The 57671-nt window shown below is 46.1% G+C and carries 45 protein-coding genes, 2 pseudogenes and 1 riboswitch (1 of these 48 only partly in view); of the genes and pseudogenes, 37 read left to right on the forward strand and 10 right to left on the reverse strand.

What is annotated here, in order from left to right; all coding sequences use genetic code 11:
* From O9139_RS28135 to O9139_RS28175, 9 genes are all read left to right on the forward strand, one after another.
* Window positions 1-1500, forward strand: partial view of an adenylate/guanylate cyclase domain-containing protein gene (locus tag O9139_RS28135; protein WP_270885065.1) — the 3' portion only. It extends 1266 nt beyond the left edge of the window; 1500 of the gene's 2766 nt are visible here — the last part of the coding sequence; its start codon lies beyond the left edge, outside the window; it ends in the stop codon at window positions 1498-1500.
* A gap of 21 nt (window positions 1501-1521) precedes the next feature.
* Entirely contained in the window at window positions 1522-2004 is a 483-nt protein-coding gene (locus O9139_RS28140) for a GNAT family N-acetyltransferase (RefSeq protein ID WP_270885066.1), read from the forward strand.
* Between the two features lie 35 nt (window positions 2005-2039).
* The gene (locus tag O9139_RS28145) at window positions 2040-5090 is read left to right on the forward strand and encodes a HEAT repeat domain-containing protein (RefSeq protein WP_270885067.1); all 3051 of its coding nucleotides are present in this window, start codon (window positions 2040-2042) and stop codon (window positions 5088-5090) included.
* A gap of 41 nt (window positions 5091-5131) precedes the next feature.
* On the forward strand, window positions 5132-5569 hold the full coding sequence (locus tag O9139_RS28150; protein ID WP_270885068.1) for an ATP-binding protein: 438 nt from the start codon (window positions 5132-5134) through the stop codon (window positions 5567-5569).
* Entirely contained in the window at window positions 5566-5901 is a 336-nt protein-coding gene (locus O9139_RS28155; protein ID WP_270885069.1) for an STAS domain-containing protein, read from the forward strand. Before O9139_RS28150 ends, O9139_RS28155 begins: the two co-directional genes overlap by 4 nt.
* A 26-nt stretch (window positions 5902-5927) precedes the next feature.
* A complete protein-coding gene (locus O9139_RS28160; RefSeq protein ID WP_270885070.1) occupies window positions 5928-7307 on the forward strand; it encodes a PP2C family protein-serine/threonine phosphatase in 1380 nt (459 codons plus the stop codon).
* A 136-nt stretch (window positions 7308-7443) separates the two neighbouring features.
* The gene (locus O9139_RS28165) at window positions 7444-8448 is read left to right on the forward strand and encodes an eCIS core domain-containing protein (RefSeq protein ID WP_270885071.1); all 1005 of its coding nucleotides are present in this window, start codon (window positions 7444-7446) and stop codon (window positions 8446-8448) included.
* Between the two features lie 30 nt (window positions 8449-8478).
* Window positions 8479-10071, forward strand: a complete 1593-nt coding sequence (locus O9139_RS28170; protein WP_270885072.1) for a hypothetical protein — start codon at window positions 8479-8481, stop codon at window positions 10069-10071.
* Window positions 10072-10083: 12 nt separating this feature from the next.
* The gene (locus O9139_RS28175) at window positions 10084-10602 is read left to right on the forward strand and encodes a YbjN domain-containing protein (protein ID WP_270885073.1); all 519 of its coding nucleotides are present in this window, start codon (window positions 10084-10086) and stop codon (window positions 10600-10602) included.
* A 250-nt stretch (window positions 10603-10852) separates the two neighbouring features.
* Here O9139_RS28175 and hcp read toward each other — a convergent pair whose 3' ends face one another.
* Window positions 10853-12145, reverse strand: coding sequence for a hydroxylamine reductase (hcp, locus tag O9139_RS28180; RefSeq protein WP_270885074.1), 1293 nt, complete (start codon window positions 12143-12145; stop codon window positions 10853-10855).
* A 209-nt stretch (window positions 12146-12354) separates the two neighbouring features.
* On the opposite strand from hcp, the gene O9139_RS28185 reads away from it, so the two are divergent.
* The 10 genes from O9139_RS28185 (at window position 12355) to O9139_RS28230 (ending at window position 25061) form a co-directional block, all read left to right on the forward strand.
* Entirely contained in the window at window positions 12355-12579 is a 225-nt protein-coding gene (locus tag O9139_RS28185) for a DUF896 domain-containing protein (RefSeq protein WP_270885075.1), read from the forward strand.
* Window positions 12580-12965: 386 nt separating this feature from the next.
* Window positions 12966-14510: an extracellular solute-binding protein gene (locus O9139_RS28190; protein ID WP_270885076.1), complete on the forward strand. Its 1545-nt coding sequence runs from the start codon at window positions 12966-12968 to the stop codon at window positions 14508-14510.
* 17 nt (window positions 14511-14527) lie between these two features.
* Complete coding sequence (locus O9139_RS28195; protein WP_270885077.1) at window positions 14528-16834, forward strand: helix-turn-helix domain-containing protein; 2307 nt, start codon at window positions 14528-14530, stop codon at window positions 16832-16834.
* Window positions 16835-16857: 23 nt separating this feature from the next.
* Window positions 16858-17946: a mandelate racemase/muconate lactonizing enzyme family protein gene (locus O9139_RS28200; RefSeq protein WP_270885078.1), complete on the forward strand. Its 1089-nt coding sequence runs from the start codon at window positions 16858-16860 to the stop codon at window positions 17944-17946.
* A gap of 16 nt (window positions 17947-17962) precedes the next feature.
* Complete coding sequence (locus tag O9139_RS28205) at window positions 17963-18934, forward strand: ABC transporter permease (RefSeq protein WP_270885079.1); 972 nt, start codon at window positions 17963-17965, stop codon at window positions 18932-18934.
* A gap of 22 nt (window positions 18935-18956) precedes the next feature.
* Window positions 18957-19823, forward strand: coding sequence for a carbohydrate ABC transporter permease (locus O9139_RS28210; protein WP_377525338.1), 867 nt, complete (start codon window positions 18957-18959; stop codon window positions 19821-19823).
* Between the two features lie 91 nt (window positions 19824-19914).
* Window positions 19915-20015, forward strand: a riboswitch (purine riboswitch).
* Between the two features lie 78 nt (window positions 20016-20093).
* Window positions 20094-21041: a DMT family transporter gene (locus O9139_RS28215; protein WP_270885081.1), complete on the forward strand. Its 948-nt coding sequence runs from the start codon at window positions 20094-20096 to the stop codon at window positions 21039-21041.
* A 479-nt stretch (window positions 21042-21520) separates the two neighbouring features.
* Window positions 21521-23761 (forward strand): xanthine dehydrogenase family protein molybdopterin-binding subunit, encoded by a 2241-nt coding sequence (locus O9139_RS28220; RefSeq protein ID WP_377525222.1) that lies wholly within the window; start codon window positions 21521-21523, stop codon window positions 23759-23761.
* Window positions 23748-24581 carry an FAD binding domain-containing protein gene (locus tag O9139_RS28225; protein ID WP_270885082.1) on the forward strand — a complete coding sequence of 278 codons (834 nt, stop codon included), beginning with the start codon at window positions 23748-23750 and terminating at the stop codon, window positions 24579-24581. The genes O9139_RS28220 and O9139_RS28225 overlap by 14 nt, the downstream gene beginning before the upstream one ends.
* Window positions 24582-24602: 21 nt before the next feature.
* Window positions 24603-25061 carry a (2Fe-2S)-binding protein gene (locus O9139_RS28230; protein WP_377525336.1) on the forward strand — a complete coding sequence of 153 codons (459 nt, stop codon included), beginning with the start codon at window positions 24603-24605 and terminating at the stop codon, window positions 25059-25061.
* Here the strand turns inward: O9139_RS28230 and O9139_RS28235 are convergent.
* Window positions 25056-26063, reverse strand: coding sequence for an FUSC family protein (locus O9139_RS28235; protein ID WP_270885084.1), 1008 nt, complete (start codon window positions 26061-26063; stop codon window positions 25056-25058). The genes O9139_RS28230 and O9139_RS28235 overlap by 6 nt on opposite strands.
* A 316-nt stretch (window positions 26064-26379) precedes the next feature.
* Here O9139_RS28235 and O9139_RS28240 point away from each other — a divergent pair, with 316 nt between their 5' ends.
* The 3 genes from O9139_RS28240 to O9139_RS28250 are packed head-to-tail and all read left to right on the forward strand — an operon-like array spanning window position 26380 to window position 30052.
* Complete coding sequence (locus O9139_RS28240) at window positions 26380-27825, forward strand: spore germination protein (protein ID WP_270885085.1); 1446 nt, start codon at window positions 26380-26382, stop codon at window positions 27823-27825.
* Window positions 27822-28919 carry a GerAB/ArcD/ProY family transporter gene (locus tag O9139_RS28245; protein WP_270885086.1) on the forward strand — a complete coding sequence of 366 codons (1098 nt, stop codon included), beginning with the start codon at window positions 27822-27824 and terminating at the stop codon, window positions 28917-28919. The genes O9139_RS28240 and O9139_RS28245 overlap by 4 nt, the downstream gene beginning before the upstream one ends.
* On the forward strand, window positions 28916-30052 hold the full coding sequence (locus tag O9139_RS28250; RefSeq protein ID WP_270885087.1) for a Ger(x)C family spore germination C-terminal domain-containing protein: 1137 nt from the start codon (window positions 28916-28918) through the stop codon (window positions 30050-30052). The genes O9139_RS28245 and O9139_RS28250 overlap by 4 nt, the downstream gene beginning before the upstream one ends.
* 110 nt (window positions 30053-30162) lie before the next feature.
* On the opposite strand, the gene O9139_RS28255 is transcribed toward O9139_RS28250, so the two are convergent.
* A complete protein-coding gene (locus O9139_RS28255) occupies window positions 30163-30372 on the reverse strand; it encodes a hypothetical protein (protein ID WP_270885088.1) in 210 nt (69 codons plus the stop codon).
* Between the two features lie 222 nt (window positions 30373-30594).
* Between O9139_RS28255 and O9139_RS28260 the strand changes: the two genes are divergently transcribed.
* Window positions 30595-31929: a polysaccharide deacetylase family protein gene (locus O9139_RS28260; RefSeq protein WP_270885089.1), complete on the forward strand. Its 1335-nt coding sequence runs from the start codon at window positions 30595-30597 to the stop codon at window positions 31927-31929.
* 131 nt (window positions 31930-32060) lie between these two features.
* Here O9139_RS28260 and O9139_RS28265 read toward each other — a convergent pair whose 3' ends face one another.
* Both O9139_RS28265 and O9139_RS28270 read right to left on the reverse strand, forming a co-directional pair.
* Window positions 32061-32876 carry a glycosyltransferase family 2 protein gene (locus O9139_RS28265; protein WP_270885090.1) on the reverse strand — a complete coding sequence of 272 codons (816 nt, stop codon included), beginning with the start codon at window positions 32874-32876 and terminating at the stop codon, window positions 32061-32063.
* A 49-nt stretch (window positions 32877-32925) separates the two neighbouring features.
* Window positions 32926-33741, reverse strand: coding sequence for a glycosyltransferase family 2 protein (locus O9139_RS28270; RefSeq protein ID WP_270885091.1), 816 nt, complete (start codon window positions 33739-33741; stop codon window positions 32926-32928).
* 705 nt (window positions 33742-34446) lie between these two features.
* Between O9139_RS28270 and araD the strand changes: the two genes are divergently transcribed.
* The 5 genes from araD (at window position 34447) to O9139_RS28295 (ending at window position 42093) form a co-directional block, all read left to right on the forward strand.
* Window positions 34447-35175: an L-ribulose-5-phosphate 4-epimerase gene (gene araD, locus O9139_RS28275; protein WP_270885092.1), complete on the forward strand. Its 729-nt coding sequence runs from the start codon at window positions 34447-34449 to the stop codon at window positions 35173-35175.
* Between the two features lie 159 nt (window positions 35176-35334).
* A complete protein-coding gene (gene araA / locus O9139_RS28280; RefSeq protein ID WP_270885093.1) occupies window positions 35335-36825 on the forward strand; it encodes an L-arabinose isomerase in 1491 nt (496 codons plus the stop codon).
* Window positions 36826-36913: 88 nt separating this feature from the next.
* Window positions 36914-38512, forward strand: coding sequence for a xylulokinase (locus O9139_RS28285; RefSeq protein WP_270885094.1), 1599 nt, complete (start codon window positions 36914-36916; stop codon window positions 38510-38512).
* Window positions 38513-38915: 403 nt separating this feature from the next.
* Window positions 38916-39413 (forward strand): DUF421 domain-containing protein, encoded by a 498-nt coding sequence (locus tag O9139_RS28290; RefSeq protein WP_270885095.1) that lies wholly within the window; start codon window positions 38916-38918, stop codon window positions 39411-39413.
* Between the two features lie 313 nt (window positions 39414-39726).
* Window positions 39727-42093 (forward strand): EAL domain-containing protein, encoded by a 2367-nt coding sequence (locus O9139_RS28295; RefSeq protein ID WP_270885096.1) that lies wholly within the window; start codon window positions 39727-39729, stop codon window positions 42091-42093.
* Between the two features lie 178 nt (window positions 42094-42271).
* Here the strand turns inward: O9139_RS28295 and O9139_RS28300 are convergent, their stop codons facing one another.
* The 3 genes from O9139_RS28300 to O9139_RS28310 form a co-directional block, all read right to left on the reverse strand.
* A complete protein-coding gene (locus tag O9139_RS28300; protein WP_270885097.1) occupies window positions 42272-42766 on the reverse strand; it encodes a CBO0543 family protein in 495 nt (164 codons plus the stop codon).
* Window positions 42763-43245: a CBO0543 family protein gene (locus tag O9139_RS28305; protein WP_270885098.1), complete on the reverse strand. Its 483-nt coding sequence runs from the start codon at window positions 43243-43245 to the stop codon at window positions 42763-42765. Before O9139_RS28305 ends, O9139_RS28300 begins: the two co-directional genes overlap by 4 nt.
* 97 nt (window positions 43246-43342) lie before the next feature.
* Window positions 43343-44239, reverse strand: a complete 897-nt coding sequence (locus tag O9139_RS28310) for an AraC family transcriptional regulator (protein ID WP_270885099.1) — start codon at window positions 44237-44239, stop codon at window positions 43343-43345.
* 148 nt (window positions 44240-44387) lie between these two features.
* Here O9139_RS28310 and O9139_RS28315 point away from each other — a divergent pair, with 148 nt between their 5' ends.
* From O9139_RS28315 to O9139_RS28325, 3 genes and pseudogenes are all read left to right on the forward strand, one after another.
* Complete coding sequence (locus O9139_RS28315; protein ID WP_270885100.1) at window positions 44388-45305, forward strand: DMT family transporter; 918 nt, start codon at window positions 44388-44390, stop codon at window positions 45303-45305.
* Between the two features lie 4 nt (window positions 45306-45309).
* Window positions 45310-45420 (forward strand): annotated as a pseudogene (locus O9139_RS28320) (tRNA-binding protein); the annotation flags it as partial.
* 591 nt (window positions 45421-46011) lie between these two features.
* A complete protein-coding gene (locus tag O9139_RS28325; protein WP_270885101.1) occupies window positions 46012-46518 on the forward strand; it encodes a hypothetical protein in 507 nt (168 codons plus the stop codon).
* Here O9139_RS28325 and O9139_RS33490 read toward each other — a convergent pair.
* A pseudogene (locus O9139_RS33490) lies at window positions 46439-46822 on the reverse strand (methyl-accepting chemotaxis protein); the annotation flags it as partial. The gene O9139_RS28325 and the pseudogene O9139_RS33490 overlap by 80 nt on opposite strands.
* Before the next feature lie 174 nt (window positions 46823-46996).
* On the opposite strand from O9139_RS33490, the gene O9139_RS28330 reads away from it, so the two are divergent.
* The 5 genes from O9139_RS28330 to O9139_RS28350 all read left to right on the forward strand — a co-directional run bounded on the left by O9139_RS28330 (window position 46997) and on the right by O9139_RS28350 (window position 54894).
* Window positions 46997-48769: a Rieske (2Fe-2S) protein gene (locus O9139_RS28330; RefSeq protein ID WP_270885102.1), complete on the forward strand. Its 1773-nt coding sequence runs from the start codon at window positions 46997-46999 to the stop codon at window positions 48767-48769.
* A 299-nt stretch (window positions 48770-49068) separates the two neighbouring features.
* The gene (locus O9139_RS28335) at window positions 49069-50895 is read left to right on the forward strand and encodes a putative bifunctional diguanylate cyclase/phosphodiesterase (RefSeq protein ID WP_270885103.1); all 1827 of its coding nucleotides are present in this window, start codon (window positions 49069-49071) and stop codon (window positions 50893-50895) included.
* 296 nt (window positions 50896-51191) lie between these two features.
* Window positions 51192-52280 (forward strand): endospore germination permease, encoded by a 1089-nt coding sequence (locus O9139_RS28340; protein ID WP_270885104.1) that lies wholly within the window; start codon window positions 51192-51194, stop codon window positions 52278-52280.
* Window positions 52277-53749, forward strand: a complete 1473-nt coding sequence (locus O9139_RS28345) for a spore germination protein (RefSeq protein WP_270885105.1) — start codon at window positions 52277-52279, stop codon at window positions 53747-53749. The genes O9139_RS28340 and O9139_RS28345 overlap by 4 nt, the downstream gene beginning before the upstream one ends.
* A gap of 17 nt (window positions 53750-53766) precedes the next feature.
* A complete protein-coding gene (locus O9139_RS28350; RefSeq protein WP_270885113.1) occupies window positions 53767-54894 on the forward strand; it encodes a Ger(x)C family spore germination protein in 1128 nt (375 codons plus the stop codon).
* A gap of 164 nt (window positions 54895-55058) precedes the next feature.
* Here O9139_RS28350 and O9139_RS28355 read toward each other — a convergent pair whose 3' ends face one another.
* Window positions 55059-55970, reverse strand: coding sequence for a YVTN family beta-propeller repeat protein (locus tag O9139_RS28355; RefSeq protein ID WP_270885106.1), 912 nt, complete (start codon window positions 55968-55970; stop codon window positions 55059-55061).
* Window positions 55971-56582: 612 nt separating this feature from the next.
* On the opposite strand from O9139_RS28355, the gene O9139_RS28360 reads away from it, so the two are divergent.
* Window positions 56583-57551, forward strand: a complete 969-nt coding sequence (locus O9139_RS28360; protein WP_270885107.1) for an MBL fold metallo-hydrolase — start codon at window positions 56583-56585, stop codon at window positions 57549-57551.
* Window positions 57552-57671: the final 120 nt, after the last annotated feature.

Genomic DNA, 57671 nt, shown 5'->3' on the forward strand with positions numbered 1-57671 from the left:
TTGGTCGACGGTGACAAGCTGGAAAGCATCAGTTCTCCGCTTGACTATAGGGGCGAGGATTACGTTTCGTTCCGCAGAAAGATACAAAACGTGTTCGAAAATAACGTTAGTGATGACAATCAAGGCTTTTATAAAGCGGTGTATAAATATGAGAATGGTGTCATTTACCGGATTATGGAAGATGATGACGGCATGCATATGTTCAACCCGTTCATGCAAACGCCTGAGAATCAGCAGGTCGTGCTGGAAGGGAAGCCGGCAACCGGGCAGTGGAAAGACTTCTCCGGCGAGTGGCGCTATGCGATTGCACCGATTTATAACAAATCCGGTAAAATTGTCGGCGTTTTCGAAACGAGTAAAAACCTGGACGGACTTATTAAGCATCGTCACGCCGTATTAAGCTCGATTATCCGTAACATTACACTGATCTCCGTCGGCTTGTTGATTGTGCTGATGGTAATGACTTATGTGCTGCTGTACGCGATTCGCAAGCTGCGCAATAGCGTGGGCGAGATTGCCAAGGGCAAATGGGATACCGTGGTGACAATCAGCACCCGTGATGAAGTGTCGGACCTGGGCGACAGCGTCAATACGATGTCAGCGCGCATTCGGGACTATATTACCAAGGTTGAGAATTTTAGCGAATCGTATTACCGCTTTGTTCCGCAGCAGTTTTTACGGTTGTTGAATAAAGAAAGCATTCTGGACGTGGAGCTGGGTGATCAAGTCGAGCAGCATATGTCCATCCTTATTTTCAATATTCGCGATTTTTTCCAAATGTCGAAGCGGTTGACGCCGGAGGAAAATTTTAATTTCGTCAATTCGTATCTCAAAAGGTTCGGACCTTATGTCCGCAATCATAACGGATTCATGAACAAATATTTGGGCGCGGGCTTCATGGCGCTGTTCCCGAACCAGCCGGATGCAGCTTTGAATGCGTGTATCGACATGCGCAAGGAGCTGGAGATTTACAATATGCATCGAGCCAAAGTTAACTACCCGCCACTTGATATCGGCATCGGCCTGCATAAAGGCGCGCTTCGCTTAGGAATCGTTGGTGAAGAACAACGACTGGAAGGAAATGTAATTTCAGATGGCGTCAACTTGGCGACGATGCTGGAGAAAATGACAGAACCGCTCGGCGTGTCAGTACTTATTACTGACCATGTCGTCGAGGCGCTGGACAACCCTTCAAGCTTCCAGTATCGCAATCTGGGCCTGATTCAGGTGGAGGGCGTGAAGGAACCGCTGCATTTGTACGATATGTACCAAGGCGATCCGGAGACGCTCCGGACACTGAAGGATCGGACCAAAGCTTTATTCGAGCAGGCCGTTACGTATTACCAGGTAGGCCGTTTCTATGACGCCCGCGAAGCGTTCTTGATGGTCATTAAGCAAAACCGTCAAGACAAAGCGGCGCAGCTCTATTTTTATATGTGCGATGAATATTTCCAACACGGCACGACAGCAGAGTGGAACGGAACATTATCGGTTTCATAAATGAAAAGAGGTAAACATGTGATGCAGGTGCAAAGATTAACTTTGGAAAAAGACGCGATGCGTATTACGGAATTTTATCTGTCCTCTTTCTCTTTCGATGATCAGCGGCATACACCGGGAGAGCTCGATCACTTTCAACACGCCCCGCTGCATAGCTTGAAGCAGCGCAATCACTGCCATTGGTTCATTGAATCGGAGCAAGGCGAAATCATTGCTGTCACTTCCTGCAAGGAGAATGAGCATCAATCCGGCGGCTTTCTTTGGGACTACTTGGCCGTTCACCGGGATTACCGCCGCCATGGCTTCGCCAAAATTTTGTTTCAAACGCTGGAGACGTTCGCCCGTGAAGCGAAAGGCCGATATATCCTGACATACACGTGCGATTTGCCGGAATATCAGCCGATTCAGCGCATGTTCAAGGCGAACGGCTTCGAACTCATCGGCACTTATCCGAACTATTATTACGAAGGCGAAGCAAGGCTGGCGTTTTACAAACCGTTATAAGTAAACAAATGTAATTACAGATTGGACCTGATGACATGCAAGGAACTTTAACCAGATGGTTGCAGCTGCGCCCTGAAGATGTTCGCAAGCTATGGATCATGCTGCCGATATTTTATTTCAGCGGCATTGCCGAATCCCTGAACTATACAGGGTTCATGGCGCTTTTTAACCAACGCTTCGGCGTGCAGTACTTGCCGTATATTTATATCCTCGAAGCGGCGATTATGCCGCTGGAAGGCTGGCTGCTGGCCAAGCTGGCGAATCGGCTGCCCAAGGCCAGGCTGATGGCGACGCTGTACCTCTTGATGCTTGGTGTTCTGCTGGTGAATGGCCTCGTGCTGCTGGGCTTTAAACTCGGAAGCGTCGATTTTCACTACTATTATCCCTTATTGTTCTTGTCCTCGAACTTCGTCGTCCGGCAGCTGACGCTGCTGCTCTGGAGTACGGCCTTCGATCTGTGTCCGACGCAGCAGGCCAAGAAGCTGATGCCGATCTTCATCGCCTCGACCACGATCGGGGGGATTACGGCGGGGTTGATCGCCCACTTCATCGGCAGGCTGTTCGGTACGGAAGCGGTGTATGCGCTGGCTCCTGTGCTGATGGTGTTCGGCTTCCTCTTCTTCCGCAAAGCGTTGGCCAGGTACTTGGTGCCGCTGACGCTGAAAGAGGATAAACGGCCCAAGGCAGAGCTGCTTGTCAGCGATGAAACGCAGCACTCTGCTGCCTATTATGCCAAACAAATGCTGCGCAGTCCGTTCCTGCTTAGCGCTGTAACGTTAATGACGCTCATGCCTGCTGTGTACTTTATGAACGAGTACCAGTACTTCACGGCGGCGGAGAGCAGGTTTCCGAAAGAAGGCGATTTGACGTCGTTCTACGGACTGATCACAGCGATCCAGTTCATGATTTGTTTGCTGCTGCAAACCGTGGCGAACCGCTTGATGAATTGGCTAGGCGCCAGCAACCTGCTGCTGGTGATCGCTATACTGTTCCTCGGCGGCTTTAGTCTTACGGCGCTGTTCCTTCATCATCCGCTTGGACTCGTCATGGTGTCTGGCTCCTACGCTGTTTTTTATATTTTGCTGTATTACATCGCAGAACCGTGTTTCCAGTTGTTTTTCAAAATGATGCCGATTTCCAAAAGGGACGGTTACCGTTATTTCGCGCAAGGCGTGGCGGCTTCAGGCGGTATTCTCATCGGCTCGCTGGTTTCGCTGCTTCACTCATTCGGACTGATTCGGCTGGATACGTTAGCCTGGGCAGGCTTCACAGCAGCAGCTTTGCTCGTCGCCATCGCTTGGTTTGGCAAAAACTTGTACATCAAGGAATTGGTCAAAAGCGTCCAGTCGCTGCACACGGATATCTCTGACGTTGCCGCAGCCTTCATCGGCGGCATGCGCAGCTCCAAAGCGTTATCGTCGGTATTGGTTTATCTGAAGCACCCGAACGATTACGTGCGGGAGCTCGCGCTTGAAATGATCGGCAATGCCAAAGATTCAGCTTTTCTGCCGCATCTGCTCGGCATGGTGAACGAAGCCAGCTCGCGGATCCGGATCGCAGTGCTTCGGGCTATGAATTTGCAAGGTGCAAGCGTGCAAGAGCTGGTACAGGTGGCAGCCTTCCTCGAGGATGAGGATCCGGAGGTGCGTGCTGTGTGCGTCCAGCTGATCTCGAAGGCTACGCATCTGAAAAGCCAATCTTACTTCTTCATCCGCGTCAAATTGCTGGATACGCATCCGCGTGTCGTCCACGAAGGTGTCAAGGCACTATACTTGCTGGAAAGCGAAGAGAGCTATGCGGCTTGCGACGAAGCGATTATCAAAATGCTCGATAACGGCGGCGAATGGGCCGTCTACGGCTGCCAAACCGTAGCGGATTTGCAGCTTGTGACGTATGCCGATTGGGTTGTGTCGCTGCTGGAGGATCACCGCCCTGCCGTGAAAGTTGCAGCTGCTCACTGTATCGGCAAGCTACAGCATGTACAAGCGATCCCGCTGCTATTGGGGATGGTGCCGCTGGCTGACCAGGAGCTGCGCAAAGCGATTCTCGGCGCACTCGCCGACATGGGGCAGGCTGGCTTGGCAGCGCTGCTGGACCAGATGAACCATGCGAATCCGTTCATCTGGAACGTGGTCGTCTCCGCGTTAGCCGAGCTGCTGCCTGAGCACCAGTTGCGGACGGAGCTCGTGGATCGCTGCGTTAGCCGCATGCTCGCTTCCACGCAGGAGCGTGAGCTGCCGGCGGCATTGCACAGCCTCGGCATGAGCGGGCTCGCGGAGCTCGCGGAGCAGCGCTGCGGCGAGCTTCACAACGCGTTGGTGAGCGGCGCTTGGGCGGTTATGACCAAGCTGGCAGACGAACGCGTGGTCGCGTCGCTACGCGAAGCGATGCTGGACGAGAGCGAAGAAGTGCGCGAGAATGCGCAGGAGGTGCTCGCCGAAGGGCTGGGTGACCGCAAGCTGGCTTTTGCGCTGCTCGAGCTGCTGAAGATGGACTCGGGCAATGAGCAGAAGGGGCATGAGGCGCCTGCCGATGTGCTGCAAGCGGCCCGCTCATGGTCGGACGGGTGGCTCAAGGATTTTGCCGATTATGCACTAAGTTCACTGGAGCGTGCTCATATGAAGAACGATCGTAAGTTTTTAACGATGCTCGATAAAGTTATTTTTTTAAAGCAGGTCTCGCTATTCTCCGATTTGTCCGTGGATGAACTCGGGCTCATCGCCGGTATCGCCAAGGAAGAAGTGCACGAGGATTTGACGTACTTGCTTCGCCGTGGGGAACGCAATTCTACGATGTATTTAATTGTGGAAGGACACGTGGAGCTGAGCAATGAGACCGGTGAAGGGGAAACGGGCACGATCGGTGTGCTCGGGCCGAAACAGGCGTTCGGCGAAACGACAGCTTTGGACGGCTCGGTGTCGTCGATTACGGCGCAGGTGATTTTCGATGAGGTGTGCGTGCTGGCGCTGCAGGGAGAAAGCTTCTCGCGTCTAGTGCGGTTGTATCCGGAGATCGGCATCGGCTTGCTGCATGCTTCGAGTGCACGGGTAAGACTGCTGGAAAGCATGCTGCTCAAAATGGCGTAACGGGCAGGCAGAATTCGCAATCGATAGAGGGGGCTTAAGCGATGTCTAAGGAAACGATCGTGCTTAGCAATGACTTGAAAGAGCTTGAACGGCTGAGCGTCTTCTTGCGAAGTCTGTCTGCGGCCATGAACATCGATGATCAGACGCTGAATTTGCTTAATCTGGTTTGCGATGAGCTGGTGACGAACATCATTATGTACGGGTATCCGCTGGAAGAAAGGCGCATGCACACGATCCGCATCGACATCGGGATGGTTGCGGACGGCTGGGGACTGCAGATCACCGATTGGGGCGTTGCCTTTAATCCGCTGTCGAAGGCGGATCCGCGCCTCGATCTGGGTGTGGAAGAGCGGCAGATCGGCGGGCTCGGCATTCATTTTGTAAGGCGGGTCATGGACGGCATGCGTTACGAACGTGTGGGCAGTGAGAACGTGCTGACGATGACAAAAAGGCGAGTCAAGGAGGAAGGAATTTCATGAATATTAATGAGCAATTGCAAGGGGATATCGTGCTGCTTGGGCTTAACGGGCGGCTGGATGCTAATACGTCCGCGAGTCTCGAAGCTGCTTTTACGAAGGCTGTGGAGCAAGGGCACCGCAAGTTTGTTTTTGATTTGCAGGGGCTTGATTATGTCAGCAGCGCGGGGCTGAGAAGCTTATTGTCCGCAGCCAAAATGATCAAAGTGATTCAAGGCAAGCTGGCACTCGCACAGATGAATGAACACGTGAAGGAAGTTTTTGACATGTCGGGCTTTAGCAGCATTTTCACTATTTACGGGACGGAAGCGGAAGCTGTTCATGAACTGGCATAAGCGAAGTCAGGAAGGAGGCGCGCTTGATGGATGTCGCAGCAGTTGTGCTCCTTTTTGTATGTTTGCTTCTTATTCTGTTATGGCAGCTTAGCGTGCGCAAACGGCTGATTGCCGAACGGGAGCTCGGACGGACGATGCAGCTATTTGACGTCAGCTTAGAAGTGAATTCGACGATTCGCAAGCAGGATTTGCTGGCTAAAATTATGGACACCTCGTCGCGCATCATGAATGCGGAGGCATCTTCGGTTATTTTGGTCGACGAGGAGAAGGGTGAACTGTATTTTGACCTCGCGCTCGGTGAGAAGGGGGACGAGGTTCGGGAGATTCGCCTCAAGCTCGGGGAAGGCATTGCCGGCTGGGTCGCTCAGACCGGACAATCGGTCAAGGTTGATGATGCGGCGAAGGACGAACGTTGGTCAGCCAAGGTGGCGAAGCGAGTCGATTACCCAACACGTAACATGCTGTGCGTTCCGCTCGTTAGCAAGGACAAAATTATCGGTGTGCTGCAGGTGTTGAATAAACGGGAAGGGACGCATTTTACGGATCGTGATTTGAAACTATTGGAGTCCGTCGCTTCGCCGATCGCGGCTTCACTAGAGAACGCTATGCTGTACGATGCTTTGGAGAAATCGATGCATGCTTTGAAAACGACGACAGCTGCGAAAGAACGCATGGAAAGCGAGCTGCGCATTGCGGCAGATATCCAGATGGGCCTGGTGCCGAGGACGGAATTGTCCATTACTTCCAGTTGGGCGGCTGTTCAGGCACAAGCGGTTATTCGCCCGGCCCGCGAGGTGGGCGGCGATTTTTACGATTTTTTTCGCGTCGGGGAAGATTGCTTGTTCTTTGTATTGGGCGACGTGTCCGATAAAGGGATTCCGGCGGCGCTGTTTATGACCGTGACGATGACGCTGCTCAAGGGCAAGATGACGGCAGGGATGACGCCCGGCGAGCTGCTGACTGCTGTCAATCGCGAGTTGTACAAGGATGATTCGACAATGTTTGCAACGATTCTATGCGGGGTTCTCGATATTGGAACGGGCCGGTTGCTTTACAGTGACGGCGGTCATTGTCCGGCCTATCTGATTCGAAAAGACGGGACGATGGAGCAGTTGAAAGGTAAAAAAGGGCTGCCGCTCGGTGTCATGGATGATATGGCCTATCCTGATAATATAAGCTACCTGGAGCAAGGGGACCGGTTGGTCGTCTACACCGACGGTATTACGGAAGCGGAGGATCAGTGGCAAGAGCAGTACGGGTTCGCGCGATTAGGCGAGCTGCTTCATAAGGAGCGGGCGAGCAGTCAAGAACGGTTGCTCACGCATATGGTCGAGGACGTCGACCGTTTCGCTGACGGTGCGGTGCAATCCGACGATATGGCGGTGCTCGTCGTTGATCGTAAGTGAAATAAACGATACGAAATGCAGCCTTTATTTTCCTTAGATATGATATAGTGAAATGAAAGAGACATCGTTCGCTCGGACACGGAGATACACGGAGCGCCAAGAACATTTGTAATAAATACTCAAGGAGGTCCATGCCATGCACCAACCGAGAATTAACAGGCAACCCGATACTTCTTTGCACACTTCGAAAAAAAACAAGCCGGCTCAAGCCTCAGCAGCTGATCCGCTAAGCATTCAGCGGATGATCGGCAATCGTGCCGTCGGCAGCATGCTGAACGTCCAGACGAAGCTGACGGTCGGTGCGGCCGGCGATGCTTACGAGCAAGAGGCTGACCAAATGGGGAAGTCGGTGGCTGACCATATTGCTGCAAACGATAGCATCCAGCGCAGCGAAGGTGAGGAGACGGAAGAAGAGGAGCTGCAGATGAAGCCATCGAGCGAGAGCATCCAGCGCAGCGAAGGTGAGGAGACGGAAGAGGAAGCTCTGCAGATGAAGCCGTCGAGCGAGAGCATTCAGCGTAGCGAAGGCGAGGAGACGGAAGAGGAAGCTCTGCAGATGAAGCCGTCGAGCGAAAGCATTCAGCGCAGCGAAGGCGAGGAGACGGAAGAGGAAGCTCTGCAGATGAAGCCGTTGAGCGAAAGCATTCAGCGCAGCGAAGGCGAGGAGACGGAAGAGGAAGCTCTGCAGATGAAGCCGTCGAGTGAAAGCATTCAGCGCAGCGAAGGCGAGGAGACGGAAGAGGAAGCTCTGCAGATGAAGCCGTCGAGCGAAAGCATTCAGCGCAGCGAAGGCGAGGAGACGGAAGAGGAAGCTCTGCAGATGAAGTCGTCGGACGGCGGAAGTTTTGAGGCGAGTTCTTCGGTGGAGTCGAGGATTCAGGCGCAGCAAGGCGGCGGAAGCAAGATGGACGAGCGCATTCAGGCGAAGATGGAATCGGCGTTTAATGCTGATTTTGACGATGTACGCATACACAGTAATTCGGAATCCTCCGCGTTGAATCGATCGCTTGGAGCGGAGGCTTTTGCCACGGGGAACGATATCTTCTTCCGTGAGGGACGATACAATCCGGACAGCCGGGACGGTCAAGAGCTTCTGGGGCATGAACTGACCCATGTCATCCAGCAGCGGGGCGGCAAGTGAACAAACCAAGTGTGAAGGAGTCCTCTGCAAATGGCCCAAGGGAATCATCAATATCAATCGAAGTCGAATGCACGATCTCAGCAGAACGTTAAGCAGCCGCAGCTTTTGAATCGTGCAGCCGCACAGCCGACTCCGCTAGGCCGGGGCTTCTTTATGCAAATGCAGCGTACGGTGGGCAACCGGGCTACGCAGGCCTATGCCAATCAGTTAATTCAACGAAATCCGGATACGCTGAAGGAAAGAGCGGATGTCGGGGCGGAAGTCACGTCCGCGTTCGGCGAGAGCTTCGGCAAACGATCCGATGATTTAAAGGACGCTTATAGCACAACGAAAGATGCAGGCACGGCACAGCAATCTGCTTCCATGGGGGCTGTTTCCTCTACGGCCGACCTGATTGGCGGTCCTTTCCAGATTATGAGCGCGATTCGGGAAACGCTCTCGATCTCTGAGGATTCGGACCGCACCGATCATAACAAGCGATGGAACTATGCAGGCACCGGCTCGCAGATGATAGAATCCAGCGGGAAAATAGTGAGCGGATCAGCAGGGCTTGTTGACAAGGCGTCCAAATCGGCAGGCCATACTGACGGCGTCGGCCATTCCTCGGCGGTGAGCGATTATACGGGTACTGTCGCGGAAGCGATTTCGGCCGTCAAGAGCACCATCATGGCTGTCAAATCGATTTATGACATGTACAGCCAGCACTCCGAGAATGGCGGCTTGGAAAAGGGTGAAGCGGCCAAAGGCGTTATTACAGTGATCAGCAACGCCATTCAGGCTGCATCGTCAGGGCTTAAGGTGGCGAAGGGCATCATGGAAATTATGGAGTCCAGCACGGCCAGCTTGGCGTCTGTCATACCGGGTGTCAGCATTGCTGTCAGCGGTGTGAAAATTGCTCTGAAAACGGTCGACGTCATTAAAGCCGGGCTGAATCGGTCGGCGATGACGACGTTAAAACGCGGATTCAAAGATAAGTACGCAACGTCCGACTTTATTAAGGCCAAGAAGTGGTATCGCAATGCAGGCGTCGATACAGTGAAGCTTGCTGAGCATAAGCGAAAACTGGAAGCGAAGAAGGCGCTCGGGGATGCGGATGCGACCCGACAGCTGGATGAGATAGCGGAATATGAGCTCGCCAAGGAAATGAAGAACATCAACGTGAAGCGGACGACTAGGGGCGGGATGCAAATCGGGATCGAGCTGACCAAGATCGCGGGCGATATCGCGACGCTCACAGGCGTTGGCGCACAGGTCGGGACGCCGCTGAAAATCGTAGCAAGCGGTGTTGGCGCTGCGATGCCGCTGGCTCGTTCACTCAAGCAGGCAGGCCGTGACCGCGCTGCGAAGGCAGGCTCATGGGGCATCACGAAAGCGATCTTTAATGCGGACAAGTCGACAGATAAGAAGTTGGAGCGCCGCTCGAGAGATTCGGCTATGATCATCGACATGCTCCAGAAGCTTCCCGCCTTTGATGAGACCGATGACAAAGTGGTGGAGCGATACAACCAAGTGAAAAGCTTGGTTGAGGCGACAGGTGTAAGTTTATTCGCATTGGAGCAATTTAAGACAGACCCGACGAAATTAAAAGCTAAATTAATTGAGGAAATGGGCAAACGAGAGTAAAGGGGTTTACATATGCTTCCAGATAAAATACATGCACGTCATTTCGCACAGTTGGGCTATCTGCAGGAAATATTGGATGGATCGGGACTCGCGACGAATTTGCTGGAAAAGTCCGAAGCGATTCCGCTCCACGTGCTGATTGCCGGTTTTCAAGCGGATTCGAAGGGGCGGGACCGGTTCCTGCATTTCAGTTTTTTGCCGCTTAACGATGAAGAAGTCGAAGCGATTCAACTGCTACAAATGTACAGCACGTTTCCGTTTCAGCTGCAAGCAGGAAGGCGTCAGGAGCTGGCGGCACTGTTTTTGGAAATTAACACAAGACTGCCCATCGGCCATTTCGGCATTAACGACCAAGATGAGCTCCATTATCGGTATGTATACAGCATTTCCGCAGCGAAATCGTTCGAACGGGATGAAGTGCTGGAGACATTAAGCTTTTTCATCTATATGTGCGATATGTTTGCGGATGCTGTTGAGGCGGCAGCTAGCGGTGAAGCTTCAGCGGAGCAAGTGATTCAGTCTTTAAGGTAGGAGCATAAAGGAGTTATGGCTGCTTTTCATGTACAGTGGAGAGGGGGCCTTTTGCGTTATGGGCATGCAGACTACAAGGTCGTGATCTGCACGAGTTGTTCTGAACAATATGTTCACAATGACGAGCACTGCAAACGATACCAGCCTGATGAGATAATGGGCGAGCAGTTTGTATAGGATCCCCGGTTCGTTTTCAGACTTGCCTGGATGAGTCCGATATTGTTCCAACCTCATCATAGTCAAGACCTCCTTAGTGCAGCGAAAGCATAGCCTCCATATCCTCCTGCGCATCTCCGATCAGCTTCAAGCCGAATTTCTCGACAAGTACGTTCAGGACACCCTCGTTAATGAACTCCGGCGCCTTTGGTCCGATCCGAATATCTTGGATTCCGAGGCTGAACAAGCCTAATAGAATGGCCACAGCCTTCTGCTCAAACCACGATAGCACGATGCTCACCGGCAGTTCGTTGACACTGCAGCCGAAGGCATCGGCAAGCGCCAGTGCGATTTTGACCGTGGAGCCGGAATTATTGCATTGACCCAAATCAATGTAACGCGGAATGCCGGTGCCGGGAACCGTGCCGTAATCAACATCGTTAAAGCGGAACTTGCCGCAAGATGTCGTCAGGATGACCGTATGGCTTGGAAGCGATGTCGCAAGCTCTCGGTAATATTCGCCCCCTTTGCCCGGGGCGTCGCAGCCGGCGATGACGAAGAATCGTTTGATCAGGCCGTCTTTGACCGCTTGAATGATTTCCGGCGCCAGCCCGATGATCGTTTCATGGTGGTATCCGGTGGTCAGTAGCAGGTCGGAGTTGATATTCGCCTCCGGCAGCTCGAGCGCCCGCTCAATCAGTGGCGAGAAATCATCGCCGATGATTTTCGTAACGTTCTCCAGTCCGGCTACCTCATAGGAGAAGAAGCGATCCGCGTACGTGCCCTTGATCGGCATCACGCAGTTGGTCGTCGCCAGAATTGCGCCCGAGAACTCCTCGAACAGCCGGCGCTGGTCATACCAGGCCTTCCCGATGTTTCCTTTTAAATGCGGATACTGCTTCAGCTTCGGATATCCGTGGGCTGGTAGCATTTCCGAGTGGGTATAGATGTTGATGCCCTTGCCTTCTGTTTGCTTCAGCAGCTCTTCCAGCGCATAAAGATTGTGCCCCGTCACGACAATGCACTTGCCCTCGATCTTATTCTGCGAAACCGTCACCGGCTGCGGAATACCGAAGTGCGTCGTGTGCGCACGGTCGAGCACATCCATAATCCTCACTGCGGCGTTTCCGACCTTCATAGCCATGTTCAGATGCTCTTGCAGATTGAAATTGGAGTTAGTCAAAGTTAGATACAGGGCTTCATGTGTTATTTTATCTACTTCCGGATCGGTGTAACCAAGCTGTCTGGCGTGTGTCGCATAAGCGGCAATGCCTTTCAGTGCAAAAATGATCGTATCCTGCAGGCTTGCGATTGTCTCGTCTTTCCCACATACCCCGATAACCTTGCAGCCGCCAGTCGGTGTTTGTTCACATTGGTAACAAAACATGTTGCATCCTCCGTTCGGTGATTGACTATACGATGTTCTCTTACACGATTAGCTTATCAGACGGGGGAGAAGTTGAATGTGACCTTCGTCACACAGTGCGATATATGATGTCTCGGAGAGCTATTGACAATTATCTTAATTTGATTTATCTTAAAATTAAGAAATATGATTTTAAGATATTGAAAAGCGACTTCAAGGAGGTAATAAAAATGATTCCAATTTTGAATCGAATTAATGAACTGAGCAGAATTGAGCGCAGCATAGGTCTATCTGATACCGAGAAAGTGGAACAGGCAGAACTTCGGACGCAGTATTTACAGATTTTACGCGGGCAAGTATTCTCGACGCTGTTGAGCGTATCTATTATGGATGAGTTAGGGAACGATGTAACGCCTAAAAAGCTTATTGACAAAAAAAACGCTAATGCTCAGTAATTTTTGTTATATATCTTAATTTTAAGAATACTAGAAATAAGGTAAAATTATCAATTGGCATCCACACGAAAGATCCCCATGACAGGGTTGCTTATGCCAACTCTAACGGGACACGATAGCAGATAAGGGAGCAGATTGCCGCAGCCGGCAACTGTTCCTTTTTTACTGCATACAAGGGCAAATGACAGGTACATTCATCGTATAGCTAGAAAAGATTACGCTATGCGCTAAGCATATGACAATAATTGATCTCCGGCCGATTTGAGCTTGTTGAACAAGGATTGTCACTTACTTGCAGGCGGAGCTTCTCCTATAATAAACCCGAGAACGCTGCTGCTCAGCATCTTGCACAGCAGCTAATTTAGCTGAATCAACGGGAGGCTATTATGAAAGCGATAACGTTAACGACAAAAAGAGTCAGCCTAGCTATGCTGGTTCCACTTCTGTTAGTGGCCGGCTGCGGCGGAGAAACGCAGGGAGTGAGTAAAGACGGTGCTGCTGTGACTGCGGCATCCGATCTGAAGATTCAATTCATGGTTCCGTCTTTTGCAGACGTCCAGGATATGAATAACGAGTATTGGTCCAAGTTTCAAAAGGATAACAAAGTCCAGTTGGACGTGGAATGGATTCCTTCTGGCGATTATGACACGAAATTTGACCTTGTTCTGGCATCCGGCAATATTCCGGAAGTCATTGTAGCAAACAGCATCACACGTCCGACGCTTCAAAATGCAGTAAAGCAAGGGGCGTTTTGGGATTTGACGCCGATCCTTGGGGATTTCAGCAAATACCCGAATTTGAAGAACAACGGCTATAAGGATGTTTGGAACTATATAAGAACAGACGGGAAAATATATGGCGTACCGAGAAACCGCCCGCATATTGACCTCAGCCTTAAAATAAGGAAGGACTGGCTGGATAAGCTCCATATACCGGTGCCGACAACACTCGATGAATATGCAGCGGCGTTAAAAGCTATGGTCAATGGAGATCCGGACGGCAACGGAAAGAAGGATACGATCGGTCTAATCGGCCAAAGTAACTCAGGCAACTTTTTTGCAGACAGCGATGGCAGCTTTCTAGCAGCTTTCGGGGGCCTGGATCCGGTTATTGCTAAGGATGGCGGCCTGATCAACAAGTACTTGACGCCGAACTACACGAACATGGTCGCCTATTTCCGCCAAATGTACGCCGACGGCAGCTTAGCCAAAGACTTTTCCACAATTAAGCAAACGCAAGCAGAGGAGATCTTCACCACAGGTCGAGCGGCCTCTTACGGGAGAAATACTTGGCGGGACTACAGCTTCGAGCAAACGATTAAGAAGGTGCAGCCTGATGCAAACGTCATTTCTTTGCCGCCTATGAAGGGTCCGGGCGGGGTCAGTGTTCAGTTGTCGGTTCCTTTCTCCGGCGCTTTCTATATTTCGAAAAAAGTGCCTGAGGCAAAAGTAAAGCAAATCCTAGACTTTTTCGAAAAAACGACAACCATGGAGCAAACCGATTATAACTATTACGGCATCGAAGGTGTCCATTATAAGCTGGTCGATGGCCAACAGAAGCTTACCGAACTGGGCGTTAAGCAAGTAACCGCTAACGGGACAGGTGCCATTTTCCCTCTCGCTTATAACAACAAAATGAAGGTCATCAATCCTGCGGCTCCGAAGGCTTATAATGATGCGAAAGAAAAATCGGTGGCTTCCTATGCTCAGGTCGGCAAAATCGATTTGTTCTCCATCATTAACTCGAATACCTGGACTTCGATCTGGCCGAAATATCAATCCGAGTGGCAGTCGATGGTCGTGAAGGCGATCGTCGGACAAATTTCGATGGATGAGTACAAGGCTTACATTGACAAATTAAACGGCAGTGCGGACTTTCAAACGGCTTATAAGGAATTTGCAGCCGACTACAAAGAGAAGTTTCCTAAGTAAGAAGACGGGGAGTGCTTATGGCTAACTGGAGCAGCAAGTTTCTGATCAAACGACTGACGAATCCGAGAACTTATTTGTACAGGCTCATCTGGCTCGGCTGCATTTCCGTGTGCATGCCGGTTATATTAGCCAGCATGGCGTACTATCAATTTTCTACGACCCGTATGGAGAAATATATTCAGACGGAGAGTGATTCGTCTTTAACCATGATGAAGGACCGTGCCGAAAGGGTCTTACAAGAAATGGAGCAGGAGTCTCTCCAGTTAGCCAATGATCCCTTGATACAGCAAGCATTTTCCGCAACGCCCGATGAAAGTAATATGTTAACGATGGAGATTTTGAAAAAAATAGCACTGGTCAAAAACTTCAACAGCTTTATCGGCGAAATCTATTTTTATAACAGTACGAATCACGTCGTTATTTCCAATGAATACGGTTCCATTGACAAAAGCAATTACAAGTATAGAGATCATATCGATGAGCTGCTTTCAAGCAAGTATCCGACGGAGTGGACTCAGCTTAAAGGAAAGGAAGGCTATATTACGTTCTCCAGACAGCTTCCGTTAATCGGGAACGAAGGACCTAAGGGTGTGCTGGTCTTTGAAATCGAAGCTTCCGTATTGAGTAATTTCATGGAGACCGATACGGTTCTTTTAACGGGAGATCAAGATTTGTCCATTGTTAAGCTAAACGATCCGTTTGGGGGAGACCGCAAGGCGGACGTAAGTCTGGTGGAACAAACCGCCAGGCTTAGAGGAATTGCGCTGATCCAAGCATCGAATCAAAGTTCGGGCCATTTTGTAGCGGAAGGAATCGACGGCAAACCGGCCCAGTACCATTTTGTGAAAAACGTTTTTTCCAGAACTTACGTATCCGTTATCCCCGAGCAAGTCATCACTGATCAGCTAAGCTGGATCCGCGAAATGACGGTCCTGATTCTTATTGTGTTTATCGGGGTAGGGATCCTGCTAACCTATATTACGTCCAAAAAAGCGTACACTCCGATCGGGCAGCTGTTAAAGTACAGTCGTACTCTTCGCGGCAATGGGAACGAGCCTGAAGGCAACGAGCTCGATATGATCAAGGAATCGCTCGATTATTTGAGTAAAGAGGGCCAGAAGCTGAAAGCGTATGTGCAAAACGTCGAGCCTTCTTTACGCGAAAAGTTTCTCTTAAAGCTGCTAAGCGGTGACTATACGGCCAATCAAACGCTGATTCAGGATTGCCAGACGCATGGCATTAAGGCGGAGTTGACGAACGTTGTCCTCGTTGTGGATGCAGAAAATATTTATCGAGAGAAGCGGTTTCTGCCTGAGGAGAAAGGCATCGTAGCTTTTTCACTGGCCAACGTGATGCAGGAAATACTGAATGATCAGAAGCTGACGGGATATACAATTCCTTATCAGGGAAGAGGGGTTGCGGTCCTGCAATTCAAGCCGGATATGGCTCAAGAGACGATGCGGGACCTGACCTCAGACTATGTCTATGTCATGATCGAGGCGTTCAACAAGTATTTATCCTTTGAGGTTAACGTCGGTATTGGAAGGTTCTATCCCTATATCGCGGACATTCCGGTGTCTTATAAAGAAGCGGATCATGCCCTGCAATACAGGATATTTAGAGATGAAGAGTTTCTGCTCTTTATTGATGATGTGGAGCATACGAAGGCCAAGACGATGTTAAGGTATCCGGGAGAGCTAGAGCAGTCGATTCTCCAAGCCCTCGAACAGGAGGATACGGCTTCAGCAGTTCAGCATTTTAAGAAATTTACCGAGACGCTTCGGAATTCGCAATCCTATGTATTCATTTACCAAAGCTATCATATTTTCCTATCGTCTTTTATTATGTCGCTCGAGAAGCGGGGCGTGAGTGTATTCGATGTGATGGAGCAAAATTTGTTCGGTCAGCTAAGGAGCAAGCAAACCTCGAAAGAGATACGCGATTGGGTTGAAGAATCGCTGTTTCCACTTTATCTATGGTTGACAAAAAATGACCGGGAATCAGCTGGGGACTCGGCGATCCAGTGGATCTGCCAATATATTCATGAGCATTACGGCAGCGACTTATCCTTAGTGCAATGCGCCGAGCGGGTTGGCCTGAGCCCGTCTTACCTGAGCCGGCTATTTAAGAAGAAGATGGGAAAGAACTTCTTGGAATATGTCGTAGAAACCAAGATCGACGAAGCGAAAAAGCTGCTTCAAGATACGGATCAAAGTATAAACGAGGTTGCGGCGGTGATCGGCTATTCCGAGCGCAATTTTATCCGTCTGTTCCAGCGTTATGTACAGATGACTCCGGGGCAATTCCGTTCTGAGCATCGCTAATTATACGAATGGAGAATGAACCGATGAAAATTAAACGGATCGAGACCTTTACGACAAGACAGTTGTCCGTAGTACGGGTAACTTCAGAAGATGGCCTACAAGGTTATGGACAAATAGCGCCTTATCACGCCAATATTTCGGCACTTGTGCTTCATCAGCAGGTAGCCCCCCATGCTTTGGGCGCTGATGCGGACGAAATTGAAGCGCTCGCGGAAAGAGTGATTAGGGAAGAACATAAGTTTCCAGGCTCTTCTATTTGCAGAGCTGTCGGCGGCTTAGATACCGCCTTGTGGGACTTGAAGGGGAAGCGTCAGGGTAAGAGCGTAAGCGAGCTGCTGGGCGGAAAGCCCGACAAAGTGAAGATTTACGGCTCCAGCATGAAGCGTAACATTTCTCCGAAGGATGAAGCGGACCGGATTCAGCGTTTAATGGAAACGCAGGGCATCGAGGCCTTCAAAATACGCATTGCCAACAACTTTGCAAGTGATGTGGATGTGTATCCGGGCCGTTCGGAGGAAGTGGTGCGGGAGGTACGGGCTGCGATTGGCGACAAAACGCAGCTTTATGTTGATGCGAACAGCGGACTCACACCGGCTAAGGCAATTGAAACCGGCAAGATGCTGGCGCAATACGGAGTGTGCCATTTTGAGGAGCCATGCCCTTATATGGAGCTGGAGTGGACCAAGCAGGTCGCCGATGCCCTGGATATTCCAGTCACTGGTGGAGAGCAGGATACAGATCTGGCCCAATTCAGACGAATGATGAAGATGCGCGCCGTGGACATCGTCCAACCGGATATATGTTATGTTGGAGGCTTGAGCCGGGCGCTGGAAGTGGCCAAAATGGCTGAAGCGGCTGGGATGATCTGCATGCCGCATGCCGCCAATTTATCAATGCTGACTGTCTTTACGATGCACATGGTCTCTGCCATTCCGAATGCAGGGAAGTACATGGAATATACCATAGAAGAGGACACTTGGACGAAAGGGCTGTTTATAGAACCGCTCATCGTGTCCGACGGTTATGTACAGGTTCCACAGGGGCCGGGTTGGGGCATCACGGTAAATCCCGATTGGCTTGAGAAGGCGGAGTATCAATGCAGTGAATACTAATGAGCGGGGGCCATCCATGCAGACACATACACATACGCATACACAGACTCAGCCAATTGCAGACGGAGAGCGAAGCCATAGCGGTTCGCGATTGTGGGCGGCTATGGTACAAAGCAAGTGGATGTACGCTCTGGCGCTGCCGGGCATCCTGTATTTTATCCTGTTCAAATTCGTTCCCTTGTGGGGGCTCTTGATTGCCTTTAAGGAGTATAATCCGTTTCAAGGCTTCTGGGGTAGCCGATGGATCGGCTTTACGAATTTTTCAGATTTGTTTTCGAGCGAAGTATTTTATCTCATGCTCAGAAATACGTTTGCCATTAATATCTTCAGTATTATTTTCATGTTTCCGCTGCCGATTGTGCTGGCCTTAATGCTCAATGAGATCCGGCATGAGGTGTTTAAGCGGATCAATCAATCCATTGTCTATTTGCCTCATTTTTTGTCATGGGTCGTTGTAGCCAGCATGTCCTTCTTCATGCTTTCCTCGGACATAGGGCTTATCAATAAGCTGATCGCGGGGATGGGCTTCGGGCCTGTATCCTTTCTGTCCAATCCGAACCTATTCTGGGGACTGCTTACCGCTCAGAGTATGTGGAAGGAAGTCGGCTGGGGGACGATTATTTTCCTCGCGGCAATGGCGGGCGTAGATCCGCAGCAGTATGAAGCCGCAGTTATCGACGGTGCATCCCGAATGAAGCAAATCTGGCATGTGACGCTGCCGGCCATTCGCCCAACAATCCTTATTCTGCTTATTTTAAGACTTGGCCATATGGCGGATGTGGGCTTCGAGCAAATTCTGCTGATGAATAATCCGTTGGTCAATTCCGTATCTCAGGTGTTCGACACGTATGCGTACACGATCGGTATATTGGGAGGCAAAATCAGCGTGGGTGTGACGGTTGGTATGTTCAAGGGAGTGGTCGGTTTAACCCTTGTGATGCTGTCCAACTACGCTGTGAAGAAGCTGGGACAAGAGGGCATTTATTAAGGAGGTAATCCCATTGAGTTTTGTGACAACCAAGAAGTTGACGGTCTTTGATTATGTGAACTACTCTTTGCTTGCCATTATTTCTATAGCGTGTATGTTCCCGTTTATTTACGTGTTCAGCGTATCGTTTACCGATCCTGCGGTGTATGTGCCTTTGAAATTTTATTTATTTCCCGAGAAATGGTCTTTAGCCGCGTACAAGTACATCCTTTCGACCAACAGCTTTCTTAACGCCTTGAAAAGCACAGTTTACGTCACCGCGATTGGAACGGTGCTCAGTATCATCACCTCGTTTACCTTCGCCTACGTGTTAACCAAAAAACATGTACCCGGCAGAAAGCTGATGCTTGGCGGCGTTGTGTTCACACTGGTCTTCAACGCGGGTATTTTACCGAACTACTTGCTAATGAAGGATATGAATCTCTTAAATTCCCATTGGTCCCTGATCTTATCCGGTCTGACCAACGCGTGGAGCTTACTAGTGATCAAAGGGTTTTTGGACTCTCTGCCCCCGGAGCTGGAGGATGCGGCACGGATTGACGGATGTTCGGACATCGGCGTATTCTGGCGGATCGTGATTCCTTTATCGATGCCTGCTATCGCGGCTTTCGTTCTGTTCTTTGCGGTTTCGTACTGGAATACGTATTTCAACGCCTTAGTTTATTTGAGTGATGCCAAAAAATGGACCTTGCAAGTACTGGTAAAATCGCTTGTCATCGATTCCGACTCTAACGGCGTCGGGGCCGGAGGCAGTGACGACAGAGTGCTTCCGCAGGAGACGATCCGCATGGCGTCTATCGTGCTGGCGATGCTGCCGATCCTGATTGTATATCCGTTTTTGCAAAAGCATTTTGCGAAAGGGGTTATGCTCGGCTCTGTAAAAGGATGAACTCCGTTCGACGGTTATTCCCGCCGCATATTTGTTCTACCAGTTGACAATGGCGAGCGAGCGCCTTATCATTGTGATGTTGCTTTGCTCTTGTTTGAATCAATAATACATTCGTATAACCCCGCGAAATACAGGGTGGGGGTCTCTACGGGAAGCCTTAACTTCCTTGCTACGAATATCGAATCGAGTTTTGACGATTCCATATTCGATGGCAAGGGAGTTTTTTTATTTCGAAACAAACGGCAAGAAAGCCAGAGGAGAGAATTATAAATGAAATACAGTTTTTTGGTTTTATTGGGCGCAGTCTGTTACGGCATTCTGTCGACGATCGTCACGACGGCGTACGGCAAAGGTTATACGCTCGGAGAAGTCGTCGGAAGTCAATTGTTGACGGGATTCTTATTGGCTTGGTCTCTCGTTCTATTCTTGAAATGGAAGGGAAAATGGAACGGAAGCGTTAATCCGGCGACTTCCGCTGCGACGACTGCCTCGAAGTTTTCGTGGAGGCATCGACTCATCCTGATGATCGCTGGTGTGCCTACGGCTGTAACAGGCTTGTTGTATTACCAATCCCTTCGATATATTCCCAATTCGCTAGCCATTCTGTTGCTATTCCAATTCACATGGATGGGGGTATTGATCAATTCAGTCGAACAGAGACGTCGTCCGAACGGCATCATGTTGATCACGCTAATAGTTCTGTTTGGAGGGACATTGCTAGCGGCCGGCATACTCGATCAAGGCTTGTCCGAGTTTAACTGGAAGGGCGTGATGTTCGGCTTCTCGTCCGCGATAAGCTACTCGCTGTTTATTCTGTTCAGCGGAAAAGCAGTGCCTTCCATGCATCCTGCATACCGAAGCGCCTGGATGATTACAGGGGGGATGCTGTTTGTCTTCCTCTTGTTCCCACCCAAATTCCTGGTCAACGTCGCGCTTTTGGAAGGACTGCTTCCGTTAGGGGGAATGCTCGGCTTGTTCGGCGCGTTCTTGCCTCCACTATTGTTCGCGATAGGGGTTCCGCGCATCGGAGGAGGCTTGACAGGCATCCTTGGTGCCGCCGAGCTGCCTGTCGCGGTTATGTTGTCATCCGTCGTTCTGCACGAGTATGTAAGCTCGCTTCAATGGGCTGGGGTCTTGTTGGTGCTGCTAGGTGTTGCGTTTCCAGAGCTGCTGAAACGAACGCGATGGGCTGGTCGCAATGATACCGTGTCCGGTTGACAGCGAAGATGACACAGCATGTTAACTGAGTTTTCGTGATTGGATATGGAACAATCTCATGATCGAAATCGGCCAGTTACGTGTATCAACCTTGTCAATATAGCGCACTCATTGATCAAATTAAGAGCCATTTGTAAGGGTTTGTAAAACGGATGATGTACGAAGAAACAACTCGCTGCCATGGGTTTAGAGCAAACGAAAGCCACGTAAGAAGTTGAAAAAGAAAAACCATCGTCAAATTTAAATGGCGATGGTTTTTTTGTTGGGAATGGGATAAAGTTCTTGTCATTTATGACATGAATTTAATTAATAAGGACAACAAGTCATTTATATAAATAGGAAATGAAGAATACTTAAGCTTTATAACTTCATCTCAATTAAAGGAGGGGGTCAACATCCGGTCTTCGCTTGGGAAAAGTATCCCCAGAAAGGAAATATGGGAAAAAGTTTCAGGTAGAGCCCATTATGTCAATGATGTAATGCTACCAGGGCTATTACATGCCAAATTGGCAGTCAGTCCGCATGCACACGCGAAAATTAAAGCGATTGATACGTCCGAAGCCATGAAAATTCCGGGAGTTAAAGCCGTCATAACCGGGCAATATGCCCCGATATTGACAGGGTCTCCACTGGCTGATCGTCCTCCAATTGCGATTGACAAAGTGAGATATTTTGGCGAGCCTGTTGCCCTTGTTGTCGCCGACGAAGTCTATATTGCCGAGATGGCAGCTCACCGGATCAAAGTGGATTACGAGCCTTTACCAGTCGTTCTTTCCCCCGAAGAAGCGTACCAGCGCGAGGCTCCACTCGTTCACGAAGAGCTTGGCACGTACAAACGCTATGAACAGGTTTACCCGGAGCCCGGAACAAACATCGCGAACCGGACAAAAATACGTAAGGGAAATATGGCGGAAGGCTGGCGAAATAGCGATCATATGATTGAAATTGAAGTTTCCTTACCCCAATCAGATCATGCTGCGATGGAAGTGCGCTGCAGTTCGGCTCAGATTATGCCTGACGGCAGAGTGATCATCCATTCTACCTCACAATCGCCCTATATCATTCGCCTAGCGCTCAGCGAAGCGTTTCAAATACCGCTTCATCAAGTGATCGTCCATACACCGCTGGTCGGCGGGAGTTTTGGCGGAAAAGCCGCAGTCCAGCTGGAGCTTCTTGCTTATTTAGCTTCTCGTGCAGTGGGGGGGAGGGCAGTGAAGCTTGTGAATTCCCGTGAGGTGGACATGATCTCATCACCGGTCCATATCGGACTGTATGCCACTATAAAGCTTGGCTGTACCTCAGAAGGTAAACTGACGGCTGCAGAAATATTGCATCTTTATGATGGTGGGGCATATTCCGATCGGGGGACTCTTATGAGCCGATCGGGAGCTATCGATTGCACAGGGCCGTATCGTATCGATAACGTTCATTGCGATTCGCTGTGCATGTATACGAACCACCCGTATTCGACTTCATTTCGTGGATTCGGTCATCCTGAACTGACGTTTGCTATGGAAAGAGCGATGGAAGTTTTGGGCAAAAAGGTGGGGATGGACCCTTTGGAATTCCGTTTTAATAATGCGATAGGTCCAGGAGATACGTCCCCGACACGCACTTTATTAGATCGAAGTAATCTGGGCGATTTGCCCATGTGCATTGCCAAGTTGAAATCGTTACTCGATTGGGATGACCGCCCTCTCCGTGAACCGGATGGAGATCTCATCAAAGCGATAGGAGTAAGCTGTTTCTGGAAAAATTCAGATACGCCGACAGATGCCGGCGCGGGAGCAGTGGTGGTATTTAATGATAACGGAAGCGTTAATCTCTTGTGCGGCGCCGTGGAAATCGGCCAGGGCACGAGGACGGCTCTGACGCAGCTGTTAGCCGAGCGGTTGCGGATGGAAGAGCGAATGATCCAGATTTCTATGGATATCAGTACCGAGAAGGATCCCTATTACTGGAAAACAGTGGCGAGCCGCAGCACATTTCTCGTCGGGAATGCGGTTCTTCTTGCCGCGGATGATGCGATCGCCCAATTAAAAAACATCACAGCAATCGTATTGCAATGCTCAACACAAGAGCTAGACGTCGGAGAGGGCCGCGTATTCGTTATCGAACATCCGGAAATCGGGATCGACATTAAGCACATCGCAAACGGCTATAGATACCCGAACGGACATACAATCGGTGGTCAAGTTATTGGGCGTGGGAGCTATGCGATGCGGAATTTAACCTTATTGGATCCTGAAACCGGTCAAGGCAATCCCGGACCGGAATGGTCGGTAGGCGCACAAGCGGTTGAGGTGGAGTTGAATTCGAAAGATTACACATACCGGATCGTTAAAGCAACAACGGTCATCGATGCCGGTAAGGTGATCAATCCGGTCATGGCCCGAAGCCAAGTTACCGGCGCTATGAGTATTGGTTTAGGTCTTGCCAGCAGAGAATCTTTCTTTTTTGATGATAGGGGCAAAGTACTGAACCCGCAATTTCGAACGTACAAATTGATTCGTTATGGAGAGCAGCCCCAGTATATCGTTGAATTCGTCGAGACGCCTCATCTAGAAGCGCCTTTTGGTTTGCGCGGTATCGGTGAGCATGGCTTGATCGGCATGCCTGCAGCACTGGCGAATAGTTTGACCAACGCCGCTGGAGCAGCGCTGAATCGTCTTCCTCTCACGCCTGAGATGATCTGGAGGACGATCCATGATTCCGTTTAATTTTGATTACTATAAACCTTCATCCATTGAGCATGCTGTGAAATGGTTTCAGCTTTTGCAGAAACAGGGAAAAAATCCGGTCTATTACGCTGGTGGGACGGAAATCATTACGTGGGCTCGCACCCATGCCATACATCCGGGTGCTGTGATCGATCTAAAGGCCATTCCAGCATGCAATGTGATGGAGCTAAACAAGGATCAGCTTGTTATCGGGGCTTGCGTTACGTTATCGGCAATATCTGCGGCGAACCTCTTCGAATTACTCAGTGAAACGGCATCGGGAGTTGCCGATCAAACGGCCCGGAATAAAATTACGCTCGGGGGCAACATTTGTGGAAAAATATATTACCGGGAAGCCGTACTCCCGCTGCTCCTGGCTAACACCCGAATGGTGATTGCAGGCATTCAAGGAATAAGAGAAGCTTCGATTCATCTGGTTTTCTCACAGCAATTGAGATTGGAAAATGGTGAGTTTCTGGTTCAGACTCGGACGGATCGAAGCTACTTATCATTGCCTTTCATTCATTACAAAAAACGGCAAATCGGAAGCATAGGCTATCCACTTGTAACCGTAGCCGCTTTGAAGAAAGAGAATCAGATACATACCGCATACAGCGGTGTCTGCTCATTCCCATTTCGATCCGCCGTAATCGATCATACATTGAACGATTCCTCGATACCATTGGCGGCGAGAATAGAAAAGGCGATCGGACAATTACCCGCACCTTTGCTGCATAATGTGGAGGGTTCCGCGCCCTATCGGGAATTCGTTCTCAAACAAACGATGGCCGACGCTGTACATTCATTGGAAAGCAGGTGAAGGATGCCGTCGCGCGAAACTATGATGTACGCAGTCGAATTCGAAGTTAACGGCGAGAAACGTGCCCTTCAAGTAAGAGCTGCGGATATACTCTTATATTCACTTCGAGACAGCCTCGGGCTTACGGGAAGTAAATCCGGCTGCGATAACGGCGACTGCGGTGCGTGTACCATATTGATAGATAACTTGCCGATGAAATCATGCTTAATGCTTACTGTAGAAGCAAATGGAACGCGGATGACAACGATCGAGGGTTTGACGAACTCTCCGGTACAACATGCTTTTGTTCGAAACCAGGCACTCCAATGCGGATACTGTACGCCCGGTTTTATTATGAATGGTGAGGGCTTACGAATCGTTAACCCTCATGCAAATGAAGAAACGATCCGAGCTTGGCTGGAATCCAATATTTGCAGGTGTACGTCCTACGAAGAAATTCATCGGGCCGTTAAGGAAGTTTTTAGCTCGAAGGAATCATAATGAAAAGTCTTGAACCATTTGTTCTGCCTTCGTATATAGCGAAAGTGGATATTGGTCGTTCATCAAATGGGCGGGGGTTTTTATTTGATGGGCGGGTTCCATGGAAGTCTCGCGATAAGCCCCCGGCTCATTCCAGCCTTGTGTCCATTGTTTAACAAGCATCGCTAACCCACTGATATGATCGGCCCATAGCTGCTGATTCTCTTTTGTAAAATTTCCATTTTCGGACCATTTCGAAAGAACTTGTATCATGTCGGCCAGATTGGCATATCCGGATCTAAGCTGTTGCATGTGCTGTGTCAGTTGGTTCATCGTAGCGCGTTTACGGGTGCCTAGCGGATTCATCCGCAAGCTTTGTTCTGCTTTATCGAGCTCAGTTGTTGTTTGATGAAGCTCCTGAAATAATGATTGCATGTTGGATTGCAACGATTGGACTTTATTTGCGGGGCAGCCATCTTGAACCCAAAGAGAAGTATTTGTGAGATGATCGACAAGATGGTCCGAGAATTGGACCATCTTTCTCTTAGCCTTATTCACCGAATCGGGCGGAAATAGAAGAATATGGATCGCCATGGCGATGGCGGCTCCAATTATCGTATCACGTATCCGATCGAGGGGATAAGTTGGCATTTTGCTTTGAAAATACATGACTAATAAAATGCTGAGCTCAACTTGCACCAAAATGGCATGATCCAACTTGAAACTGCTAACGATAAGTGCTCCAACAAGTAAGAGGAGACCGATGCTCCAACCGTCAGTTGGGATAAAAGGCGTGATCAACACGGTAAAAAGGACACCGGCTATCGTTCCTAGAACGCGCTGCCAGGCAAATTGTATGGATTTGTCGATCGATAATTGCATGGATAAAATCACTGTTAGAGGAGCTAGGTACGGATGCTTGGATCCGGCCAATTCCGCAAATTCCCATGAAAGAACAGAGGCAACCGGTATTTTCCATACAACCCCATGATTTTTGATCAGATCCGTCATCTTTTTCTGCATTTTATTCTCTCCCGAAGAGCTATGGATTAAAATCATTGTGCATATTTTTATTCAAGAATGATAAATTATACATTCTTCATCCCCGCAATAACGACAACACCTTGAAGTTTTCTGAAATATATCACACTTTACTTTGATGATCGTAAGCCGTCTAATCCTGCGGCTATACTAAGTAGTAATGACAAGACAAAGTCTGCTCCAGGAACCCCTGGAGCAGACTTTTATTTTATATAGGCCCATTTGGTTTGATCTTGGAATAGAAATGCAATCAGTGGGAAAAATAGGCGAAACTTACCATTTTGAAAGAGAGGGAACCGTGATAAAAGCCGATCCATCTCTAGACAGCAACGAAAAGTCGCTGCAAGACATGCTATCTCATAGTTCCGACTTCAAGGCGACTAACTTCCAATCCGGCGACCGCATGTATCGTCTTTTTTACTTAGATACCATGATTGAGCTTGAGGCGGTTCAGGAGCATATTATCCGTCCCATTCTTCATCAAACGAATGAATCCACCCTCCGCGGGTCTGTATCTGTTCTGGAATTTACGGAGACAGAACTGCTAATCGACGCGGTAAATGCAATCGTTGAAGGCAATACAGTACTTCAAATCGACGGAGAAGCGAAGTTTTATCTGCTTGGAACCGAGCTTAAGAAAGAACGCGCGGTGAATATACCCGTTAATGAACGAGTATTGCGCGGCTCCAACGAAGCGCTGATCGAGAACGTCAGCACGAATATTAACTTAATGCGCAAAATGATCGCGACTCCTGATCTCGTCGTGAAATATTACCGCCTCGGCCGCCGTTCGAATACAAAAGTCGCTGTACTCTATCTTCGTGATCTTGCTAACGAGGAAGTTATTCAAGAGTTTGAGCGCAGAATCGGCAGCATTGACATCGATTACATCGAAGCACCCGGATTTATCGAGGAATTAATTGAAGAGAAAAGATTCTCCCTTTTTCCTCAACTGCTCATATCCGAAAGACCAGACCGGGTAAGATCATACTTAATGAATGGAAAAATAGCAATTCTAACCGACGGTTCGCCGGATTGCATTATTCTTCCTGTCTCGTTCTGGGCGTTTTTGCAAAGCCCTGATGATTATCAAATCGGTTGGTTGCTCGGCAGTACCTTCCGCTTACTTCGGATCGTGAGCTTTATTATTGCTATCAGCTTGCCAGGTGCGTATGTAGCATTGGTCACGTTTGATCCCCGAGTGCTTCCATTTGAAATTGCGCTAACGCTTCAAAGTTCTATGCAATACGTGGCTATGCCCCCTGTACTCGAAGCGATTTTCATGTTGGTTACACTTGAAATATTACGCGAAGCCACAGTCAGGCTTGCCAGCCCAATTGGACAAACGATCGGCGTTGTCGGTGGTATTGTCATCGGTACAGTTGTTGTACAGTCGAATTTGGTTTCCACCATGATGGTCATCATCGTAGCGTTTACAGCCATTGCCTCATTTAATATTCCTTCTTACGAAATGAGCAGCGCAGCGCGATTATTATCGTATCCGTTCATCCTCATGTCGGCGATTTTTGGGCTTATCGGATTAGAACTATCTTTCCTTCTGGTGCTGGCGCATTTGGCACGCTTGCATACGATGGGAATTCCTTACTTTTATTCTGGAATGAACAAGGAAACGATCGTGGACACGCTGTTCAGAGGTCCGATTAGGAGCCTAAAAAATCGAACGAAAGAAAGTTTGGCGAAAGATAAGACGAGAATTCGAATTCAAAAGGGGAAAAACAAATGATCCATCTTGAAAAGCTTTCTTTAAATCAGCTTATTCATCTCGTTGTTTTAACCCAAGTCGGTGTTTCCGTATTATCGATTCCCTTTGCAGAATCCCGTCACTCGGGCTATGACTCATGGATATCCGTATTTATCGGGGGGGTAATCGCACAAGCGGTTATCCTCATTATTTATATTCTCAGTTCGAGGTATGCCGATCGGTCCTTACCTCAATACATATTTGCAATTGTCGGTAAGCCGATAGGCGTACTTCTAAATATCATGATTGGTATATACTGTGCTGAATCCAGTCTTATGGTCATCGTCTCTTACGCCGATGTGCTAAACAGATGGGTTTTAATCAGAACTCCATGGTTTGTGTTAATCGGCTTCTCTGTTGGGATCGCCGCGTTTATCGCCACGTCTTCGCTCAGGTCTATGGCTACAATCACACAGTCCATTTTGTTCATGTTTCTGATTTGCATATTGATTATATTTATCAGCGGCACTGGAAAAGGTGACATACGACACTTTTTTCCAATCGGCATTCATGGTATCGGTGCGATAATGAGGGATTCGATCCATGCATTTTGGGCATATGCGGGGTATGAGCTTCTTCTATACGTCTTCCCATCTTTAAGTTACCGCAAGAAGAAGGACGTCATCATCGCAATGTCGGCTGCTAACGGATTTACGACCCTCTTTTATGTACTAATAGCAATCATTGTGACGTTTAACTTCAGCGAAAGTCAGCTAAAAGAGATACCTGAGCCTATGGTTTTCATTCTCCGTCAGTTCAAATGGCCCGTCGTGCAAAGCCTGGACATTGTATTTATGACAGTTTGGCTTTCCGTCACGACCGTAACGGCCTATGTGTACTTCTTCTTGTCTGCGCGTTATTTGGCTTTCGCTTCGGGCAAAGCACGTGGAAATCATACTTACATCGTTTGGATAGTGGGAATCATTTGCTTCCTGCTCGGCTTATGGGGCTCTGACCGTCAGATGATATTTCGGTTTTCCAGCTATCATAATTTGGCCACCATCTTCGTTACTGCTATACTGCCGACACTTCTACTGCTTGTTTCACTTGGAAGAGGAAAGCGGGGCATTCAATGAAAAAAGCTGCACTAGCCATTGTGTTGCTATTGTTTTTGACCGGTTGTTGGGATCGATTGCCACTGAGAAGTCTTAATAATATTGATATTGTCGGGGTGGATTATGACGAGAAGAGCAAGAAAGTATTGTTGAATTTCGTTATAACCAAACTGAAAAGAGCGGGCCAGGGAAATGGTGAACCCATTTCGGAAACAACTCAGCTATTCGGACCGAGTGTGGTCGAAGCAGTAGGGCAAGGGCAATACAAAGACCGTGGTCCCTTCATCGGGATTAACACGCGAATCTTTTTAATAAGCGAGCGTTTTGCAGCTCATAACCCTGTTCGAGAACTGGCTTTTTTGCTCGACACTCCATATACGACAATCAACTCGCCTATCGTCGTTTTTGATGAGAAGGATTCAACATTTTTCAAACAGATCTCTGGCTCAAGAAAAGAGAATACGAAATTGCTGAATGATTTCGTGTTATCATTGGAGACTTATGGGATGATTTCCAACGTTACAATGATGCATTTTCTTTTATCTAAAGAAGATCCTTTGGAGGATTTTGCTCTGCCTCTGTTAAAACATGTAAATTCACGAATTGAATTAGACGGAGCCCTATTATTCCGCCAGAGTACCAGTACAGGGATTAAATTAAGTCAGGAACAAGTACGAACATTAATGTTATTGATAGGGGATGGTAGTTTACGGCAAAAATTGAGAGGGTTTTCTTCCAAACTTAATGATGGCAGACAACCAAGAACGGGTCACTTGAACGACATTGATTATGCGTTTTTCACAAAAAAGGTGAGCTTAAAAATCATCGTAACCCCCAATTCAAATGCGTTGCCGAATATTACCCTTAGAGTCAAGATGAACATAAATGCAACTGAGCTTGGTGAAGAAGTTCATGCTCTGAAATCCGAATACGTCAGGAACATGGAAAAAGAACTAAGCAAGCATCTCAACGAAATGGCGGTTGAGACGATAAAAAAGTTGCAAGATGCGAATTCAGACGTTCTAGGTATCGGAAAAGAACTAAAGGCATTCTATCCGGACCTATGGCGGTCATTGGAGTGGAGAACGGATTATCCTCGAATGTTGATCGAGCCCAAGTTTGAAGTTAAAATATTGAATACGGAAATCAAATGAGCGGCGACGAACAGAAAAAAGGACTGAAAACCAAACGGTTTCAGTCCTTTTTTTAACTGTGATACTGCTTTCGGCTTATGGGATACTTCGAACGTTTGAACTGCGGCTTCTCATGGAAGCTTGACTTCAAGCTCGGTTCGATAGACGGATGAGATTCCATCGGTATCTTCGAATTCGAATACGACAGAATCGGCGAAATCACCGTCATGGTCTTCCCATTTCATCTGCAAAGGCATCGGTGCGTGCCCTACCGGCATCCATCTGGCGGTTGCTTTGTACTTGCCGATTGGTATATCTTTTAGACCGGCGCCACCCGGCACGGGGCCGCCGCGCTTCTTTATCGTTTGGCCTGCGCTGCTGTCAAGCAGCGGGCCGACGGGCGTGAGCGTAAATTCATGATTCTGAGGCGGGGACGAAGATGACGAATCGGCCGGGCCACATTTTGATTGCGTTAAACTTTAGTCCAAGCATCATGGTTAATTTATTAATAAACTAAAATATATCCAACCTTATGGGAACCCGTCTTGGGAAGGGGGAAAGCAATGATATCCGTGATTTGCTGTACGAAGAGGGAGGAATTCATTGATAATATCTTTGAAAACTATTTGAAACAAAGAGTTCAAAGAAAGGAATTAATTATTATTTTGAATCATGAAAAAATGAATATAGAAAAATGGAGAGAAAAATCCAGACCCTATAAAAATATTTCAGTATATGAGATGTATAATCATACGTTAGGTGAATGCCTGAACTTTGGGGTTAGATTGAGCAAGTATGATACTTTCGCGAAGTTAGATGATGACGATTACTATTCGCCCAATTATCTAAAGAATCAGATCCATGCGATGAGAAAGTGGAATGCGGATATCGTATGTAAAAAAACTGTTTACATGTACTTTAAAGATAAAGATAAGTTTGCCTTGCATTTGGCTTATGATAATAGAAATACTTTTTTAAACCAACCTCCTTGGGGAGTGAAGGGATCCACGTTAGTCATTAAGAAAAGTGTATGGCAAATAGTGAAATTCCTAGATGTTAACATAAGCGAGGACTTTGAATTTTTAAAAAAATGCAAAAGTCATAACTATAAGATATTTATTACGAATGAACATGACTATATTTGCCTGCGGCGGTCCGAGAATAATCATACTTGGAAAATAAGCAATCAATTATTACTCGAGCATTCTAAAGCGAAAAGTAAAAGCTTTGGTCCTCCTAAGAGATTCATCGCAAGTAAAAACAAGATCGCAGTTAAGGCTGGTAAAATGTTTCATCATTTAAGAACTCCGAGTAAGCACATCGCGTTAACTTTTGATGACGGTCCAGACCCGAGACATACGCCATTGATCTTAGACTTATTGAAACAATTTGGCGCGAAGGCAACCTTTTTTGTGGTAGGCAAGCAGGTTGCAAAATATCCTGAACTTGCACAAAGAATCGTTGCGGAAGGTCATGATATCGGCAATCACACTTACCATCATCCGAATTTGGCACAATTGAGTCCTAGTCAAATCTATCAAGAATTACTGGATACAGAGCAATTAATCCAACGTACAACCGGTAAAAAAACTCGCATTTTTCGCCCGCCATATTTATCCAAAAATAATCAAGTGCTGCAGATTGTAAATGAATTAGGGTATAAGACCATTATGTGCTCTGTCGATACTTTTGATTATAACCCGGTTGGCGTGAACGATATCATGAAAACGGTGATGTCTGCTTGTAATAAGGGGGAAATTGTTTTGCTCCACGATTCTGGCGGAGATCGGAGTCAAACGGTGAAAGCAGTCGGCATTATTCTTGAAAACCTTCAACATATAGGGTACCAATGTGTCAGCGTCTCCGAGTTGCTGGATATTCATAAGAAGTCTACGTGAATTTTAAAAAAGGCTCATCCTATTACTTTATGATGGGAAGCGCTTTTTTTATTTTGAAAATGCACATTGACTTGAAATAACCAAAAAAATCCCGCTTTTTCGGCGGGATTAGCTTCTTTATTGGATTCGGTTCACTTTTCGGTATTATTTTTCTTTATTATTTTCTTTAATTCCTTAATAATTAACCAACCCGATTTCGTAACCTTAAACACGGGCTCATATTCATTTCCCCAATCTTTTAGGACTTTTGTATAAACATAGCGCATCACCGTTTCAAACTTTTTGATATTTTCACGTTTGGTAATGTTGTTACTGTGTTTTCTAAGATTATAGAGATTCTTATCAACCCAGTGAAATCGACTAATGGCAATAAGCCTTAAGAGGAGGTTGCGATCTTCAGCATATCGTCCTTCATAAGGATCATCAGTTTTAAAGCCGCCAACTTGGCGCACGGTCACTGTACGGAAGAAACGGGGATAGAACATCTGATTATACAGGAGTAAATCATATTTATCTTGGAAAGATCGATGCTTCTGTACATGAATTTTCTTGAGTTCTCCATTTTTCTCTTGCCAAACCTTCGTGTTTCCATAGATGAGTGATGTGCTTTCAGGCTGTTTCTTCATTTCCTTCAGAAGCACTTCTAATGTATTCGGTATAATCCAATCATCGGAATCTACGATTACGAAGTAGGGAGTTCTAATCATATTTAAAGCTGTTTGTAAGGCCTTTGCGATTCCTTGATTACGAGGCAGTGTGACAAGTTGAATCCGTTTATCACTGCGAAATGGTTTGATAACTTGAACGCTGTTATCCGTTGAACCATCGTCGATAACAATCATCTTCCAGTCTTTATAAGTTTGTTCTTGTACACTTTTGATGGCGTTCTCTATATATTTTTCTCGATTATAAACAGGAATGACGACAGTCACTTCTGCTTTTTGCATGAAGGATTCATCCTTTCTTTGCGAGTCTTCATAACCAGATCAGGATGTGTTAGTTGATTCGCTTAACTCCTTCTTTCTTAGGTTTTAGTTTTTTGATATATAACCAGCCATCTTCTGCTATGGCAAAAACCGGCTCATATTCGTCTCCCCATTGCTTTAATATCTTGGTGAATATATATTTCTTAGCTTCCTTAAAATACTTTCGGTTTTCACGACGAGTGGTGTTGCCTTCATGGGTGAGAACATTATAAAGAGTCTTATCAATCCAATGAAAATTGCTTATGCCAATTAGCTTTAGCAGCAGGTAGCGGTCTTCATCAAAACGTCCCCCATGTGGATCATCATTCGCAAACCCGCCAACTCGTCTTACCGTAGCTGTACGCATACAACGGGGATAAATCGCAGGACCATAACGAAGGAAATCATATTTATCTTGAAAGGAGCGGTTTTTAAGAAGATAGACTTTACTTGTTTTGTCAACACGTTCTTTCCAGACGTTGGAGTTCGCGCAAATAAGTGAGGTTGTTTCTGGTTGTTTGTCCATCTCTTTGACTAGTACTTTTAAAGTGTCAGGTTCGAACCAATCATCAGAATCTAGAATGACAAAATAGGGGGTCTGTATCTCCTTTAATGCCGATTGCAAAGCTTTTCCCGTTCCGCGATTTTTTTCATATTGAATATGCCGAATTCGTTTTTCGTCTGTGAATCGTTTAATAATTTCACCTGTTTTATCCGTAGAGCCATCATTGATAATAATCATTTGCCATTGTGTATAGGTTTGTTTCAAAACACTGTTGAGCGCCTTTTCGATATATTTTTCTCGATTATAGACAGGGATGACGACGGTTATTTGACTCGTACTCATCGATATCATTTCCCTTCTTGTGGTCAATTCCTTGAAAAAATCTGCTCGTTTCTAGTCTTATATGCATGTTCATCTTCACTTCAGAGTTTTGTCTAAAGTGTAGCCAGTATCTATCATGAATAGAGATAAAGTTGCCAATAGCATCAATGGCGATTAAACCTACTAGCAGTAGAAAACTATTGCTTTATTATATGAGGAGATTATGCCTCCCGAACCGTGGCAGTCGTGCAATTTTTCGAAACAAAGAACCTCGGAATAGCAGTCGGCATATGCATGCTACACAAAAAAAAGAAAGACAGGGACGAATTCTCGCCGAACTCGGATTCAATTCATTCATTAAAAAGGTCGAATAGAATCATAATGATTCTGTTCGACTTTTTTCTAAGTAAATCCCTTTGCATGTACATACAAGTTGAGCGAATGATATAATATCAGCATGTACAATATTTACTCGTATGGAGTGAATATTCCTATGGATAAGATGATCTCCCCAAGCACATTATTCTTAATAAGAAACTAAAGCCTGGACAGACATTCAAGCCTGAGCTAATCATCCGCGACTCAACAGCCCTCTAACAGGAGCATTTTATAAAAAAGGTGTGGCTAAACTTGTACGTACAAGTTATAATGAAGCTAGTCGTATGAAAGGTTCCCCAGGACACAAGAGTGGGGGCGAGCTATTTTAGCATAAGGAGTGTGTCGTTCTTGCTAGAAGATTTGAAACAAGCTGTTTTGGAAGCGAACTTGGAACTGCCTAAATATGGCCTCGTTACTTTCACTTGGGGAAATGTAAGCGGTATCGATCGCGCCTCTGGACTCGTCGTTATTAAGCCAAGCGGTGTACCTTACGAAGCACTTAAACGGGATGATATGGTTGTCGTAGACCTGGAAGGTCATATTGTGGAAGGCCGACTGAAGCCATCGTCCGATACGCCGACGCACCTCGTGCTGTACAAGGCGTTTGGGACGATCGGCGGGATCGTCCATACCCATTCTCCGTGGGCGACTAGCTGGGCGCAGGCGGGGCGCGCCATACCGGCGCTAGGCACGACGCATGCCGACTATTATTATGGTACGATTCCGTGTACACGAGATATGACTGAGGAGGAAATTAAAGGCGCGTACGAACTGGAAACTGGCAATGTTATTGCCGAGACGTTCCGTGGGCTAGACCCGACAATGGTACCAGGTGTGCTTGTAAAGAGCCATGCTCCTTTCAATTGGGGTAAGGATCCGCACGATGCCGTCCATAATGCAGTCGTATTAGAGGAAGTGGCAAAAATCGCCTTACATACGCTTCAGTTGCAATCGGGCATCGATTCCATGGATCAGGCATTGCTCGATAAGCATTTCCTGCGTAAGCATGGAAAGAATGCTTATTACGGTCAAATTGGAAATGATAATGGTACTACCGCAGATTTGTCTCGGCATTAACCGAAGGCTATAAGATCGGCGTCGATCTGACTGGCTACAGCATGCTAATTTCTTAGGCGTTCACAACGTCAGAAGATGGCTAGATTTAGATTGATACAAAATGTATCTAAATTGCTATTCATTTATAATTATTAGTCATGATCTTCAGGAGGGATTTCAATGTTCGATATGACAAAACACCAATTCTGGTTTGTAACCGGCAGCCAACACTTGTACGGACCTGAGACGATTGAAGAAGTTGCTTCCCATTCTCAGGAAATGGTCGCTGGTCTTAATGCAAGCGGTAATCTGCCTTGTTCCGTCGTATTCAAGCCGGTGCTCACGACACCAGACGACATTCGCCGTCTATGTATCGAGGCCAATTCAGATGAATCCTGTGCCGGTCTGATCACTTGGATGCATACGTTTTCACCCGCAAAAATGTGGATTGCAGGCCTGAGCGAACTGCGTAAGCCGCTTCTGCACCTGCATACGCAGTACAATCGCGACATTCCGTGGGACAGCATCGATATGGACTTCATGAATACGAACCAAGCAGCGCACGGCGACCGCGAGTACGGTTTTATCGGTGCCCGCATGGGCCTGTCCCGCAAAATCGTTGTTGGCTACTGGGCACACACCGACGTACAAAACCGTATCGGCTCTTGGATGCGCACGGCTGTCGCTTTGCAGGAAGGACGCCGTTTAAAGGTAGCTCGTTTTGGTGATAACATGCGCCAAGTTGCTGTAACCGAAGGCGATAAAGTGGAAGCGCAAATCAAGTTCGGCTGGTCGATTAACGGCTATGGCGTCGGGGATTTGGTGGCACGGGTGAATGATGTGTCGGAAGCTGAAATCAATGCCTTGATGGATGAGTATGATACGCTTTACGACATTGCACCTGAAGGTCGCCAGTCCGGAGCTGTGCGTGACGCGATTCGTTATCAGGCTCGCATTGAGCTTGGACTCAAGGCGTTCCTGGTTGAGGGCGGCTTTGGAGCATTCACCACTTCGTTCGAAGATCTCCATGGTTTGCAGCAGCTACCGGGCCTCGCTGTACAGCGTCTCATGGGCGCAGGTTACGGCTTTGGCGGCGAAGGCGACTGGAAGACGTCGGCGTTTACCCGCATTATGAAGTTGATTGCAGGGAACGAAGGTACGTCGTTTATGGAAGATTATACCTATCACTTTGAACCAGGCCGCGAGCTGGTGCTTGGCTCACATATGCTGGAGATTTGTCCAACGATAGCAGCTAACAAGGCGCGGATCGAAGTGCATCCGCTAGGCATCGGCGGCAAAGCCGACCCAGCCCGTCTCGTGTTCGACGGTCAAGCTGGTCCTGCGCTCAACGCTACTGTCATTGATCTGGGCAATCGCTTCCGCTTGCTCATCAATACGGTTGACGCCGTTTCGGCGCCTCAACCGATGCCGAAGCTGCCGGTTGCCCGCGTTCTATGGCAAGCGCATCCTTCCCTTCAGGAGTCGGCTGAGGCTTGGATCCTGTCCGGTGGCGCGCACCATACGGTGTTCTCCAATAAAGTATCGGTGGAGCAACTGATCGATTGGGCCGATATGGTCGGCATCGAATATGTGCTCATCGACCGTAACACGAATGTGCAGCAGTTGCGTCGTGAGCTGCAGTGGAGCGATATCGCCTGGAAGCTGAGATAAGCGAAGATATTGGGAAAACGGCCCTTCTCTCATTTTAGATGGGGGCGGGGCCGTACCTCTTACACCATAAATGATGGAGGGACATTACATGCGTATTGATGGTAGAGATGCCATTCAGAATGGCAAGACCGTACTTGGTATTGAGCTTGGTTCTACCCGAATCAAAGCGGTTCTCATTGGCGAAGATCACTTGCCCCTTGCAGCTGGAAGCCATGATTGGGAGAACAGCTATGTAAACCACATTTGGACCTACAGCTTGGAAGATATTTGGAAAGGTGTGCAGATCAGCTATCAAAAGATGGCCGCAGAGGTGAAGGAGCTGTACGGTGTATCTTTACAAACCATCGGAGCCATTGGCTTCAGCGGTATGATGCACGGCTATATGGCATTTAATAAGGATGGCGAACTGCTGGTTCCATTCCGTACGTGGCGGAACAATATTACTGAACAGGCTTCCAAGGTACTTACGGAATTGTTCCAATATCAAATTCCCCAACGATGGAGCATAGCTCATCTCTATCAAGCCATTTTGAATCAGGAAGAGCATATTGCTCGTATTCATTTCCAAACAACCTTGGCTGGCTATATCCATTGGAAACTAACTGGGCAAAAGGTGCTGGGCGTTGGGGAAGCATCCGGTGTATTCCCGATTGATTTGGATTCGAAAAGCTACAACGCCACCATGATCAATCAATTCAATGAATTGATTGCATCCCAAGACTTACCGTGGAAATTAGAAGATATTTTGCCCCGAGTTTTAGTAGCAGGTGAAAGCGCTTGCGTACTCACGGAGGAAGGTGCCAAGCTTTTGGACGTGACCGGTGAGCTGAAAGCCGGTATTCCGCTCTGTCCACCGGAGGGAGATGCTGGAACCGGCATGGTTGCAACGAACAGTGTGGCTAAGCGTACGGGTAACGTATCTGCCGGAACATCCGTTTTTGCGATGGTTGTACTCGAAAAAGAACTGTCCAAAGTGTATACCGAGATCGACCTCGTCACTACGCCTACCGGCAATCTGGTTGCCATGGCGCATTCCAATAATTGCTCGTCCGACCTAAATGCATGGATAGGTCTGTTTGACGAGTTTGCCAAAGTCATGGGCCTTGATGCAAGTGCCAACCAATTATATGGCACACTGTTTAACTTGGCGCTTCAAGGGGATCCGGACTGCGGCGGTCTATTGGCCTACGGCTACCTCTCAGGGGAGCACATGACTCATTTCGAAGAAGGCCGTCCATTGTTTGTACGGTCATCGAATAGTAACTTTAATTTAGCCAATTTCATGAGGGTTCATTTGTTTACAGCACTGGGTGCGCTAAAAATTGGAATGGATATCCTGCTCAAACAAGAAGGCGTTCAACTGGATGAAATCTTGGGTCATGGCGGCTTTTTCAAGACCGAAGGTGTCGGGCAGCGTATAATGGCTGCTGCTTTGAACGTTCCGGTTTCAGTTATGGAAACTGCCGGGGAAGGCGGAGCATGGGGAATCGCATTATTAGCCTCCTACATGATCAACAAGGCAGAGGACGAAACATTAGAGGACTATTTGAGTCAGAAGGTATTCGCAGATAAAGTGGGCAAGACAATTTCTCCTCAACTCAAGGACGTGGAAGGTTTCGAAGCGTTCATGTCAAGGTATGTTAAGGGACTTGCAATTGAGAAAGCAGCTGTCGAGCATCTCCAGTGACAACCATGATTTGCCGAGCGATTCGGCGGAAGTATTTGGCTATGAATGAAGCCCTTTCCCCGAATGACATTTCAGCATTTTAATGCATAATGAGATATTTAGTAATTCTTGGACTTCAGTTGTAAGGTTACGGACCTTCCGCGGCAGATCGCTGAACTTCCTCAAATACGTTGCTTAATGACTACTTCACGAGGCTGCCTTTTGAAATTAAGGGGCATGTTGCAGGAAAGCGGGCACTTCCATATTGACCAAGGATTTATCGACAGGTAGGGGCCTTAATCATGACAAATTCGTTTTGCTTATGGATAAAACAACATCTCCATAGCAATAATAGTGGGAAAACGTGGGTTTTTCGTATTTCTTCAGCCCGCAACTCGAAGAACGAAGGGGCATTGGTCACACCTTGAACGAATCCCTAGAGATAATAATAAGAACGATCCTTGCCTATTTATGGCTATGGTTGTATACGAAGTTGATCGGCATGCGCCTGATTGCGCAGAACTCATACCATTTGTTCGTGCTTACGATGATGATCGGGACGATCGGCGGTAATATGGCATTCAATCTCAAGATCAGCTTGATGAATTTCATCTTGAGCATGTTCGTCATCAGTGTAATCGGGTATGCGTTGATGAGAATATCGTTGAACAGCAAGAAGGTCGACGCCGCTATTTCAGGAGAGCCGATAGTGATTATTAAGGACGGCGAACTGTTGCAGGAGCAGATGAAGAAGTACAAATACTCGATGGAAGCATTAAAGCAAGGCCTGAGAGGGAAGGATATTTTCGAAATCGAGCAGGTCGAGTTCGCAGTCCTGGAACTAAACGGAACGCTTTCGGTACTCAAGAAAAGGAAATACCGAAACGTCACTTGGCAGGATCTTGAAAAAATAATGAAATAGCCGTTGTATGGAGTCAGAACATAAATGAAACTGTTATGGCCAGTCCCCTCGCCTTTTCCGGCAGGGGACTGTTTTAATTTTTTGAATCGACAAAGTCCTTGGTAATGGATGAGTGTCATGACCCAGGCATGACCTCTATTGAGCTTTACTCTGTAATCATCGTACATATGAAGCGCAATAGAAAACACTTCTTGGAGTGGTTTAAATCTGGTATATAATGGTTGCTGAAAATTAAAGGATTTCTATTTTTTTGTAAAGAATTATTAACACTAAATTTGTTTCAGAAATGGAAAATAAGGAAGCGTTTAAAAGGATGTCACTTCGCCGAAGATTCATGCTCTATGTTGGAATTGCCTTCTTGATATTGGTAGGAATTCTGTACTTCATTTCGGATAGAACGATGCTTCGCAATTACAACATGATGGAGAAGCAGTATTCCATTGAGGGATTGAAAAGGGCTGTGCTTGCCTTCTCTGACGAATATACAAACCTCGGGGCTATGACAATTAATTATTCAGGATGGGACGATACCTATCATTTTATGGAAAGGGAATCCATCCCCGACCCCAATGATCCCTATTTTTTGAATAATTATGCAGACTCGCTTTTTTCCTCGAGTCGGCTTAACTATGTGCTATTGTTGAATAATCAGAAGCAAATTTATTATGCGAAGGGATATGATTACATTCATAAGTGGCGTATGCCATTTCCGGATTCCTATATAGAAGCCTTACAGACTCAATATGCTTCGTTCCTGGTCCATACGCAGAGCACCTCCCGCAAAGAGGGCTTAGTGGTGATCGAAAATAAGCCTATGATTGCTGCTTCATATCCAATCTTAACAAGTAATAATTTAGGCCCCATTCATGGGACTCTGCTTTTTGCCCGATTTCTGGACGATAATTTTATTGAATATATATCTAAGAAAGCGGACATTCCGCTAAACTACGAGGTCGTGGACGCAAATTTTGCAATTCCCCCATCAAGCTCCACCATGAGTATCCGTCAGAATACGAGCATTCCATACTGGATGGTGAATGAGGGGGATGTAATCAAGAGCTATGCGTTAATTCGTGACATCAATCAAAAGCCAGCTGTATTGCTGGAATATATAATCCCTCGAGATATTTCTAAGCAAGGGCGAAAGAATACACAGCTTTTTATCATTTTCCTTATCCTATCTGGAATAGCAATCTCTTTAATTGCGATATCGCTCCTGGAGAGAACTATATTCACTAGATTGAATCGTGTCATTGCAGGAATGAAAGAAATTGAAAAAGCCAAGGATTTCTCAATTCGAATTCCGGTGACGGGAAATGATGAAATTACACAGCTTGAGAAATCCCTGAATCATATGATGTCTTCCCTGGACTATGCGCAAGCAGAGATTCATTATCAAGCTCATCATGATACATTAACGGGATTGGCGAACCGCAAAGCTTTCTACCTTCAGCTCGAACGTATGATTGAAACCTGTAAGAAAACGGCAGAGCGAATTGCTGTCTTATTCATTGATTTGGATGGCTTTAAAACGATCAATGACACGCTGGGGCATCATGCAGGAGATTTGCTTTTGCTTGAGGTTACGCAGCGATTGAAAGCTTGCGTCAAAGAAACCGAAATGGTATGCCGGCTGGGCGGGGATGAGTTTTGTATTATTGCTGATTCCCCACACATCGAGAAGCTGGCGATTTGCTTGAAGGATCATCTGCATACACCCTTCGACATACAAGGCAATCCTGTTGTAATCTCAGCTAGCATCGGGATTAGTCTATATCCCGATCATGGGACCACAGCGGAGCAATTACTGCATAAATCCGATACAGCCATGCTGGATGTGAAGGAATCCGGGAAAAATAATTATCAATGGTACACGCCGGCCATCGAAACGGCACGAACCCGCCGTTCATTGATTGAGCGATTGCTAAAAAGCGCATTGGATCAAGGAGAATTCCGACTCGTCTACCAACCGAAATGGGAGCTAAGGCGAAACGAAGTGACTGGGGTAGAGGCGTTGATTCGCTGGAATAATGCGATTCTAGGCGATGTGTCGCCAGCGGAATTTATCCCGATTGTAGAGTCTTCTGGGATGATTCATGAAGTTGGCGAATGGATTATGCACGAGGTTTGCCGTCAGTTCAAGATATGGCAGAAAGAAAATCTTTCGATCCGTGTAGCCATTAATATATCCGGAGCTCAACTGCTTCATCCCCAATTTTTGGATCATATCCAAAAGGTGTTTGAAGAAGAGAAGGTAGAGCCGTTCCATTTTGAACTGGAGGTCACGGAGAGTGTCGCTATCGAAAAGGTAGAACGAGTAATCGATGTGTTTTGCAGACTAAGATCTGCGGGCTTTCTCATTTCTCTGGATGACTTTGGAGCGGGATATTCCTCGATGAAATATTTAAGCCAGCTGCCTGTGCAATGCATGAAATTGGATAAAACGTTGATTGATCATGTAAGCTATGATGAACGCAGTCAAGTGATCGTATCCACGCTCATCCAAATGTCGCATCAACTAGGATTGACAGTCATCGCTGAGGGTGTCGAGCTGCAGGAACAGCTCCAACAGCTGCAAGCCTACAACTGTGATCAGATTCAGGGCTATCTAATCAGCAGACCGCTAGCGGCGGATGATTTGATGACGAGGCTGGCTGAAATACGAAGTGGAAGCAAATAACAAGACATGTCTTATGGTATGATATGAAATTCTCCCGACTCTTATAATTTGAGTTCGGGATTTTTTGCATCTAGGACAAGGGCTTTTTCCTATTTTCGGAAGCACAAATAAGAAGCCATGTAATCATTTTTTTGAAGCGTCTGTAAAATGGGGAATGGAACTGGATCCCCTATGCTCCTCAATGGCCTTTTCTCGCTGATGATAAACTGGATGGCCTAACGGAAAAATACCAAACACAGAATCGACGGGACATCATAAAGGTCACCATTAGCGTGATCCATGTCCAGTACCAATTCCAATGTACATATCTAATCAGCTCCGTATACTTTTCGATCACTACCTCCATTACGGTCATTACCGTACAGTATAGGATGTAATAGCCTCCTCGAAAGAGCAAGCTTCGTTTAGCCGGATAGTAAGCATTGAACATTCCGCATACCGCCGGGTATGCCATAAATTCAAACGTGAAGCTGGACCTATTGACATCCGAAAAGAAACGCACGGGATATTCGATCCAGCCACGTTCGACTACAATTAGTCCCACGACCCAAGTCACCATTTGTTTAAAAAAGAAGACGATTTGCGACACGCATCTTTTGTCACGCGGCACGAAAATCAACATCAAGACGGAAATAACCCACACGCCGTACAATATTGTATATTCCCATTTCATGAGAATTCCCCTAACTTATTAAATCGTTTCAGAAACCATTCACTGTATAAATCGGCGAGTATAAAGGTTACCAAAAAATCAAGCCATGACCAGTACCATGCATATCGATCATAGCTGATCAGGTGCGTAAAGTTAACGAGAAAAAGGTCGATCCCCGTAAGACAGGTTACCCAGAGCATTAATGCTGAAATCTTAAAAAGAGTACCCCTAGCTTTAGGTTTATTAATGAAATATAAACCGCAAGCGTAGGGATACATGAAAAACTCTGATGTTACCAGCAGATCTGTGGCTTTAGGAAACTCTCTGACCGGAAACGAAATCAACCCGAACTGCACTTGCATCATGGAATCGAACCATGTTAAGCATTGACAAGCCAGGAATGCTACAAAGGCTTCACGTCGTTTGGCTGCTGGTATAAAGAAAAGAATTGTAATTCCTAGAATCCATATTACCGCAAGTGTCGCACGATCGACGTTCATTAGATACCTCAGCAAATGTTTCCATTAGTTTACCCAAAACATTTGGGAATTATTTGGGTCCGGACGCCTGTCTAGGCTCAAAAAACTTCGACTGAATTTATGATGTCCCCTGTTCATCCCGAATTTTCCGGTATTCCTTAGGAGTAATTTTTCGATGCTTCTTAAAGGATTGAATAAAGTGATTGACATGATTAAAACCAACTTTTGCAGCTATTTCATTAATTGTAAACACGGTCGTACCTAATAACTCACAGCTCCTTTTGATCCGATATTTAATCAAGTAATCGTAAGGCGTCATTTGGATGCTTTTTTTAAAGCTGCGAGTGCATTCCGAAATACTAAGATGGGCAACGTCTGCGATTTCCTTCAAAGCAATCGGGTTCATATAGTTTTGATGTATAAAGCTAAGCATGAGTTGTAATCGTTCTTGCTGAAGCCTGTTCTGTTTAGAGGCTTCCTCGGAGGATAGCGAAATGTTGGCTATTAGAAGCAACCATAACTGAACCGTGTGGATGGAGATCTCATACTGCCATTTCCATGTTTCTTTCCTTTCGAATTTCTTTTTCATCTCCCACAGAATGTGCAGGATTTGCTTTTGCCACTCCAAGTCTCCTTCGATTAGCAAGGCAAAGAGAGAGGAATTCGTATAAGGATGAACATGTTTTTTTTCCATGGAGCTATTTGAATAGAAGGCGAGCAATTTCTCAGGAAAATTAAAGCTCACGTATTCTCCGTCATGGGTAAGGTACGTAACGATGTGCAAAACACTTTTATTGATAAAGATGGCTTGGCCTGCTCCTAAAAAGTAATCCATTCCGTTAATTCGTATATTAAGTTTTCCTTTCGTCACTAAGGTCATTTGTAACTCTTCGTGCCAATGAAGATCGTTAACTCCTCGTCCTTCCGGAATGGAACCCCGATTCGTATGCGTGTACATGATATAAGGGAAGTCTTCATCTGGGTACTGAATAGCTTCAAAAAATTGTTTTTTCAAACGTCATTCTCCTTTTATGACGATATTTCAATATAAAATAGTGAAATACTTGCACTAAATCATCTGAATGAATGATATTATTATATCCAGATTCGGCATCACTTTACCAATCTGTGCACAGGTAATCGTCGAACGACTGGGAGGAACTATGGTTAAATTAAGTAAAGCAATTTTGCCTTCACATCCTTATTTTCTGTTGTTTGTCAGTATTCTTTCCGTTTCGATCTCCTCGATTCTGATTAAGCTTTCGGATACGCCAACTTCTGTGGCAGGGATGTACAGATTGTTATTTTCCGTCATCATTATGTTTGCTTTTGTCCCATGGAGATTAATGGTCCGCACTTCCTTGCATATGCGAATAAAAGACTGGGGCATCGTTGGGGGAGCCGGATTATTACTAGGCATGCATTTTTTATTCTGGATGGAATCCTTGGTGTACACCTCCGTGGCTAGCTCCATGGTTATTTTGTCGTTGCAACCGTTGTTCGTTATGATCGGCTCCTACTATTTTTTCAAAGAAAAGACGAATTGGTTATCCATAGTTTGCTTAATAGGGGCGCTAGTCGGTACCATTTGCATAGCATGGGGGGACATTGGCGTTTCGAACAAAGCGTTAGTTGGAGACAGCTTATCTTTACTAGGTACGCTCTTCGTTTCTGCCTATTTCTTGGTCGGGCAAAAGGTAAGTGGCAAAATCGATGCAAATGTGTACAGCATCATTGTTTTTTTTATCGGCGGAATCGTTATGCTCATCTATAGTGTGATAAACAACAGCTCTTTGGTGAAATACGACCCTTCGGATTGGATTTATTTCTTGCTGCTTGCGATCATCCCGACAATTTTCGGACAGTACATCTTTAATCGATTATTGCGATCAATCGGGGCGACCTCCGTCTCGGTAGGCATCATCGGAGAACCCATACTCGCTACTATGCTAGCCTATTTCTTATTAGGAGAAACGATTTCTGTACTTCAGTTCATAGGTGGGCTAGTAACGCTAATCGGAATGGGAATGTACTTTTGGTCAAAGGCTTTTATGAGGGGGCGGAAAGTTAGCAACTATTGATGATTTAGCGGGATTCAAATCAGATGTATGAGTTCTAGGGGGAATCCTGGGAAAGGGAGATGTTGTTCTCTTGAAACCGGATTTTGAAATATCTAATGGTACGCCTATCGAGTGAAAGTGGGAGGTTTTTTTGGATTTTAATTTTGCTGATAATCTGCCGTCAGTATAATCTGACAGTATGAGGGGAAAATCAGAAGGAAAACATAGACAGGAAGGGAGGATAAGTAACATTGGTAGCCGTCATTTTTCTAATGTTTGCTTGGTTCTGTATCCTCGTCCAGTTTACTCTCTCGAATAAATTGCCGCTGATTGTCAACTTCCTTTTGTTTATGGCAATTGAAATTATTCTAACAAACAAACTAACCATTATCGGTTTCGATTTAGAGCTATTTCGAATCAATACGAATAGCATCCCTCACTTTCTGTCCTTGATCCTACACAATGACTTTACCGTTACGTTTGTTCTCCTTACCTATGCCAACGTATTCCTAACTACCTCAAAAGCCAGTGTCCGCTGGGGAATATCGATGTATACATTTCTCTTCCAGATATTCATCGGATCGATGCTTCGATGGAACAACGTACTTAATGATAATGGCTGGAACTTCTTTATGGAATCGTCCATGATCTTAATTGTAATGATATGTACTTTACTTTTAGGGCGTCTTTTTCTTCAGATGGCATCTAAGGAAGGCTGGATACGTTGATGGAAAATATCATTTATGACAATCATTTTAATGCGAATGAGTGGTTTGTCATCGGAATCATTGTGCTTGGACTGGTGCCTATTTGGTTGTTTCCTCGTCCATTCTCACCTTCTCAAATAACCTTTAATATGCTTATTGGCATCACTTTCGCACTCATTTTTGATCATACAATCGCAGTACCACCATTTGACCTCTATGATACAGGAAATCAATCGAAATTTGAGCTATTTGACTTGTTTTCGTATATCATGTATGGACCATACGGGTATTGGTTTATTTATTGGTATGAACGCGCAAGGATGTACGAATTTATGACCATCGTTTATATTCTTGTATGGGCAGGAATGGCAATCGGGCTAGAATGGATGGGTGTAAAGACTGGAGAATTCCATTATAAGCACGGCTATCAATTGATGTATTCCTGTCCTATTTACTTGTTGCTAATGAGTATTCATCTGAAAATGTATCGTATGGCGTTCGCACCTGATCGGTGGAAAAGGAAATAAAGGTAATTGGTGAAGGTTGCTTGTATGTGTGGGAGAATTCATCCGAGCTTGCCGATAATTGTTCCGTTGCGGCTGAGGTTTCTTGAAGAGCGGCTACCTCTTGAATAAACTGATGAATTTCCCGGAAAGATTCATTCGTAGCTGTAACAAGTTGAACACCCTCCAGCAGCTCCGTTTTGGATTTATTCATCGAATCCACAAGGTGTGATGTATCCGATTGAATGAGTGTAATAATATCTGAAATATTTTTCGCCGAATCCGCAGACTGTTCAGCCAGCTTGCGAACTTCTCCGGCCACTACTGCTAAGCCGCGGCCTCCTCGCTAGGATTCAGCCCAAGCGCTGATTTTCCATTACTTTACTGCTTTAGTGGAGACATTAAGATATAATAAAACTATCGAACAGCATGCAGATAGTCCTGACCGAATACAACTGTTGTAATTTGGAGTGCAGCTTGAAAAATAAAGGAGGCTGTATGGATGAATGTCAGTTTAAACTGGGTTTCAGCAGGCGATTTGGAAGCGCTTAAGCAAGTCGGAAAAAAAGTTATACGTGGAGGTATCGCTGTCTTTTATCATGAAGACCAAGTATACGCGGTGGACAACCGTTGCCCGCATTTGGGCTTTCCACTGCATTTGGGGAGCCTATGCGACGGAATTTTAACGTGCCATTGGCATCATGCCCGTTTTGATGTGTGTAGTGGCGGTACGCTTGATCCTTGGGCGGATGATGTCCCTTCGTATGAAGTGCGGGTCGACGACGGCGAAGTATGGGTAAATCCGGTTTCCAGAAGAGTCGAAGGGGTGGAAAGATACAAGCATAGGCTGAAAGAAGGGCTCGAGCAAAATATCGGCATCGTCATTGCAAAAGCGGTCGTCGGACTGATCGAAGCAGGAGTACCGGAGCGGGACATCGCCCGCGTTGGCATCGAATTCGGCACGACATATGGAACCGGCTGGAACGCAGGACTTACGATTCTTACGGCGATGGCACAAAGTGTGGACTTACTGGACAAGAACGGCAAGATCCTAGCTTTGTACCAAGGCCTTGTCCATGTCGCGAGGGGAAGTTCGGGTAGAGGAACCCGCCACTTACTGTCAGCACTGCCGTCCGCGGACGTGCCGTTCGAACGGTTGACCGAGTGGTATCGCAATTGTATAGAAGTGAGGGATACTCAGGGAGCTGAGAAAGTGCTGGTTACGGCTATTTCAAAGGGCATAGATACGAAACAACTGTCGGATATGATGCTTATCGCAGCAACAGATCATTTCTACTTGGACGGCGGCCATGTGTTTGATTTCCACAGCAAAGCGTTTGAAGCGCTGGAGTGGGCGGAATTGTCGCAAAAGGAGCGGATTTTAACTTCGCTCGTACCGATGATGGCTCGCCCGACAAGGAGTGAGGAGCTGCACCAATGGCAAGCGCCCCTAAATCTTGTAGAACCTATCAAACAAGCAATCAACGAGCTTGGACGGCATTCAGCCCAGGTTAATCTCTCTGGCGAGACAACGAATTCACGTCAGACAGCTCTGTCTGACGATATGAAAGAGCAATTGCTGCAGCAGCTGCTAAGTGATTCGCCCCAGCAGACGATCGCATTGTTGCGCGACCTGCTTATTTCGGGAACAGCTGCAGCGCAGTTGGCGCAGATCGTTGCTTTGGCCGCAGCGGAACGGATCGTTCGTTTCCATACGCAGAACGATTTTGGAGATTGGATTGCAGTACTCCATACGTTCACTTATGCTCACGCCGTGCATGAAAGACTTCTACACTCGGATGAGCCACTGTTGCAGCGGGCGATTTTTCACGGGGCCGTCAGCGTATATCTGGACCGTTTCTTGAATGTACCGTCAGCAGCTCGCCTTAAGCCGTCCGACTCCGCCACGTCACCCGGCCATCAGGAACTGCTCGACTTGCTCGATCAACGCCAACAAGTCGGACCTGCTGCACAATGGGTCGTGAACTACATACATGGCGGTGGCGAGCCGGGAGCTTTGCTTAACACGCTTGGGCATGCGCTGCTGCGAGAGGATGCAGAATTCCATTCTTTCCAAATGTATGAGGCTGCAGTGGCCGAATACGACCGCTGGCAAGCGGTGACTGGTTCATTTGCGGAGAATGCCAAAGAAACGATGCTGGTCGCCTGCACCCGATATCTGGCTGCACACGCACCTACAGCACGAGAACTCCCGCATACGGCCAAAATTGCCTGGAGGCTGCATAAAGGCGAGCGTTTATTTGAAGAAGAATAAGTCAAGATCATATTCTGATTAAGATCCGCTGATTTAGCGGAACGAGGAGCGAAAGTTGAAAACAGGGAGCAGACCACCATGGTGCTGCTCCCTGATTCATTGAAATAACAGGTAGATGAGGTGAAAAAATTTAGAAGGTACAACCCTATTTATCTCGAAGCTACGTTCGTTTCGTTGAGTTCTATAAGGCGCTGATGAGATCCCTTGTTGAATTACCAAAAAAGCTCATTGACCATACTTATCATGCTTTAATATATTAGGATTAGAAATACTTGTTCAGTCATCTTGGGGGATACAGCATGCGTCAAATAAGCAGATATGAAGAAGATTTTTATACAAAACCTAATCATAAATTTTTTGAGATGAATTCTCTCCTTAGTGGGATAATTACTCCGATAGTCGCATTTATATGGCTGTGGTTGCATCCAGAAGTGCCTGAACATTTGAAATGGGCTTTCAAGTTATTTTCATTATATTTCATTCTTATGTTCTGCCTAATCTATATAAGTAATTTTTTTAGACGTAATCTCGAACATTTTCTTCAAGTTGCTTATTTTCTTGTCAGCACTTTTGTCGTTTACCTCGCCTATTATTATGATTATTCACAATCATATTCCATTCTTTTTTTGGTCGTCGTCTTTTATATTGCCTTAACCTTTAATAAAATGAGTACATTATTATATTATTTATTGACCATCAAGGTTTTGCTTGGAATATCCATTTTTTTGAAAAGTCGTTCGACTAACATGTTTGACATCTCTGGTATGATTATTTTCTTATGTATATTGGTCTTCTCCGTCATCGCTATCTATAATCTATACATACGGAACCGGGATCAGAGAGCACTTAATGAAATAGCTTTCTACGACTCTGTAACAAGGCTTCCCAATCGACACTTTTTAAATAAATATCTCTCAAGCAGCCTAGACTCCAAGCCGATAGTACTGCTGTTTATTGATCTGGATAAATTTAAATTCATTAATGATACATTGGGACATAACGTTGGTGATGCTGTCCTGCAGCAGGTTTCCAAGGAGTTAAAGAAATGTTTGCTTGAAAATGATTTCGTTGCCCGGTATGGAGGCGATGAATTTATTGCTATTCTGGAAAACGCGGATCAAGAGAGGGCTGAACAAACTGTTCAGCAAATTGTGAAACGGTTTTCCAATCCCATGCGTGTTGAAGGACAAAGCATCGACATTTCAGCCAGTATTGGAATCAGTTGTTATCCAGTAGAATCCGGCACAGCTGAGTCATTAATCAAACATGCTGATGTTGCCATGTATCATGCAAAATCTTCCGGAAGAAATAATTACACTTTCTATACCCCCGATATGAGCAAAGCGATTTCCAGGAGGCTTCAGTTAGAAAATGGGCTCTTGCGCGCGCTCAAAAATGGTGAATTTATCGTTCAATATCAACCGAAGATCCATTTAGAAACGGGTGAAATTTCGGGAGCCGAAGCCTTACTACGCTGGAATCATCCCGAACTTGGTTTGGTACCGCCAAATGAATTTATACCGATAGCAGAAGAAACCGGCTTGATTATACCGATCGGGGAATGGGTGCTAAAAACTTCCTGTATGCAGAGCAAAATCTGGCAAAAATCTGGATTATTACCTATCAATCTCGCGCTAAATGTCTCTTATCAGCAATTAAAAACCAGAAATTTTATCCTCTCTATACAACAGGCTCTTGCTGAAAGCGGATTGGATCCCCAATTTCTTGAACTAGAAATTACAGAGAGTATGTTAAGAGAAGCGGGGGAGTTAAAAATTGTCTTAGATGCATTAAGGCCGATTGGTATTAAGTTGGCAATTGATGATTTTGGTGTAGGCTACTCTTCATTAAGCATGCTTCAATATGTGGACATTAATAATTTAAAAATAGATATGTCATTAATAAAAGACATACCGGAAAGCACTAAGGCGGAAGCGATCGCCAAAACCATTATTGAGTTGGGGAAAAATTTGAACTGCACGATCACGGCTGAGGGAGTAGAAACGAAGGAGCAATTCGATTTCTTGAAGAAAAATAATTGTCATTTTGGACAAGGCTACCTTTTTAGTCGTCCATTGGATGGATCTGATTTTGAGAAATTACTGAGAAACTGGAGAAAAGATTGACCGATAGCCTTATTGGCTGCAACTAACACGCCGGTCCGAAACAAGAGTTTGCTGCATCAGCTTTTAGAGCGAACTGCAGTCCGGATGCCTCCGGGCTGAAAGAGAAGCAATGATGGTTGAAAATAAACATCGAATCATAGCCCGAAGGCGTTAGCCTTTGGGCTATTCATTTTTATTAATCCCCTCGTCTTCCGAGAATGTCTGTAAAGTTGGCTCTAAGCCGTGATTATTGAATAATTTCAAGAAATTGCAGCATACTACTTGAACAATTTACCAAATACTCTCGGAGGATATCAATGAAGAACGGTTCCATATCGTTTTTGCAAACGGGTATGATATTCATGCTTTCCATTGGACTGCTGAACCATGTCATTATCATTCCGATGTTATTAGATAAAGCAAAGCGCGACAGCTGGATCTCCGTTTTGCTTGCCGGCGCGCTTTTTATGATTTGGGTCGTTCTTCTTTATTCAGTTATTGGTAAAAATCGGGACATGCATCTTTTTCAATGGTTTAAGCTTACATACGGCGCTGCAGTATCCAATGTGTTGGCAATTCTCGCGTGTGTTTACATTTTTACCTTATCAACGATTACGTTAAAGGATACCGTAACTTGGATTCATCTCTCGTTCTCCACAAACACCCCTACGTTTATTTTGGCAGCTTCTTTACTGATCGTATGTTCGTTTAATGCTTATAAGGGTATTGAGTCTATAGCCAATACAGCAACAATATTTTTACCATTTGTAGTCATACTGGGTTTTTATGTAATGACAGCCAATTACCCCAATAAGGACTACTCCTTACTAAAGCCATTTCTGGAGTTTGGCATGAATCCTGTCTGGCATGCGGTCATCTATGTTGAGGCTGGACTTCTAGAATTATCGTTGCTGTTGTTTATTAAGCATCATATTCGTACTCGTATTTCTTTTACGTCCCTCGCCATATTGAGCTTGATACTGGTCGGGTTAACATTTGGTCCTTTAGTTGGTGCAATCATAGAGTTTGGTCCCCGGCAAGCCGGTCATTTAAGATTTCCTGCTTATGAAGAATGGAGGCTTGTGACAATTGGCCATTTTATTGAGCATATGGATTTTCTAAGTATTTATCAGTGGTTCAGTGGGGCATTCCTAAGAATTTCCCTGACATTATTCTTAATCAACGATATCCTGTGTATTGAGAATAATAAGGGGAAAAAGTTAGTACTGCTTCTCATATGTTTGATCCAATTAATAGCGATAAGTTTGCCCTTAAGCGATCCTAAGTTTATCAACCTGATTACAGAAGTGTTGTTACCAGGTATATTTTGGGGAATGTCGGGCTATTTTCTCATCGTGATTGGTTTAATTCATTACGGATACAGATGGAGAAGAATAAAATCATGAGTGCTAAGTTAGAAACGCTGGAATCCCCGACGGATGAACCATTTGATTCATTTCGGCAGCTTTTCGAAGACTGCAGCGATGTTCGGATTAACAAACTGACTGTCACGCAAAAGGATGGATCACCGTCAGAGCTGATTCTTGTATATTGCGACGAGCTTTGCGATATAGAGCGGCTTCAACAATATATTATTCCTCATCTGATTGAAATGTTTAAAGAACATATCATATCCAATGACATGGAACTTCAGCAGCACCTTCCTGTTCAGCTCAGTCCCGTCCCGCAAGAATGGGATGATGAAGTCATCATCAATAAGATTTTTAACGGTGAGTTGCTGACATATTTTTATGACGCAGATTCTATGTATTCTTGGACTCTAGCCAATATACCGCAGAGGAATACGGAGGCATCGAATGCTGAGGTATCGGTAAGGGGACCTCGTGATTGTTTTACTGAAGATGCGAAAGTCAATGTTGCATTAATAAGAAAAAGACTGAAGACAAATGTGCTGGCTGTTGAAGAATATATAATCGGTACGCAGACGCAAACCAGGACATTGCTTCTATATTTGAAGGATACCATCAAACCAATTATTGCCCAGGAAATTAAAACAAAATTGGCCGGCGTAGAAGTCAAAGGTTTGATCAGCAGTACGCAGCTTGAGGAGCTGTTGGCTGGTCACACTTTTTTTTCAAAGTTCGTCTACACCGGCAGGCCGGACTTTGCGGTGAACTCTCTGATGCATGGCAGATTTGTCATTGTTGTTGACGGTTCACCGACAGTAAGCATTGGGCCCATCAATCTTACGTATTTGTTCAATACTTCAGAAGATGCGTATACGCTCAATTGGTTTGTCATGTTTACCCGGTTGTTAAGGCTGTGCGGAATTTTCTTGTCTGTGTTTCTCCCTGGGTTTTGGATCGCCTTATTGACCTACCATCAGGATCAGCTTCCATTTACTTTGCTGGGTACACTTGTCATTTCCAGACAAGGTGTTCCACTGCCGACACCGCTTGAAGCCGTTGTCATGATTCTTCTCTTTGAATTGTTCCGAGAAGCGGGTATGCGCTTACCATCTTCATTCGGACAGACGATATCCGTTGTTGGCGGATTGATCGTCGGACAGGCGGCTATAAGCGCGGGTATGACGGCGCCAGGCATTCTAATTGTCGTAGCGATCTCGGTATTAGCATCATTCACGATGGTGAATCAAAACATGGTTGGGCTTGTGAGCCTGCTGAGATTAATCATACTGATCATAAGTGGTGTGCTTGGCATGTTCGGGTTATTGATTTGTATGTTAAGCATCGTTGTTTATTTGGTTAATTTGCAATCGTTTGGTGTCAAATATTTAAGTCCGGTGGCTCCGATTAGTTACCGCGATTTATTTAAGATAATATTCCGTATGCCTTGGGGGAAAAAGGAGGTTGTACCTCGCTTTATCGGAAGAAACGGAGATGATCAAACTTGAGGTTCATTCGACTTTTATTGGTTATCATCATATTTCTTCCACTGCTGACCGGCTGCTGGGGGGCGAGAGAAATTGAGCATCTCGCCTATGTTAATTCGATCGGTATCGACTATGTAAAGGGCAAAGTAGTGTTTTATATCCAGTTAATCAGTTTTAATAATATTGCCAAGAAAGAAGCTGGGTCCGCCATAAACAAACAAGTGGTTTCCATTGGCAAGGGCGAAGGTAGGACCGTAGACGAAGCGATCTTCGATCTTTACAGGACGGCACAGCAAAGACTGTCCTGGAGCCATGTGAAAACACTCTTGTTTACGGAAGCAGCGCTGCGGGAGGATGTCATTCATGGAATACTGGACCAAATGGACAGATATTATGAGTTCCGGTACACCATTTGGACGATGGCTACTCGGGGATCGATCGAGAATACGTTTAATGCATATCCCACGCAAAATATGTCAACGCTTTACTCGCAATTAAATAATCCGCATGACCGTTATTCCCAAAACTCGCTTGTTGCCCCTTTATATTTGCACAAGTTTATTTGGAAATGGGACGAAAGTGGTCAAATTCTTTTGCTTCCTACAGTAAATATTAATGAAAACGACTGGGTGGAGAACAAGAAACCATCGCCTCAGCTTCAGCAAGATGGGATATGCGCGATTCAAAACAAGCAATTGATGGGGTGCTTTAAGCTTGATGATATGCTGGGATTGCGATGGTTGGAGAAAAAAACAGTTCGTACCCCATTAGCTCTTGAGACGGAACAAAAACCACTTGCCATGATGATTGTTCAAAAGGTAAAGCCCTCCATTGAACCCAGGACTTCACAAAATAAATTGACGTTTCATATTAAAGTCAAAGCGCAATGTTCGGTTACGGAGCAGGAAAAACCTGCCACGGAGAATGAATTGAAGGAGCTTGCTGTTGAGGAAATAAAAAAGCAAATTCAAAAGACGTATTTGATCGGACTTCAATCAGGGGCAGATCTACTAGGCCTTTCCAATTCACTCTATCGATCCAATCCCGCGGAATGGCACCGCCTAGAGAAAGATGGAGTTTTGCCTTTAAAGCCTGAATCGTTAGGGGAAATCGATGTATCTTTAGGTTTAACTGATGTGGGGATTGCAAAAATAATGAAAAAATGATTGAGAGTTTCAGAGCAGAGCATGGTCCATCCGAGCTCTAACAATGGCATGAGAAACGGAGCCGCGCGAAACTTGCGGGCCCGTTTGTTAATCTCGTAGTATCGTTGGGATTAGGTGAATGTTTGACCGGTATAACTTGACTGGAAACGTCAGATTATAATCGCCTATAAAGGAATAATGGCCAACCCAGAGGCTAAGCGGCCAACGGTTATGGTGTCTATAACCTTGTTCTTCTTGATTAAAATTACAGAAACGGTGTTTTCACCAAAATTAGCCACATACGCGTATTTGCCATCCTGAGTTATGGCAACGATTCCCGGCTTCTTACCAACCCGAATTGTAGCAATCACCTTATTTTTTTTAAGACAAATAGCTGAAACCGTATTATCGCCTTCATTCCCAACGTAGGCAAATTTGTTGTTTGGGGTTATGGCAATTCCGATCGGCTTAAGACCGACCTTGATGCTCTTTAGTATTCTCCTGCTCTGAGTGCCGATGACAATAACACCTGTATTTGTAGTTATATAAGCTAGTCTGCCGTTCCTCGTAAAGGCAATTTGATCCGGACCCACACCAGCGGGAATCGTTTTAACAACCTGATTACGCTTCACGTCCAATATAGATATCGTATTGCTATCATGATTGCTTACATATCCAAAACCTTTATCGCAACACTTCATGGTTGAAGTTGTCACACCTACGGGATTTTTCCCGACTTTTATGGTTTTAACGACCTTTTGTGTCCTTATACTGATTACGGATACTGTACCGTCCGCCGCATTCGTCACATAGACGAACTTTTTCGAAGTGCCTACATCCGATGGGCTGTTCCCGACTTGAATAGTGCGGATAATGGTATTCGTCTTTCTACGGATCACTTGAGCTGTATGATCACGTTTATTGACAACATAAGCGTATTTCCCATCAGGAGTAACAGCGATTTCAAAAGGTCCTCTGCCTGTCTTGATGGTCGCCTTTACTTTTCTTGTTCGGGTGTCTATGACTGAAACGGTGTCATCGTCAAAATTGGTGACATACGCGAAATGAAATGAGGGTGTATGATTACCTGTGGTCATGCGAATCCCTTCCTTTCGGAGGCGTCTATAGAACCCATTACGATCAGGGAACTTTAATGATTACTCCCAAGCAAGCCGTATTTTACAGTCGTATATGGGGTGGAAAGTGGAATGTCCCATTCACGACAAATATCCTTGCACCTCTCGGGAACTCTCTTTTTACTGTTTTTTTCATACCACTGACAAGCAGCACAACAGTTGCTTTGTTCGCAGTCGCCATGTAAACGACGTGCCCATCCGACACTTTTTGCCTTTTCCAACTTCTGCTGAAAGTCGCCAGTAATATTCGATTAGAAACAGTGTGATTGAATACCAATGCCATATAAAATCCTCCCACATTTCTGTTATTTGTAATTATTAATACGTTGGATGACGCGGAGATGAAAGGGACAGGTGTTGAATGAAAAGTAATTAATTACGTTTCCCAAGGGGATATTAGCACAAGCAGTGGGATTGCCATGGCGACTATCCAATATTTGCTGCCTGGTACAGAGTTGCAACAAATATGGTTAAACCAAGTAGACGTTAGCGTATTATTTAAATCCGAAACGGTAAAATTATGGGCATAAACTTCAAGGCTGGAAAAAAGCTTGGAAGCGAGGGAAGTGTTGCATGAATTTTAAAACAAAGAAACGTTACGCTAATCTGGATCATATAAAAAACAAAAAAACATTTCCTGATATTGTGAAATGGACAAGGAGTAGACTGAATAGAAGAGGGAAAAGAGAGCATCTTGCTTCACGTATGCGGCATGTCGGTCGCGTAGAGAAACTATTTTTACATACAAACCGCACGGAAACTACGATTAGCTGGATCGGGCATTCGACTTTTTTGATTCAAATGGCGGGAATTAACATTGTTACCGATCCCGTTTGGGCTAACTTCATGGGGTTACAGCAGCGTTTTACGCAGCCAGGTATTGAAATATCGGATATGCCCGATGTCGATATCGTACTCATTTCACATGGCCATTATGATCATCTTCATTTCCCCTCTCTTCAACAACTTACTGGCAACCCTCTTTTCCTTGTACCGGTTGGTCTTCAACCCTTGTTTCAAAAAAAGGGGATCGAACGGGTCGAACAATTTAACTGGTGGGATCAGCATACAATGGGCGATGTGGAATTGGTTTTCGTTCCAGCCCAACATTGGACTAAACGGACTCTATGGGACAGAAATACTTCTCATTGGGGAGGGTGGATCATTAGGAAGCCTATGAGTGGTCCCGATGCGTATAGTGCGATATATTTTGCCGGAGATTCCGGTTATTTTCGAGGGTTTGAGGAGATAGGAAAGCGATTTAACATTGATTATGCATTGCTACCAATCGGTGCTTATCAACCGGAATGGTTCAACTATTTAGATCATATAAGTCCGGAACAAGCAGTTAAAGCCTTTCTTGACTTAGATGCAAAAACATTCATTCCCATGCATTATGGAGCGTTCAAATTGGCCGATGATACGCCTAAAGAAGCGCTGGACCGTCTAGTGTCGGAATGGAGGAGATTGAGCCTACCACAGGCCAACTTGAAACTGTTAAGGCTTGGAGAAACTTTGCATTGCGAAAAAATGAAGAGATAACAGAAGGGTCTTAAAAGTTCTTATATAAGAATACGTTAAGGTTGGTGTTTCTTGTTTTACTGTGAAGATGACTTATACTTAGGAATAAGACGACTTACACCAATGAAGGGCATGATAAAA

Source organism: Paenibacillus aestuarii (assembly GCF_027789125.1).
GTDB lineage: Bacteria > Bacillota > Bacilli > Paenibacillales > NBRC-103111 > Paenibacillus_E > Paenibacillus_E aestuarii.

Excerpts from the sequence above, each read along its gene's own strand:
- O9139_RS28140 (WP_270885066.1), top strand. The coding sequence starts at position 1,522 with ATGCAGGTGCAAAGATTAACTTTGGAAAAAGACGCGATGCGTATTACG.
- O9139_RS28145 (WP_270885067.1), top strand. The coding sequence starts at position 2,040 with ATGCAAGGAACTTTAACCAGATGGTTGCAGCTGCGCCCTGAAGATGTT.
- O9139_RS28150 (WP_270885068.1), top strand. The coding sequence starts at position 5,132 with ATGTCTAAGGAAACGATCGTGCTTAGCAATGACTTGAAAGAGCTTGAA.
- O9139_RS28155 (WP_270885069.1), top strand. The coding sequence starts at position 5,566 with ATGAATATTAATGAGCAATTGCAAGGGGATATCGTGCTGCTTGGGCTT.
- O9139_RS28160 (WP_270885070.1), top strand. The coding sequence starts at position 5,928 with ATGGATGTCGCAGCAGTTGTGCTCCTTTTTGTATGTTTGCTTCTTATT.
- O9139_RS28165 (WP_270885071.1), top strand. The coding sequence starts at position 7,444 with ATGCACCAACCGAGAATTAACAGGCAACCCGATACTTCTTTGCACACT.
- O9139_RS28170 (WP_270885072.1), top strand. The coding sequence starts at position 8,479 with ATGGCCCAAGGGAATCATCAATATCAATCGAAGTCGAATGCACGATCT.
- O9139_RS28175 (WP_270885073.1), top strand. The coding sequence starts at position 10,084 with ATGCTTCCAGATAAAATACATGCACGTCATTTCGCACAGTTGGGCTAT.
- hcp (WP_270885074.1), bottom strand. The coding sequence starts at position 12,145 with ATGTTTTGTTACCAATGTGAACAAACACCGACTGGCGGCTGCAAGGTT.
- O9139_RS28185 (WP_270885075.1), top strand. The coding sequence starts at position 12,355 with ATGATTCCAATTTTGAATCGAATTAATGAACTGAGCAGAATTGAGCGC.
- O9139_RS28190 (WP_270885076.1), top strand. The coding sequence starts at position 12,966 with ATGAAAGCGATAACGTTAACGACAAAAAGAGTCAGCCTAGCTATGCTG.
- O9139_RS28195 (WP_270885077.1), top strand. The coding sequence starts at position 14,528 with ATGGCTAACTGGAGCAGCAAGTTTCTGATCAAACGACTGACGAATCCG.
- O9139_RS28200 (WP_270885078.1), top strand. The coding sequence starts at position 16,858 with ATGAAAATTAAACGGATCGAGACCTTTACGACAAGACAGTTGTCCGTA.
- O9139_RS28205 (WP_270885079.1), top strand. The coding sequence starts at position 17,963 with ATGCAGACACATACACATACGCATACACAGACTCAGCCAATTGCAGAC.
- O9139_RS28215 (WP_270885081.1), top strand. The coding sequence starts at position 20,094 with ATGAAATACAGTTTTTTGGTTTTATTGGGCGCAGTCTGTTACGGCATT.
- O9139_RS28220 (WP_377525222.1), top strand. The coding sequence starts at position 21,521 with ATGCTACCAGGGCTATTACATGCCAAATTGGCAGTCAGTCCGCATGCA.
- O9139_RS28225 (WP_270885082.1), top strand. The coding sequence starts at position 23,748 with ATGATTCCGTTTAATTTTGATTACTATAAACCTTCATCCATTGAGCAT.
- O9139_RS28230 (WP_377525336.1), top strand. The coding sequence starts at position 24,603 with ATGATGTACGCAGTCGAATTCGAAGTTAACGGCGAGAAACGTGCCCTT.
- O9139_RS28235 (WP_270885084.1), bottom strand. The coding sequence starts at position 26,063 with ATGCAGAAAAAGATGACGGATCTGATCAAAAATCATGGGGTTGTATGG.
- O9139_RS28245 (WP_270885086.1), top strand. The coding sequence starts at position 27,822 with ATGATCCATCTTGAAAAGCTTTCTTTAAATCAGCTTATTCATCTCGTT.
- O9139_RS28250 (WP_270885087.1), top strand. The coding sequence starts at position 28,916 with ATGAAAAAAGCTGCACTAGCCATTGTGTTGCTATTGTTTTTGACCGGT.
- O9139_RS28260 (WP_270885089.1), top strand. The coding sequence starts at position 30,595 with ATGATATCCGTGATTTGCTGTACGAAGAGGGAGGAATTCATTGATAAT.
- O9139_RS28265 (WP_270885090.1), bottom strand. The coding sequence starts at position 32,876 with ATGCAAAAAGCAGAAGTGACTGTCGTCATTCCTGTTTATAATCGAGAA.
- O9139_RS28270 (WP_270885091.1), bottom strand. The coding sequence starts at position 33,741 with ATGAGTACGAGTCAAATAACCGTCGTCATCCCTGTCTATAATCGAGAA.
- araA (WP_270885093.1), top strand. The coding sequence starts at position 35,335 with ATGTTCGATATGACAAAACACCAATTCTGGTTTGTAACCGGCAGCCAA.
- O9139_RS28285 (WP_270885094.1), top strand. The coding sequence starts at position 36,914 with ATGCGTATTGATGGTAGAGATGCCATTCAGAATGGCAAGACCGTACTT.
- O9139_RS28295 (WP_270885096.1), top strand. The coding sequence starts at position 39,727 with ATGTCACTTCGCCGAAGATTCATGCTCTATGTTGGAATTGCCTTCTTG.
- O9139_RS28300 (WP_270885097.1), bottom strand. The coding sequence starts at position 42,766 with ATGAAATGGGAATATACAATATTGTACGGCGTGTGGGTTATTTCCGTC.
- O9139_RS28305 (WP_270885098.1), bottom strand. The coding sequence starts at position 43,245 with ATGAACGTCGATCGTGCGACACTTGCGGTAATATGGATTCTAGGAATT.
- O9139_RS28315 (WP_270885100.1), top strand. The coding sequence starts at position 44,388 with ATGGTTAAATTAAGTAAAGCAATTTTGCCTTCACATCCTTATTTTCTG.
- O9139_RS28325 (WP_270885101.1), top strand. The coding sequence starts at position 46,012 with ATGGAAAATATCATTTATGACAATCATTTTAATGCGAATGAGTGGTTT.
- O9139_RS28330 (WP_270885102.1), top strand. The coding sequence starts at position 46,997 with ATGAATGTCAGTTTAAACTGGGTTTCAGCAGGCGATTTGGAAGCGCTT.
- O9139_RS28335 (WP_270885103.1), top strand. The coding sequence starts at position 49,069 with ATGCGTCAAATAAGCAGATATGAAGAAGATTTTTATACAAAACCTAAT.
- O9139_RS28340 (WP_270885104.1), top strand. The coding sequence starts at position 51,192 with ATGAAGAACGGTTCCATATCGTTTTTGCAAACGGGTATGATATTCATG.
- O9139_RS28345 (WP_270885105.1), top strand. The coding sequence starts at position 52,277 with ATGAGTGCTAAGTTAGAAACGCTGGAATCCCCGACGGATGAACCATTT.
- O9139_RS28355 (WP_270885106.1), bottom strand. The coding sequence starts at position 55,970 with ATGACCACAGGTAATCATACACCCTCATTTCATTTCGCGTATGTCACC.
- O9139_RS28360 (WP_270885107.1), top strand. The coding sequence starts at position 56,583 with ATGAATTTTAAAACAAAGAAACGTTACGCTAATCTGGATCATATAAAA.